The following is a 44,210-nucleotide window of genomic DNA, read 5'->3' as shown; positions in this document are numbered from 1 at the left end:
ATCGTGAAGCTATTGCTATTGAAGCTGCACTTTCATATCCCGCACGAGCGGTTATCGAAACATTAGAAAACCTAAAAGAAGAAATAGGAGTCCCTAAATTTATTAGATGTGATAATGGACCAGAGTTTACCTCTAAAACCTTTACACAATGGTGTGCTAAGAACTTTATTGAGATTAAATATACCCAACCTGGAAAGCCGATGCAAAATGGATACATAGAGCGATTTAATCGTTTTTTTAGAGAAGATATATTGGACGTATTTTATTTTAATGATATATACCAACTGCAAAGACTCTCTGATAAATGGAAAAGGGATTACAACTTTAACCATCCTCACAAATCCCTAGGAAATAAATCTCCTAAAGAATTTAAGCCAAGATTTGATGAAGAATTTAAATTCTTCATCAAATCTGACAAGAATATCAATTATTTGTCGAATTTAGAGGTGTCCTAAAAAGGGGAAGCCTACACCTTATAAAAGTATAATTATTTATTAGAATTTTCTGTTCCGTCAAAAAAAGTATTTCTTATAACATCCTACTTTAACCTTGATTATAAGAATTCTATTACAAAAAAGAATACATTATACATTACTAGAAAAGCGTCGCTATTTTTTGTAGTTTTGACACTCGAATAACAAGACAAATAAATGAAAGAATATAAAATAAAAATAATAAATGTTGGAGCAATTAAAGAAGTAGATCTTACTCTCAATAAAATTAATATTTTTATGGGAGAACAAAGTAGTGGAAAAAGTACCATTGCTAAGATTATAAGCTTTTGTAATTGGGTTGAAAAAGACGTATCTATTAGACAATCGTTTAATCTTTATTCTGAAGACAATCTATACTTCATTGAAAAACTAGAAACTTTTCATAAAATGAAAGGGTATTTCAATGAAAAAAGTGAAATTCTATATAAAAGTAAAACTATAGAATTACACTATAAAACAGGTAACTTCAACATTAATTGGGTTGACCAATTTGCTTATAAAAGAAATAAAATTTCATATATTCCTTCTGAACGAAGTGTAGCAATTTTACCTGAAATTGAAAAAGTGGAATTAACCAATAATTATATTAAAAGCTTTTTGTTTGATTGGTTTGACGCTAGAAAAAACTATACCATTGATAGCAGAATACCTATCTTGAAAGAGATTGAATTTTATTATTCAGATAGCAATAAGGAAAGTCGTATACAAAGCAAAGATAGGACATATGATATCCTATTATCTAATACTTCAAGTGGTTTACAGTCGATGACACCATTAATCGTAATGATAGACCATTTGATAAACAATATTTATAATGATGAGTTAATCACTTCTTATGAATTAGATGAAGCAATGAAAAAGACTACTCAAATGTTAATTAGTAATCTAATCTTAATACCTACTTATGGAAAGGATTTTTTTGATTTAAAAGAAAGAAACAACAAAATAACTGAAGTAGATGAAAAAATAAACGAAAATGACAAGGATGCCTTAAAACTTTTCCAACATTATAAAGAGGTAAGAACTAACCTATTTAAAACACATAGTACAAATTTAATTATTGAGGAACCTGAACAGAATTTATTTCCTGAAACTCAAAAAACTTTAATTTACTATCTACTTGAAAGTGTTATTAAAACTTTAGAGCATAGTCTTACATTGACAACACATAGTCCTTATGTATTATACGCAATCAATAATTGTATAATGGCTTATTTGGTCCATGACAAATTATCTGATAATGAAAAACAAAGTTTAAACTGTTTGTCTTCAATGATAGACCCGAAATTAATTTCAATTTATCAAATAGATAATGGCTATATAAATTGTATTCAACAAGAGGATGGACTTATTGGAGAAAACTTTTTCGATGATCAAATGCAAAAGACGATGGATGAATTTTATTTAATGTTAAATCATTATTCATGATAAAAGAAGGGATTAGATTAAGTTATGACCATCAATTTCTTACAATTAAGGATTTTGTAGATGATTTACATATAGCTGATTATACAGAACAAACAAAAGCCGATGTAGTTAAAAGAAGTGTAGAATTTCATTCTCCAATTGGGCCGGTTGATATTAAACATTTCTCTATCGAAAATCCATTTAAATTAGATATTAGTGGTATCGAATTCGATAATTCTAGTTTTACTTGTGGAAATGGAAATCCACGATCTCAATGTGAATCTGTAATTTTCCCAACAGAATCTAATGAAAGCTCTTGGGTCTTATTTTGCGAACTTAAATACAGTTTAAATCCTTCAAAAAATAAATTCCATTTAACCAAGGCGATAAAGCAGCTGTACAAAACGAGGTATTATTATTATCAGAATGGAATTGTAAATTTTACTAACACCTCATATTTAGTAGCATCAATCCCTGCACAAAAAGTTCCTTTTGCTAATTTTACAATCTCTCCATCAAATTTATCAAAGTTAAAAAGGAAAAGAAATATAGTTCTAAAGCTTATTAATAAAATCACCATAAATAGTGAACAATTATTAGGTTAGAAATTAAATCAACACCCACTATCGTGGATTTACAATCCGTGAGAAGTAATGCGTGAACACTAACCTATTATTTTAATCAATTGAAACCCATAAAACCAATTTTACATCGAATAGAATAAGGTTGGTTTTTTTATATCATTAATTTGAGTAAATTGGCATGGATTTAACGACTCTAGCATTGTGAACAGATGAAGTACTTTACACATCCTGAAGGGATATTTGAAATTAAAATCCCATTAGATTGGCATTATAAAAACGAAGTTGCTGGCTATGAAAATAAATCGCCATTCAGCTTTGAATTGTTTCAAAATACTCAAGGATGTTTTCAAATAAGTTGCTACAATAAAAATGAACGAAAAATAAATCCGAATTTACCAAAAGGTTTATTTAATAATGACAAATTACATTTTATTAGAACCGAACTTCCTGACGATGAATTTAAAATTTTTTTATGGGCAACTGTAGTTGAAGATTACTTTTTTATGGCCAAATATGTTTGTCAACCAACAAAACGTAATTTAAACATTATAAAAAAACAAATTAAAAAAGTAGAAGATAGTCTTTCAACATTAATGTGTTTGAGTCTGGATCGAAGAGAATTTGCTATGAATTATGATAGATTCGAAAAATTCAATGCATCTTTAGCTGCATCTTTTGACTTAAAAAATAAAGCTATAAAAAATCGTTCTTATATTGAACTGATAATAATTACTGCCAACCAAATAGATGCTTACCTGCGCTTAATCATAGTTCATAAATTTCAAATAATAGAAAATTCTTCTATGTTTAAACTTGAATACTTATATCAAGCTGAAACTGACAAACCTATTATGGAAAAGAAAATTTATGACAAAGCAAAGGAAATGGCTGTCATATCTGAAGAACAGTATAATCAACTTTATAAACTTTATAATTTGAGGAACAAAGTCGTTCATAGATACATCATTACAGATATAAAAACTATGGAGCTTAAAGAAATTTGTATTGATTACGAGAAAATATGTGAAAAAATACGATTAATCTTAGCTAATATTGAAATAGAGCAATTTGAGAAAAATGTTGGCTATCATGGAAAAAAAGATCCACATAGAAATAAAAGTGAAAGTCAAATAAATGAGCTTTTCTCAATGATTAATGATAAACATTTTTCTAAAGAATTTTACAGAAAAGTAAAATAAAGTACTCCGTTATCGCAGATTTACTTCGTCTCTTGTCTGAACTGTGATTTATATGATTTAAGAATTTACTTGATTTTGAAATGAGAAATTCTGATGTTTCAATACTTAGATATACTCCAAAAGATGTCTAATTTTTGGGGAAGCTTACAAATTCTATTTACCTAGATTTAAAGTCATGCTTATAAATTTAGATAAACTTTCACCTAAAATAGCCATACCTGCATCATGTGGATTTTCTAATTTGTATCTTCCTTTTGCAGAACCATTTAAAGCATAGTCATATCCCTCAATTGAAATAATACACCAATGACTATATCTACATTCAATAACTACCTCCTCACAATAAAAAGGCCATTCTCCTTCAAAATCTATCTTTTTAATTAATTGATATTTGTAATTTGGATTGTGTTTTCTTTCATTTTCATCTTCAATTGTTCTTTTATGACAACGAAGTGGGCTCTCTAAATATCTAGTAGTAAAAACCCTATAATCTTTTACACCAAAATCTTTTTCATATAGCATACCAAAATCTTGTATATTAGAAGAAATCACTTGCTTTCCTATATCGCCTAAAGAGTCAAAAATTATTTGTCTAGATAAAGATGAAACAAATTTCTCGAATACAATTATAATATAGGTTGATATTTTTTGAAAAACTTCATGACTTAGATTAAAGTCCATAAGCTTAATAAAATCATTCGAATTAAGAATTTTATTTTCAAAATCTTGCCATCGATTTTTTGTATCTACTCCTAGCTTTGTGCTTCCAGTGATTATATCGAAATTATGATATCTAGATAGTTTTCCAAATTCAGATAGTATGAAAAGGAGCTCTTTTAAGTCTAAATCCTTGTCAAGAAATTTTTTATCTAATATAAACTGGGATTCTCTCCTTTCTAAATAATAGTTTTTAATAATCTCATCAAGAAGTTTCTCTAAATCATGTCCTAAGATTCTTATATATTTAGAATCAGGAAGTTTTTTAAATTTATGGAAATGACCAACACAAATATACACTTTCATTAAACGTTCAAAACCCTGAGACAATAACTGAAAGGGTAGAAAGTAATAACTATTGTTAAGATTAATATTTTGTATCTCCCCAAAACCTAATTTTATCAAATTACCAGAGTTTTCAAACTCATCCAACAATGCTATAAATTTCAATTTCTCCATCTTAATCTTTTAAATATTTTCACAACAATTACATTGGAACAAGATCTAGAATACCATTCATCGCTAATTATCGTTTTCTTTTAAATTAATTGTATTGAGAAAAGATAGTGTAGCTTCTATATCATATTGCTCTGAGAGCATTAACTCAACTTGTAGGTTTTCAGGTAAAAACTCAGCCCATTTTGAAAAGCTTAAATAACTAATGTTTTGCTCAAGTTCTTCGCTTAAATAGCTAGAAATATGAGCTTTATCTTCATTGAATTTATGAAACAATTTGTATAGTTCTAATGCAGTTATTACTTGAGGAAACTCCATTTTACTTTCATTCGAGTCTAAACTACAATCAATTCCATTATAATTCAAAAACAACTTAATCGTTCTATTGATTATTGTTGAAGTAAATGAATGAAACACTGTCTTATTTACTCCTATTTTTAATGGACGATCTTGAATTTCATTTCTCAATTGATAAACTTTATACTCTTGATATAGTTTCTTTAATTCGCTTGTACTTTCAATATCTAAGTAAGAATATTCTTTTTTAGTTATAAGTATAGAAACCATCTTTTGACGAATTATATGGTCGATATCACCTCCACTTCCAAAAAACCTAGGTTTATTTCCAGACTTGCTTGGTGCTACTATAATCTTTTTTGAATTTTCGTCTACCATTACTATAGTCCATATTCTTGATGCTAACAAAAAACTCTCTCCTTCCGCAATTTGATGACTCATTGGAAGTTCTCCAATGGTAACATTTTGATGAAGAACTTTATACATTTCTTCTGTTTCGAATACACTATAAAAATTCTTATTATTTACTAAGTATTCTCCTTCAACACTAATAATTAATTCACGTTCTGTTTCTTCAATTAAATCCTTCTCTACCAATGAAGTTACAATATCTTTAATTGTATCACTATTAATATCTTTAAATGAATAGTTATCAGTAAAATTCTTTATCAAAGATGGTATTGTAATACCATTTTTACTGCGTATAGTTGATAGAATTTGATGTACTAAAATGTCATATGAATTATACTTAGACCTTTTCTTGTCTAATATTTTTTCGTTATACAATTCCCAAATAGCAACACTTTGTAATAAATTCCATGGAATTGAATTGTATAATATTACTTGACTTTTCTGACCTTCTTTCCGTCCACTTCTTCCTATCCGTTGAACTAAGGAAGACACATTATGGGTAGAATCAATCTGAATCACTTTATCTATAGATCCTATATCAATTCCCAACTCCAATGTAGAAGTACAAGCTATAGCGAAAGGTGTATTATAACTCTCTTTAGCAAAATTTTCAATATATACTCGTAGTTCTTTATCTACAGAAGAATGATGAGAATAGAAATGTTTATGTCCTTGAATTTTTTCGCTTATCCTTTTTAACTTATAAGTAACCTCTTCCACTTTAGATCTGCTATTAGGAAAAATTAAAACTTTATTTTGATATACTTCTTTATAAAGGTCTTTAATCAAATCTAATGTTAATCCATTGGAGGAATCATTATCAGAAAAATATTTAAACCGAATTGTACTTTCTTTTGGTGTATTATCTTGTAATACAACTGTATTCTCAGGATTTCCACCAAAATTTTTTATCGACTGTAAATCGCCAATAGTTGCAGATAAACCTATTATCCGAAAAGAATTATGATTGTGCTTTTGAATCCGATACAATAAGGAATTTAATTGAACTCCTCGATTTGATCCATCAAAATAATGTATTTCATCAATGACAACATATTTTAGATTAGAAAATAGATGAGATACTTCGTGAGGTCTATTGCAAAACATTGCTTCTATAGACTCTGGTGTAATTAATAAGACTCCATTTGGATTTTTAATCAACCTGTTTTTTTCTGACTGTTTAGCTTCTCCATGCCACTTAGTTACCGTAACATCTAGATTTACACATAATTCCTCGATGCGTTTAAACTGATCATTTATCAGTGCTATGAGCGGAGATATATATAGTACTTGTACACCTTCCTCACCAAAATCAACGTCTGAAAGTATAGGTAAAAAAGCGGCTTCTGTTTTTCCAGAAGCCGTTCTGGCTGATAATATATAATTTTTATCTGTTTGAAGTATTTTTAGAATTGCAACGCTCTGTATTGGACGTAATTCTGACCATCGTTGATCTCTTATATACTTTTTAATAGGTTCAGAAAGTAGATCATAAGCTGTCATACTAAAACTCTTCTATTGAATCTAAATAGGACAAATCATTATCTTGCCTTTCGTCTGAAATAATCAATTCTTTAAATAAAGTGTTTTTGTCAAGATTAGGGTTTTGCCTAAGTAAGTTTAATATATTTAAAAAATCTCGAGTTACCTCCCTAGGAGTAAGGAATTCACTTGCACCAGGTTTATTGTAAATTTCTTCCATAAATATTTGAATATCACTATCGACAATTGGAGAAACAACTTTATAGTTTTGGTCAAATATGGTTTGTAAATTCTTTAATAAAACATAAACTTCATTATGATCTAAAGGGCGTAATTTAATTACAGGTTGTGCAAAGTCTCGCATCTCTAAAGTTTCGAACCTGTTCGTCTCCAATCTAGTTTTAAGAGCATTATAACTGAACAACCCTCTTCGCGGATTTTCTAGAAAATCTTTTGTGCCGGCAAAATTGAAAAACAGGTTTTCTACTTTTCCTTGCAAGCAGTCATTATAGATAGTCAATATCTTCTCATAGTTCTTTTCTCTAGTTCCTGAGTTTTGAATTTTGTAAAGATTTATTGCTTCATCTAGGTTAATCATAAAACCACTATACCCCATACTTACAAAAAGCTTACAAAAGTTTTTAAGCATATCGTAATAATTATGGTCATTGATGATTTCTCTTATACCCAATTCTGCACGTGCCTCAGTTTTCGTTTTATATTCACCTTTAAGCCATTTTAAAGCAAACTTTTTTAAGTTTTCATCACTATTGATAAAACCTTCATAGTATTTCATAATTACAGTTCCAAAGTCATAAGCTCCCACATCAGACAATTCATTAATTGTTTCCATGATGTTTTCTTGCACTAATGGAAGATATTGCTCTTGAGTTATTTCAGTTAATGCTATACCATTCGCTTTTGCTGTTTTACTCATAACACCTTCAATCCATTTTTGCAATAAAATAGGTAGAGCTCCTCCTTCAGGTTTAGTTTGAATAGCAAGATTGTTCATGATGGCAGAGTATAATAATACTGATTTTCCATCATTACTATATAGTCGGTTCTCTGGAGTAAAATCTCCATTAGCTATCACAAATTTTTGTTTTAATGCTACAGTGTTTAGTAGATGAAGCATGAAAGATTTTCCCGAACCAAAATCGCCAATCCAAAACTTCACTATACTATGTCCGTTTTTGACATCTTCTAGCGAACTAACAAATGCATTTATTTCTTCATTTCTCCCAACAGCAATATGTTGTACCCCAATTTTCGGAACCACTCCCCCAATTAAAGAGTTAACGATTGCTGTAGCTTCTTTAGGTTTTATACTTGTAACCATTATTTCAGAATTGTTTTATAGTAAGGTTCATAAATAGTCAAATTATCTTCATCGTCTTCAATTAGATTGTCATCTAATAAGTCGAAAATCTTTTCATTCAAATTGCTTATAAATGAATCAACAAACAAACCTTGATTGCTGAGATATTCTTCAACTTCTTCTCTTGATATTTCAAAATTATATTGACTAATCTTAATTAGTATATTAGACTCTATTTCTGTAAGTCCTAGAATATCTTTATAAAGACTAACACCTTTTGGCTTTGCCGATAATTTTTCTAAAACTGATGTATCTAATTCTTCAATTGATTCTTCCTCCTCTTCTAAGTACTCATTAAGCAACTCAACCGTGTTATTGAGTTGAACTTTCACATCCTCAATTTGACTTAGATCTAATTGAATTTTTTTTCGTTTTAATTCATATATGCTGGGTAGTTCTGTAAGTGCTTGAGTAATATCCTTATTATTCAGATAAGTACTTACAATTTCATTGAATCTATCTAATTGTTCTTGATTTTGGAATAAGATTTTTAAAGTAGACTTATTCATTGCCTTATCATTGAACGTGGTTGATTTCAAATCTGCTTCTATATATTTCAAGTAATACTCCAAAGCTAATACTTTGTCTCTCTTAGCAACATACTTTACGGCTTCATAAAAAATGTTTTCAACAGAAGGATTCTCTTTATTCAATTCTGCAAGTGTATCGATCGAAGTTTTATATTCAGAGGTATTTTTAAAATTCTTATTTATTTGATCAAAATTTGATTTCCATCGCGTGGTATTCATCCTATTTAGCTCAACTTCAGTATCTGAATCTGGATATTTACAATACTCCATTTGATAGTCAACTGCGTTTATAAAGTCCTCTTTAAGAGTATCATAAAGTTCTTTTGTTTTATTATTTACATAAAAATCGTCAACATTTAATTTTCTTTTATTTTGGTAGAGTTCACGTAACCTATTTTCGGTAATTCTAAACAAACGATTATAAAACTCAGAAGTATTTTGCTCTAAAGCGTAATTATAGTTTCCACTTCCTTTCCTATAACCAAATTGTTGTTTGATGATTAAATAAAAATATTCATTTACTCTATCTTCTAGAGAGATACCTTGTGAAAGATAAGTTTCTGATAATTTTAAAATACTATTACTATACAAATGATACAATTCTCTTTGAATAAATTCATTAGTATTAAAAACATTATTTCCATAATAACCAAGTTGATTTAGAATTTCAACCTGTTCATCCTTAAGTTGAAATTTCTTTTGTCTCCTACTTCCTACTTTCCAGTAATCCTCATCATAAACATTTCTTTCCTGAGAATAAAATACTGGCTCTTTTACAACATCAATGGAATAACTACTAAAATCTAATGCTAACTTTTCTTTTTCTGAAACATGAATATCAGGCTCTACTTCCTTAATACCTCCACGATGCTTTTTAAGAATCTTATTAGCATAACTTCTTACCTTTGGATAATTAAGTCCAAGGTTATCGTATAGATTAGCTAATCTCCTATAGTCTTTATTATTAAGAAATTCAATCTCTAGGTCATATAATAAAACAAAAGCATAACTAAGGTGATTCTCTCCTAACGAAATATACTTTTCTTTTAAAAAATCCTCTTTAAACTTTTTATAAAACATTAGTGCTTCGTTTGAAGCAGATTTTAAATCATTGTATGAATAAACATAGCGAATATTCCATGCAGGTATGTTATTTACTTTAATACTAGGTTGAGGGGTTGGTTGGAAAATAATATTAGATATATTAGATTCTCTTTTACTAGCTTTTTCTATTATAATCTGATTTTGTTGGGGAGGTACTGTTAACCTTTTATTATACCTTGAATTAAATCCTTTTTCTGACATCACTGCATACACAATACCTTCAAAAAAACCGACCAAAGCCGGGATAAAAGTCCAAAAAAGTAAAAGATATATAACCCCCTGAATAGGGCGATTTAAATAGAATTTATGTATTCCGAAAATTCCTAAAAATATAGCAAGCGCAGCAGCCGTATATTGATTCTTCATTTGTAATTTAGTAAGGGATTTAACGAAAATAAGTCAAATGTTATGATAATACAAGTTTATATATTTATTTGACATTTAATATTTATGAACGTGTAAATCTTGTTCAAACTTTTATGGAAAAGAATCTTTAAAAAAAAATGTGTAAAAACCTACTCTATATTTCACTACTTACTCTCTCGGATTTGCTTCGACCATCGCACCTACTGGCACCTTACTATTTTCAGTCCACAGGACTAAAAATGGTCGTACGGTACTATCTGAACTGTAATTTATTAGGAGAATGAAACTTGGAGACAGGAGAATGAAAGTAGTGATGAGTGATGCGTAATCAGTGAACAGTTCCCCTCCCTTACTCCCCTACTTAATCAATTGAGACACTTATAACCAATTTTACATGTAATAATGTAAGGTTGGTTTTTTTATATCATTAATTTGAGTAAATTGGGATGGGTTTACCGGGATAAGGGTGTAGTCTTTTTATGAAGTTGGGTTGAATCGAAATAATACTTAACTGTAAACAACATAAAACAAATGAGAAGAATTTATTTAAAACATATAGCCATCTTTCTATTCACGGGTAGTGCACTAGCTCTTTTATCTTACTATTTTGATGCTTATTCTGTAAAACAAGCTATTATTTTTGGAGCAAGTGTTGCATTTCTTTCAGGCTGGTTTTATTTTAGGCAAGACATAAAAGCACATAAACTTAAAGATTAAGGCTAATTATCCATCACACTTCTTAATTAGATAGACTATTGAACTCAGAAAAATTTATAACTCGTAGAATTATTGCCGGAATAATTGACTATACAATTATTTTTTCACTAACATCCCTTTATATTTACATATTTGGCGAATCAGATTCTGAAGGAACTTATAATGTGAGTGGAATAAGAACTTTTCCAATATTTATTTTCTGGTTGATTTATATTTGTATAGTTGAAATAACTTTGAAATCAACTCTTGGAAATTATATTGTAGGGCTTAAACCTATTGATTTACAAACTGAGAAAAGTATAAATTTCAAACAATCATTCCTTCGTCATATTGTTGATCTTGTAGACATGATGTTTTTTGGAATTGTTGCTATAATGGTAATAAAGAACTCAAAAGAAAGTCAAAGATTAGGAGATTTACTCGCCAAAACTAAAGTTGTAAGAATAAAATAACACCTCCGCTAACAAAGTTTAGAGACAGGGAAAGACATTAGAAAAATGCAATGATTGAAAATTTAATAAACAGAATCGCACAAAATAAAATTGATTTTGAGATAGGTAGTCAAACAATTTTAAATGAACACAGTACTGATTTTCAAACAATTTTAGCACAATTGAAAAACTACATTTTCAATTCAATTCCGAACAAAACAAACTACAACTCCGAAACTTATCAAAACGCGATAAATACAATACCATTAAAACAAACTTCTACTCCAATTGTGATTCTAAAAACTTTTCCGACTAAAATTGCATTTAACAAACTTGAACAGTTACCGGAAAGTGAACAACATAAAGTAATAATTTCCTTGTTATGGATATTTAAGGAAACAGATTCTCAAAGACTAAATACAGAATGTAAAAATGGTTGTGAACACAAGTGGCACAATGTTGAATAAAAAACAAATCTAAAAAGATGGCTGGGATTTACTACGACCATCACACCTACTGGCACCTTACTATTTTCAGTCCACAGGACTAAAAATGGCCGTGCAGTCCTATCTGAACTTTGATTTTACATTAGGAGGACGGAACCTAAGAAAATGTCTTGTAGACATTTTTAGTGAAGAGGCCAGATGGCGAGGTGGCTGATAGTGAACGAGCCTGGCGACGTGATTGCCGTAAAAGAGACAGGAGACTGAACAAAACCCACTCTCACGGATTTACTACGGCTATAAAGAACACTTCATTGTGGAATACGAATATCGAGCCTCGAACGAGGTTTCTACAAAAAATAAACCCGATATTATAATATCGGGTTTAATACTTCTATTTATTGAAGATTGATAACTACAATACTTACAGAAAAGTTCTAATCAATAACTAATGGAACTCTATTAGATTCTATTTTACCAAAATAAGGCTCATATCCTTTTGCCTTTAATTCATCCAATATCTCTTTACTTAAATATTTCTCAATGCTCTCAGGATTCATTTGATAACTTAAATAAAAGTCATACTGACCATTTTCGAAATTCTCATAATCTTTATAAGAAAAGAAAAATGATCCTGTGATGTAATGATTAAAATAAAAATATACGTTTAATCTTTTGCTTTCTTTACTTTTTAATAGAACGAAGTCATTAATAGTTTTACTTCTTACTTTATTTTCCCAAGTTTCTGATAGTTCATCTATCTTATCGTCCCCATAGTACTCTATAATTGTGGGAACACTTTCCTGAATATTCTTTTCATAAACAATTTGTCTAATAGGGAAAATTTGTTGTTGATAAAGATTTATCTTGCTAAAATCATAAGCCAAAGTAGAAGTATCTATTGGAAGCCAAATATCCTTATCGGTATTATTTGTTATTTTCACATCCACCATCAAACTGTCTTGTACAAAAGAATTCTGTATTTCAAATACAACTTCTTTATTTTGAGCGAATGCTAGGTTACTCAGCATCACAAAAACTATATACTTTATTATTTCCATCTTATTAATTTAAAAACTCCAATTATTACTCTTTGCTTGATTGATAAATTTCTGATGTTCTGCAGAATTATACATACCCATTACAGATCCCATATTAAAATTATATGCTTGAATTTCTGATAGAGCTTTTGCAGCAAAACGATCTCCTTATTTTGAAACATCTTTTATCTATTTCATAAGTATCCTTTAAATCAAAGAAATAACTATTAAGATTCATTCTTATTTCATTATATCCTTTTTTGATATCTATTGATTCAGTAGAAGCTGTATCATAGTTAGAGTTATAAATATAACCAATACTCTTATCATATTTAAATAACACTTTTATAGACTCAATCGATTCTCCTTTATAAGAAAATTCTGTTTCGCCTTGTTTATCAATACTTCCCAAAAAAAACTCATTGTCTTTTGTATAAATAAAAACTTTTATATTGCTAAAAACTACCTCTTCAATATTTACAACAATTTTTAATTCATCATTATTCTGCGGTTTCTGAATTATTAAGTAGGGTAATTTCAATCTTTCTATCAAATCATCTATACATAGATTTCCTTTTTCATTCAAATAATACTTTCCTAATATTGTACCATTACTTGAAAAAAGAGACATCTTGTCTTGGATCACAAAAGTTGAATCTTTATTTAGCATCATAAGCATACTATTATCTTTCGAATAATATCTATTATAAGTTATCTCTTTTTTAATATTACAACTACAACACAAAATAATCAACATCAAAAATATTCCTTTCATCATTTTTAAATTTTTAGAATGGATAATTCTTACTTAATATTGAATTTCCATTAGCCACAAAAAAAAACCGTTTATTTTATTTTTCCTCTTCCCTACCTTCTACAAGCTGGTTAATATAAAGAAATTTTGAATACTAGATTTAAAAGTGATTATTTTGATATCATTTGATATATAATGATTTACATTATTCTATAAACCACTGTATATCAACACCTAATAACATTATAAAAGTACTTTGTTCGGGGGCTCTTCGGGGATTTCTAGTGTTTACTTGGGCTAGAGGCTCATTTACCAGGGTCGAGCGTTAAGAAAATGTCTTGTAGACATTTTTAGTGATGAAGCCAGGAGGCGTGTTGGCAAGAACATGACTCGAAGGAAACCCAAATAAAACCACAGAATTTGTGTTTTTTAGCATTCAATCTTTTGGATTAATCTAAATTTTTCAAGTATTTTTTACGCTATCTTTTGTCAAAATTGCTTGTAACGTTTCGTATATGAGCAGTAGCGTGGTTCGTCACGGACAATTGCAAACAGGTACATATCATTGGAGAATCCGCAGGATTTTCCAAGTAGGGAAGAACAAGCCATTGCTTATACACATTGTTACCACCAGTTATTTATACCTATGATTGTAAAATTCTTTCCCATCTCTCAAAATAGGACCTTTAACAATTTTGTTTAAAATTAAATCTATTTCTATACCATTCGCCAAAGTATAATGTAATTCAACAAAACCATATTTTTCATTAAAGTAACTTTTCAATTTCGATTTTCCAAGTCTTGAGTTTGCCATTGCCTCAATCACAACACAATCTATTTCTCCAAAATTAGAATTTATCTTTTCAGTACCTATGATTTCATATGCGTATTCTAATAATAGTGAATCTTCCCATTCGCCCCATATTTTATTTGACCATTGATTTCCAATAATCATACTGTCAACCCATTTAAATCCTACTGGTTTATTCAAGACAATATAAGGAAAAGGACAGGTTTCTAATGATTTGAAAAAACCTTCTCTAGGTGGATGAATCCAAATATTCTTTTCATTTTCTACTAAACCAGTAAATGATAAGGATTTTGGATTGGGTTCGTAACTATAAATTATTTCTGTCTGTTTTTTATTTGTCCTTTGAAATATTTTTGGTTTGAGGACTGTTAAACGAATTTCATTTATTACGAGTGAAGCAATATCATTGGTAAGTTCAATAGAATCACCGTCATTATTTTTAATAAAGTATTTCGAATTATTTTCCCTAATATCAAATTTAAAGCTGAACTCTTTGCCTAAACTATAAACTTTGTTATTCTTATCTACTTTTGAATTTTCAATAAATACTTTATCATATTGCTGTCCGAACGATAAACTTGAAATCAAAATTATTAATGTAGTTACGATGTTTTTCATAATTGGTGGTCACGTTAGGGGGCTTGGCGTCAGAGGTGGAAATTGAAGCGAAAAGTTTTCAATTTAACGACACGGTATGCAAAAGCCAATTCATTGAATAAATTTATGGAAAAAAGTCAATATAATTGGCTCTTTACGGAATAGAAAGCCGGAACTTCAAATTTTGCACTTAATCCGCCATTGCGCCAAACCCTTGTTAGCTGCTACCCATTTTTTAACAGTTTATTTTGGCTCAATAAATTTTGCTGGTGTTATTCTCGGTACAACTATCAAATAATCATATCCTTTAATAACTCTTGAAAGCATTACATTTTCAACGGAAAGTTTATTTTCTGAAATTGCTTTTTTAAATGGTTGTAAATCAAATAAATGCCAAGTTTCATCTTTTGCAATATTAAAAAACGGTTTGTAAATTTTCAAATAAGCACTATTCTCATCAATGATTTGTGTTGGATTGCTTTTGTCGGGTGTTCCAGAATAACCACTTTTACCTATTATCAAGATGTGTAAAGATTTTCTAAACTCACTATCTTCGATATTATTCACGAAGTTTCCGATGTCATAAATTTCTAAAAGACTTTCTCCGCTTGGCATATGAACAGCTCCAAATTTGAAAAGATTCTTTTTTCCTTTCCAATTTGGCAGTTCTTTAATTAGTTGATTTTTCATCCATTGAATTCGCAAATGATGTTTTGATTCTAAGTAAATTTCTCGACTTAGTTTCAATGCCATTAATTGCTCAGTTTCTTTTGCAGATAAATTCAATGCAAGAAGTTCATTCAATTTATTTTGAAAATCATCTGTAAACATATAAATGTCAGAGGAATTCTTTTTAGAAGTTGCTTCCATTGACGAATAAATTGATTTTGCTTTTTCGTTTTTGGATTGATTTTTAAGTTCACTAATTATCAATCTGTCAGCTACTAAAGAAATTTGGTCTAATCCAATAATATTTGTTTTCGATTTTACAAATTTTTGAAATAATTCAAATTCAGGTTTTAGTTCGAAAAATGAAAAATTATCGCCATAGTTTTTTAAAAAATCATTCAGTTTCTTGTCGTTTAAGTTTTCAATTTTACTTTCAATAGTTTTAGCTGAAAAAGGGTCGATTTCACAAATAAAATTGTCGAAATGAATTTCAGAACTTAATGTGTTAATCAAATATGGAATTTCATTAGTAAAATGCTCTTCGCCAACTAAAATGGAATTGCTTTTTTTAGAAACTTCAAGAAGTTTTTCCCAACCATTTCCGATAAATGTATTTTTATTTGTCGGGTTAAAAGTTGAGATATTTTCAGAAGCTAATTTTTGGATTTCGGATTCTTGGGCGAAAATTAGGTTAGTGCTTAAAAGTGTCAATAAAAGTATTTTCAATAATTTCATTCTCCTATTTTATTTTATGACGATTTTTTATTGGATTGCAGATAACAGAGTTTTCCACGAAACAAAATACAGCATGGTTTCGTAAAACCCATCTAGATCCGTATTTCGTTAAATTATTAGTTATTATATTTATATTCAGAAGAAAAGTGCAGTTCGTTAGCAGGCATATTTCTTAAATTTTGCCTAAACATAGAAAAAGAAAATATGTTAAACAAATCTAAATATACAGAAATAATTATGTCCCGAAAGGGGATTAGGAATAGGTCTTCTATTTCCTATACTGGCTTTGGGATTCCATATTGTTTCATATGATTATGTCACTTTTTAACAGGGGAAAGTAACTTGGAGACAGGGGACGGAAACGTGATGAGTAATGAGTGAAGCGTGAAACGTAATGCGTCAGAAGTAATGGGTAATGGGTAATGAGTGATACGAAAAACGTGATGATAAAACAGTAATACGACACGAGCATAGCGAACTGACGAAGTAAAAGACGTGATGCGTAATCAGTGAACAGTTCCCCACCCTTTCTCCCCTACTTAATGATTTGAAACCCATAAAACCAATTTTACATTTAATAATATAAGGTTGTTTTTTTATATCATTAATTTGAGTAAATTGGCATGGATTTAACCTGCCTGGCCTTGACGAGGCTACTAACTTTGGAACTGATTATTTTCTTTTAAAGATGAAATTTCTTACGAAATGCAAACGTGGATTTTCTATAAAATTTGCAATCTTGCCAAACGCCTCTTTACTGTTGGTCTTTATTCACTTATTTTTAGTTTTTTCAATACTGCATCTTTTTTTGCTTTCAATTGTTCAGCGCTGATTTTTTCATTTGATTCGTTTATTAACCTACAAAATTGTTCTAGGTTTTTTGTTCCACCAAGTTTAATACCTTCTTTAAGAACATCTTTCGAACTTAAATATTTATCTAAATGCGGCAAAATAATTTCTATAATCTTTCTGCTTAAGTACTCTGCAAAGAGATTAAACTCTTTAGTGATTTGATAGTAATTTTTCAATTTCGGTTCCAGATGTTGGATATAAGAACTCGAAATTGGCTCAAAATTTTCTATTAGAATGTCAGTGTCAAAAATCGAAACAATTGCAAATTCAGTCTTTAAAGAGCTTGACGAGCCTTGCCAAGAACCACGAGAATCTAAATGAATGATATGAACAATATCGTTAGACTTTCTAATCAATTTTCTACCAAACTTTCTAAATCCAAACGGCTCAAGTTTCTCAGTCACTATATTTTCAATTGATATTTTCGCATTACTTAATTCTCCTTTTTCAAGAGGTTTATAAGATTTTAAATCTTCCCAATTCATTACTTGTACTAATTTTGTCGAAGGCTTGCAGCTAACGTGCCTGGGCTTTGCAAAATGGAGTGAATTGAAAGCAAAAACTTTAAATTTAAGCCTTACCACTTCATTGCGCCAATACGATGTTATGTGTAGCTGTTTTTACTCTGCAAGTTCGGTCTTTAATTTTTCAAAGTTTTTAATGTGCTTGTCGATTTTCGCTTGGTCTTTAGTGGAGAGTAAAAATGATTTTTTTCGACCAGTAACCATTGTGTCCCAAACTGTTTTATTGTCAGCTCCAACGATGTTACAAGAATTTGTCGCCTTAAACATTTTACAATTGGTATTTACTAGTCTGGTTGCTAACCAGGCGTATTCTTTTGTCTCAAATTGATTTGACAAAAACAAAGTTTCTAAGTTATTCAGATGTCCTAATGGCTGTAAAGTATCGTCCGCAATCTTCAAATTTGTCAGGCTAAGAGTTTTTAAGTTTGTTAAATTCTTTAGCGAATTAATTGACTTTATTTTCAATGGTTTGTTGTGTCCGCCACCAAGTGTCAAGTCGCTTATTTGAGCTGCTAATGAAAGCTGATCTATTTCTTCTAGTTTTGAAAAGTCAGTTATTTCAAGCGTCTTTAAGACTTTGTTTTTGCTGATGTCCCAAAGAGAAGTTGATTTAGTATTCCAATTCAAAATTATCGTCTCAGTTTTATCGAGTGTTTCAAGAATTGTCAAGTCTTTTGCTAATACTTGATATATATTTAGATACTTTAAATTAACCAATGGAAGTATTTTTCTTAACTCTTTGTCATTTGCTCCAATAAGCCACAGATTTTCAATAGAAAGCTCTTTTAGTCTTTCAATGTTTTTAGCAGAAGTAGACATATATAAAGACTTCTCATTCTTGTCGAAATCATTCAAGTCTGTGGTAAGTACATTTGGTTTTTGCGGTAAATTGTCTGTCATTGTCGTTCGTTACAGTTACACATAACGTTTCTGGGTTTGGCACACTTGGCGGAAATTGAAGTAAAAAGTTTCAATTTAGTGACACAGTAAGCAAAAGCCAATTAATTGAATAAATTTAAGAAAAAAGTCAATGTAATTAGCTTTTTGCGGCATAGAAAGCCGAAACTTCAAATTTTGCACTTAATCCGCCATTGCGCCAAACCCTTGTTATATGCTGTGCCTATTTATACCTTTAGTTTTAAAAAATTCAGGTCATTAATTGTATCCCATAAAAATTCATAATCTTGGTTTAAAGTAAGATCATTTCCGTAGGGCTTCAATGTTTTATATTGAAGTATAGTTCCTGCGTTATATTTTTTTTCGTGCCGAAAATCGAAATCAGCCGTGTCCGGTGAGTAACTATCTTTGAAACAATAATGAGTATGATCTGTAGCAAGAATAAAATAGCACAAATCAATGTCGTGCTTTTTATATAATTCAAGATTAGAAATATCTTTGAAAACGTCATAACGATTATTAGGTTCTCTGTGATTATCTTTTTTAAAAAATTTTAATTCAATAGCTGCTTTCGTAGAGTTTTCATTATCTTGATACTTCAATAGTAAATCTATTCTAGCTCTATCAGATTTACTTTTTATACTAGTTCCGTTAAGAGAAATATAAGTTTCAAATTCTAGATGAAATTTATCAACTAGTCTAAATTCATAAAGCTGTCCTATAGTTTTCAAGATATGACCAAATTCAAGTTGAAAAGCACTTTCATTTCTTGCTGTTAAACCTCCAAAAGCAAGCTTATGAGTTAGTAATTTGTATGCAGTTTCAATTATTTCTTCAATTAATCTTATTTGGTTTTCTTTGAGCATTTTTGCTTATCTATTTTACGGACGTTTTTTCAAATGGTATTGCACATAATAGGCCGCCTATTAACGATAGTGGCGGATTTGAAAGCCTAACCTTTCAATTTTGAACTAAGCTAAGCAACAGCCTTTTATTATTTCTAAATTTATGAAGAAAGGAAATGTAAAAGGCTCTTACACCAAAAAAAGGAGAAACTTTAAATTTCTCCCTTAACTCGCCATTGAGCCAAGCTCATGTAGCAGAAGTACTATTTTATCATAAAGAAGTTTTCAAGAAATTTTGAAGTCTTTCTCAAAGAATCTAAATCTTGTTTTGAGATTTTATCTGGATGAAAATGCATAACAGCATTTCTAATATTTCGAATAGAATGTAAATTCTTAATGAAATCTGATTTATCAAAAGGAAGATTAAGCACTTTCCAACATTCTTCATTTTCCATAATTCTGAGATATTCACCAAAAGTCATATCACTAATTGACTCAATACATCTTTGATCTTCAAGTGATATTACTTTAGGCAAATCTTCAATTACTATTTTGTCATTAAGAATTAACCTTATGTAATTTTCAATTTGTTCTAACAGAATGAATGGTTCAATTTGTTCAATAAATTCTTCATTTAAGTCAGATGTCGTTACTGGACCTTTTATTTTTTGTTGGCTGTCTTTTATAAAAATAACTCCATATTTTATCACATCTTTTATTGCTTCGAAAAGTGGAGTGTTTTCATCTAGTACTGTGAAATCATTAGACATATAATCTTTCACAATATTAGAGTCTTTTTTTGCAATAAAACCTTTAGCGATTGTCTGCCAATTTATTATTCCTAAAACATTTCGTTCATCGTTCATCACTGGTAATTGTGAAAAATCATTTTGCCACATTAGATGAAACGCTTTATCCAAATTAGCATCTCTTTTTACACTAATTGGAGTTTTAGAGGTAGCTTCAAGAACAGAAAGACGACTAATAGGGTCGAATTCTTCGTTATTTGAATCTCCATTCTTTATCTTAGCTTTATCTTTTTCTTTGAGTTCAATAATTTCGTCAATCCACCCATTTTGATAGTTTGGAACTACCATCATTTTTTCTCTATCAAGAAATTCATTTATCCTCCAAACATTACCACTTGTTCTTTTTTCACAGTAATCAAATTCCCATAAAAATTTTCTAATTGACATTTTTTGTGATTGACCTGTTTTTTTTATTTCATTTACTAGGTCGATGAATTCTTTTCTAGGCATAATTGTATTATAGCATTTCTGCTAACATTATTTTTTTACGAGATAAAATAGCGTATAGTTTCGTAAAACCTCATCTATATCTGTATTTCGTTAAATTCTTAGTTATTTTATTTATATCTAAAATCAGAAGAAAAGTGCAGTTCGTTAGCAGGCATTTTTCTTAAATTTTGAGCCAAACTTAGAAAAAGAAATTATGTTAAACTAATCAAAACGAGATAAAAAAATATATCCCGAAAGAGGCTTTGAACTAGGAACTTGCAAGCCTTGATAGATTATGGAGTTGAGAGGATTGAAGGGAGATTATGTCACTTTTAAATAGGGGACAGAGAATTGGAGAAAGGGGACTGAAAACAGTGAAGCGTGAACAGTAATGCGAAATGCGTGAGCAGTGAAGCGTGAAACGACACGAGCATAGCGAACTGACGAAGTAAAAGTGTGAAACGTAATAAGTGGTTTGAAGGGCTATGGGTTTATTGAGATCCCAATTACTTTCTCTTATTTAATATAGTTTTAATTATTAAACAATTAAACTTCGTAAATTTGTTGCTAAATTAGTATCAATGTAATACCCACACGACTATGAGCTCAACAACCCTAAATCAAGTGAATTCAAAACTTAAAAAGCTTCCAGAGACACTACTAGAAGATGTTGAACGTTATATTGACTTTTTAACGTTTAAATATAACCAAGATACTCCTGAGATTCCACTGTGGCACAAAGATATTGTTTCCAATAGAATAAAAGATTCACAAGAACCAGTAGACGCTTTTAAAATGATAGACGAATTAGAGGTGGAATAATGAATGTCTATAATATTGTGTCCGACCCCAGGGTAAAAATTGACCTTAGAAATGCTAAAGATTATTTGAATAGTAAATGAAACAAACAAGGTCTCAAATTTTTAGCTGAATACCGAAAAGCCTTAAACGATTTAAAGCAAATTCCTTTTTTTGAACAACGTTATAAAGATATTCACTGCATACCTTTAAAAAAACACAAATACCTTGTTCATTATAGAATAGATCATAATAAAAATCAAATACATATTTTAGCTATCTTATCAACACACCTAAATCCTGAAAAAAATTGGTTATAATTTTAATCTAACGGATTTTTGACTTTCAATTTCTCTTCTCGACTACCCTATTCTCAAAAAACTAGTTAATATAAAAAATTGAATACTTGATTTTGAAAGTGATTGTTTTTGATATCATTTGATATATAATGATTCAAAATAATTTACAAACCTCTGTTATCAATACCTAAAAACAGCATAAAAGGATTTTGTTCGGGGACTCTTCGGAGATTTCTAGTGTTTACTTGGGCTAGAGGCCTGTTTTCCAGGGCGGAGCGTTAATAAAATATCTAGTAGGATCGAGCGTTTAAAAAATGTCTAGAAGACATTTTTAGTGAAGAGGCCAGATGGCGAGGTGGCTGATAGTGAACGAGCCAGGAGGCGTGTTGGACGTAAACATGACTCGAAGGAAACCCAAATAAAACCACAGAATTTATGTTTTTTGACACCCATATTTTGGATTAAGTATTTATGTTTGAGGTTCTACTATGAGTATAAACATCTTCATAAAGGCTATTTATAGTTGTTTTAAAAGGACTTTGTAGAAGAACTACCTCTTTCGTCCAAAGAGGCATTAAGAGAGCTTAGAAGGAAGAAAAATTGTCTGCGTTTTAATTTTTTGTGATTAATGGTTTTTCATGATTTTTAAATAGAGAACCAATTTAAAAATCATGAAAAACTCATCTAGAATTAAATTCTTGGTTTCTATAACTATATAAAAAATCTGCTTGGTTTCTAAACCAAGCAGATTTTTCAACTTACACAGTTTTTAGTACAGTGTCAGAGGTTTCTACAAAAATTAAACCCGATAATTCTAATTAAAATATCGGGTTTAATGCTTCTATTTATTGTAGATTGATAACTACAATACTTACAGAAAAGTTCTAATCAATAACTAATGGAACTCTATTTGATTCTATTTTGCCAAAATAAGGCTCATATCCTTTTGCCTTTAATTCATCCAATATCTCTTTACTTAAATATTTATCAATGCTCTCAGGATTCATTTGATAACTTAAATAAAAGTCATACTGACCATTTTCGAAATTCTCATAATCTATAAAACAAAAATAGTCCAAACTATTTAAGCGATGATAAAAATAAAAATACAAGCTTAATATTTTTGATTGTCCTTTGGGTATTAATACAATGTCTTCAATAGTTTTATTTTTCATACGATCATCCCATGCCAGATATCCAAAAGTAAAAAAATAATCCGAACCCTCAACCCCCTGAACACCAACATCCTTATTCAATTTTTTATCAAAAATAATCTGACTAATAGTAAAAAAATCTCTTGTATATCTATCTGACATTGTTTGATCATAAGCCAAAGTAGAAGTATCTATTGGAAGCCAAATATCCTTATCGGTATTATTTGTTATTTTCACAGCCACCATCAAACTGTCTTGTACAAAAGAATTCTGTATTTCAAATACAACTTCTTTATTTTGAGCGAATGCTAGATTACTTAGCATCACAAAAACTATATACTTTATTATATTCATCTTAATAATTTAAAAGCCTTCTGCCCTTCATATTAATTACTAAGACAATAATACGTAAAAATAGTGATTGTCATATTTTTTTGGTTACTATAGCCGCCTTCTCTACTAGTTAATAGGCAAGATCTATTTTCAGCATACCTCTGCCCGATCGCTCTGATTTACTTCGGCCATCGTACCTACTGGCACCTTACTATTTTCAGTCCACAGGACTAAAAATGTCCGTGCGGTCCTGTCTGAACTTTGATTTCTATGATTTAAGGATTTCTATGATTTTGGGAAACCTACAAGAATATATCTATAAACTCCATCCTAATATTAAACAATAGAAAGCCGAGCAATGCTCAGCTTTCTTATTCTTATACTGGATCAAACCATTCTTTTTTCTTTGCTACTTTAATTAAATGCTGAATAGTTATTTTTGGTTTATCATCATAATCATTTCTTTTCAATCTAATGACACCCCATAAACTTGCTTTAGGATAGAAGAATTTATCTAAATCTAAATATCCTTTTTCAATTTCAAATTTCTCAAAAAACTCAAGAAAGAGATAGTAAGCATCATCCTCATTCTTACAAAAATCTGTCAATGATGAAGACATTGTTAGCTTGCTACTTACAGCTTTCTTAAAAAAAACAAGCACATCATTTTCTAATATATTCATATCATTTATTATAAAAAGTATACGCGCCTCCAGACATTCTAGATCCGCCTAAAACTAATAAATTTATACCTAGAAATATATCTTGGCTATCTCAAGCATCGTAGTTGTGCCCTCTATATTAATTACTATGACAATAATACGTAAAAATAGTGATTGTCCTATCCTCCGGTTACTATAGTCATCTAAAAGCAAGGTTAGAATTTGTTTTTGAGTTTTCCCCTCTCCCCTCTTACTTAATCAGTTGAAACACTATAAACCAATTTCACAGGCAATAATGTGAGATTGTTTTTTTTATGTCATTAATTTGAGTAAAATGGGATGGATTTAACGGAATAAAAAAATTCAGCATCAAATATAAACATTGACACGTTAGTTGTTTGTTTAGAAAAAGAGAAGCTTAAGCATTATGAGACTGTCTCTTATTATGATATTCTAATTAGTATAGACAAATGGGTGTAAAAAGGAATAAAAAAAGAGGAGTTTAAATAAACTCCTCTTTTAAAATTTTCTACTAAGTTACATTTCCACGAAGGAAAGAGGCTTTACTAAGTCTGTATGGGGTAAGTGTACTAAATAAGACTAACTCTTAAAAGATAAATGAAAATACCTTTAAGACATTGTTATTTATCGAAACCAAGATATAGCAGATATTTAATTGCAGTAGATGGGACACTGTCAAAGAAAGGTTAACTATTCTGGCGGTGAAAGTCTGCTATTACTACTATTCAATAAGTTTCGACTTTCTAAATCTCTACGTTCATTATCCCAAATTTTAAATCTAGCCTCTGAACACTCTAAACTCTTTAATTCATTATTTCTATACTTTGCATAAAACAATACTCTTAAAGAATCTATATATTCATTTAAATCTTTACTATTATAAAAATCAAAAGCTCTTCTAAATGTCATTGTTGTTTTAATATTTGGATTATCCATTGAAATATATGGAGGATATTCTTTTTGCAACCACTTATGAATCAATTTATCATACTTTATATTTTCATACGTTGGATGGTCTTTTGAATAAAAGTCTACTATCAAACAGAATTCTTGATATAACTCCATTGACGTTATATCAAACAGAGAATCTCCATTTTGGATTTTAAATTTCTTTTCTTCTTGAACAATAGACTTTTCATATAAATCAATAAACGCATATTCTTTATGTATTGACAACAGTTTTTCTATTTTATTTTTAGCATCGTTATCTAAAACGTATTTAGATGTACTCAAACACCCAAAAAACAACAATGCTATTAAACAATAAATTACAACTTTATATTTCATCTTTAATAATATTTATTATAGTATCCTCCATAAAGTGTATTTCCGAATACTCCCTTACCATTTTTAAGAAAAATAACATCAACATGATATACTTTTCCTTCATACTTTTCCTTCATACTTTGAACTCACATATTGAGCAGCAATACCATACTGAGACATATTCAACCCTTTTGAAAAAGAAAGAAACCTAGACTATAAATCATCTTCTATTGTTTCCCAATCGTCATATTTAAACCATTGTTCTTGATTAACTTTCATTTTTTTAATAATTCTTTTTTTAGGATTATTCCATTTCTTAGTTTTAGGGTCATATATCATCTCCCCCTCATTGTCATAATAAATTATTCCTTTTTTATCACATGCTTCAATAACCTTAATCTTTAGTAGAAAATCAATATCATTACGTTCAATAATAATTCCCTTTGCAATACACCTACCATCATCGTAATTACGTTCTTGTTCCTCACTTACATAACCATAGTTAAAATAATATTCTACCACATCACCAATTTTGTATTTTACAAACTCTTCTCGTATTCTATTTAATTCTTGTTCTTCTGCATTTGTCCAAAAATCACGAACATCTTTTATTTGTTCTTGTAATTCAATTTCTTTTTTACTCAAAAATCTGTAATAACTCACTAATATAATTCCCGTCATATCATCTGGATGGGTAATTTTAAAATCTTTAAAATACCTAGAAAGCCTTGAACCTTTCCAAAGCTGCCAATTATTCCTCATCCACATACCAAAACCAAAATGTGCTTTACCTGCAAATTCGTTTTCATCCCATTTTAGAATTTGATTTCTTTCATTCTCATCCCAAATTATGTTTATCTGTTTAAAACAGTCTTCCAAATCTTTCGGAATATACACACCTCTTAATGTATCGGTACTAAATCTATTATTATCTTCAACTCTCCATTTAGCCTCAATTTTTAAATATGGTTTTAATAGAGAATCTTCACTAACAACAGTATTGTTTAAGTGTCTTTTATAGTTACTTAAAATTACTTCTTCTTTAAAATTATCAATTCCTTTCTTTGTCAAATATTTATAAATTCCTGATTTATCATTATTTGACCAATAATAAATAGTTTTATACTGACTATTCCCAAAAGGATAAATCAGCTTTTTAAGCTCTTTATCATCAGTGCTTTTTATAATTAGCTTCAAACTGTCTGAACAATCTTTATCTAAATAAGAAACTGTTTGTTTCAAGTTCTTAGGCATATCGCTTTGTCCAAATGAGTTGACCAAAGTCAAATAAAAAATAGAAACTATTAGTAAGATTGTTCTCATAGCAGTGTGTTTTTTTGCAAATATTCAATAAATTATTTTGTAAATAAGTTACTTAAACCCGATGGTTCGAATTTAACTTCGTTCTGTTCGGCTAAAGCTTAGAGTGCAATCCTTCAGCTTCCAAGACCAACTAAGTTTAAAAGTCACCTTATAGGCAATGTTTTTTAAATTTAATAGTCTTCATTGCGTTAGTAAAATCACTTTCAATATTTGGAGATAAGTGAGTTCCATATAAAGCCATTTTAGACTTCGTATATAGCTTTTTACTTCCCTTTAAACTATCGATGTATATTCCTGTTATTCCAAAACCTTTATTGATTGGGGTAACTATTTTTGCATCGTAACAATCAATTCGATAGTGTTCCGTTTTCTGTTTTGGATAATTCTTAAAGTCGATATTACTACTTAGCGAATCGACCAGTAAATGCTTTGTGCTTTTTAGAAGATTTTTCTCTTTCTCTGTCAATGCCTCATAAGACTCTTTATCAAACACTAGCGGAAAATCATCATTGGTTATATTATAAGAATACCAGCCTATGTCAAATACTAAAGTGTCGTTTTCATTAGTTACAATTCCTCCTACATAGCTGTCAATTCCACGTATTTCTATCGCTCTCCAGGTATTGGGAACTGTTATCTCAAAAGTTTTAAAATCAATCGTTTGTAAATCTGATGTCGATATGGATTTACACGATGTCGCTAAAACGAAGCAACCTATTAAAACAAATCTTTTTAAACGGAATATACTAATCAGCTGTAACATCATAAGTGTGTTTTTAAAGAAGTTGTAAATTAAGTTTTTTTGCTTAAAGTTTCGAGTAAATTCTTTGTTACAATATTGATATTATCTGCCCTCACCAACTTACAATCTCTGTTAGCTTATTGTTTGAATTGTGATTTATATTAGGAGGGCGAAGCGTTAAGAAAATGTCTAGAAGACATTTTTAGTGAAGAGGCCAGATGGCGAGGTGGCTGATAGAGTGAACGAGACTGGCGACGTGATTGCCGTAAAAGAGACAGGAGTCTGAACAAAACCCACTCTCACGGATTTACTACGGTTATAAAGAACACTTCATTGTGGAACACGAATATCGAGCCTCGAACGAGGTTTCTAGAAAAAATAAACCCGATAATTATAATATCGGGTTTAATACTTCTATTTATTGTAGATTGATAACTACAATACTTACAGAAAAGTTCTAATCAATAACTAATGGAACCCTATTTGATTCTATTTTGCCAAAATAAGGCTCATATCCTTTTGCCTTTAATTCATCCAATATCTCTTTACTCAAATATTTCTCAATGCTCTCAGGATTCATTTGATAACTTAAATAAAAGTCATACTGACCATTTTCGAAATTCTCATAATCTATAAAACAAAAATAGTCCAAACTATTTAAGCGATGATAAAAATAAAAATACACGCTTAATATTTTTGATTGCCCTTTGGGTATCAATACAATATCGTTAATAGTTTTGTTTTTCATTCGATCAGCCCATGCCATATATCCAAAATCGGATAAATAGTCAGTACCTTCTTCTCCTCTAATACCAACAACTTGATTCTCTTTTTTATCAAAGATATTCTGTCTAATTGTAAAAAAGCTTCTTGTAGCTATACTAGGCATTGTTTGATCATAGGCTAATGTAAAAGTATCTATAGGAAGCCAAATATCCTTGTCGGTATTATTTGTTATTTTCACATCCACCATCAAACTGTCTTGTACAAATGAATTCTGTATTTCAAATACAACTTCTTTATTTTGAGCGAATGCTAGATTACTTAGCATCACAAAAACTAAATAAGCATGACTTCTGCCCTCCATATTAATTACTAAGACAATAATACGTAAAAATAGTGATTGTCATATTTTTTTGGTTACTATAGCCACCTTCTCTACTAGTTAATAGGCAAGATCTATTCTCAGCATACCTCTGCCCGATCGCTCTGATCTACTTCGGCCATCGCACCTACTGGCACCTTACTATTTTCAGTCCACAGGACTAATAATGGTCGTGCGGTCCTGTCTGGACTGTGATTTTTGTGATTTAAGGATTTGCTTGATTTATATTGGGAGACTGAAAGTAGTGAACAGTTATTCTTGTGATTACGTTGATAAAAAAAGGGTTAAATTCTTAAATTAGAATTTAACCCTAGTTTATTTTGGAACTACAAAATTTGAGATATATCATAAAGTATTTTTATGGCTTAATCTTAACAATCTTACCTTCTTTTACAATAACAATCTCACTGTTATTTTTTCTTTTCAACTCTATCATTTTCTGATAAGCAACTTCAAGTCCTTTTAAAATCTTATTTCGTCTCTCTTCTTTTGTCATAATGCTCTTTCAAATTATTAAATTTCTTAAAATCTAAAATGTTTATTATTTCTTCCTTATTTTTCTCAGCGATTAACTCATGTACACCTTGAGAGTTATCAAAAATTAAAGCCTGATCTACTATTGGTAAATATATCAAATAAATTAACTATACCACTAATATACCTTCTCTCAATTACCTCTTCTGAAATATTATGGCCTCCTTCTTTTACACGCATTTTAACGCGCTCTTTTGCTAAATCAATACTACTTAACCAGAAAAACAACAAAGTTACGTTATAACCATCTTTTTGGGCTTTTAAAACCTTTTGTTTATAGATTTTAGTTGCTAAAGTAGTTTCAAATGCAAAATTTTCTTTTCCATCAAAAAGCTCTTCTATTCTATTAAGCATAATTCTTCCCGATTCAAATGAAACCTTTTCCGGTTGAAAAGGAGACAAACCTTTAGCTATCTCATCAGCATTTACAAACTCTTTACATTCTAAAATTTCCGGTAATATAGAAAATGAAGCAGTTGTCTTTCCAGCTCCGTTGCATCCAGCAATTATGTAAAGATTTCTTTCTCCCATAGTATCAAATATACAAATATTTCAGTTTATATACTACTATAAATATGTTAGCTAATTGATAGTTTCTCATAAGAACAATCCAGAATTGAAAGGTTTCAATAAAAGAGGATTGTACAGAATGATACAGTTTTATGAAACGTACGCTTCTGTTGAATTTGTGTCCCCAGTGGTGACACAATTTGAATTTCAACCTCAAGATATTAGAAAAACCATTTTAGCTCAATTAAGTTGGACAAATAATCTAATTATTTTTTCTCGTTGTAAAACCGAAGAAGACCCGATGGCACAGATTTAACTTCGTTCCGTTCGGCTAAAGCCTCGAGTGTAATCCGTACCTATAAATTCAACCTACTACCTTGGATTTACTTCGTCTGTGTCTGAACTGTGATTTATATTAGGGGACGAAGCGTTAAGAAAATGTCTAGTAGACATTTTTAGTGAACGAGCCAGGCGACGTGATGGCTTTAAAGGAGACAGGAGACTGAAATTAGGAGACAGACACTTGGAGACAGGAGACAGAAACGTGATGATTTAGAAGTATTTACGGTTTTTGAGAGATGAAAATTCGATAATTTTAATCAAAATGCCTTCAATACAATGTACCCTGTGGATTTAGTTAGCGGTTACACTCTAAAACAAATACAAACGGTATTAAATGGTTCCCATACCGTTGATGTATTTTATGATAAATTGTTTAACTTGTACAGTAATTCTACAAAAAATCATTTAAATCTCATGCAAACACAGTTGTTAACAATCTTTAGGATCATAGTAATATTTTTATTTTGTACAATAGCTTCTGCTTGTGACCCTGATGATAGGATGAATGCGAAACAATATGATTATAAAGTTGCCTTAGAAAACAAATCCATATCTGCGATTACTATCGATGGATATAGAACACTCGGTCAATTTGGAGATAAGTTAGAAACTTCAGTACTAGTATCCACATTATCCGTTTCACCTAAATCTATAAGTGACATTGAGTCTATTACAATTCCTAAGCCGTTAGGAAACCCTGCATTTGGATTTATTTATCCTGGGATGCAAAATAATGTAGACTCAATTGTTTTGAAATTTTCAAACAATAAAGGTTATTATACTAGCTCTAAAAACAAAGAGTTTTGGTTGAAGAACAAATCTTCATTACTAAGTATTTCAGAAAATGAAATTATTCAGAAAAATGAAGTATTAATCTATGAGATTTCTCAGGAAGATCTTATTATGGCATATGATTTACCATAATGACTAGTCCTAAAATATCTATACAATCTGAATAGATTAGAATTAGAAGGTAGTGCGTTATTGACTGACTAACTCCTCCGCTAGAGCAAGCGTCACGCTTGTTCCTTAGCACCACTCTCTCTGATTCATTTCATCTCTTCTCTGGACTGTGATTTAAGGATTTGTTATAGGAGACGGAAACTTGGAGACAGGAGACTGAAACTTACTATTATGAGTTAAAAAGTAAACTTAGAATTGAGGTTTTTTCAGGTTACTCTGATAATAGTATTCAACAAGATTTTAATTCAACCATTTTGTCAGTAATATACAAAGTATTATTATTCAACAAATTAATGATGAGCTACCTCAAGATAGAGAGTTATGAGGACAAAGTCATTAGTCTTTTATTCTCTGTGCAAAGTATGAAAAGAACCAAAAAGAATTAAGAATACTCTTTATAGATCATCTCATCCCAATAATACCAGGTTGGTAATTCCCTCGAAATTTGAAAAAAAACAGATTAAAAAGACATATTAAACACCCTGAAAATCATAAAATTAACATCTAAAAACAGCTTAACTTAATGACATAGCTAGGCTTAGTTATTAGGTGCAGGTGTGTTTATGTTTTGTTTATTTTTTGGATTGGAGGTAATTGTCAATTACCTTGTTGTAGCAAGCAAATTCTGGATACATAGCACAGTTTTTAGAGATTACCTGTACATTCATTGTAGCATATTTTTCCACAATAGAATCAGTTACCGTAATCATTCCAAAAACATAATATTTCATAGTGTTATTTCCAATATCTTTCTGAGCAAGTTCTTGATAAGACAAACACATAGAATCCGCAGCATTAATAGTATTATTAGTAGCACTGTTAGTACTTGCATTTTTTTTACAAGAAAAACAGCTCATTAGTATAGCACTACTCAAAATAAATGTTGAAAAGATATTAGTTTTATTCATAACCAATTATATTTATATCTAAATTCAAAAGAAAAGTTCAGTTCATGAATCAATACACTTCTTAAGTTTTAAGCCAAATTTACACAAAGAAACTATGTTAAACCAATCAAAACGAGATAAAAAAATATGTCCCGATAGAGGTTGTGAACTAGAAACTTGCAAGCCTTGATAAATTATGGAATTGAGAGGACTCAAGGGAGATTATGTCACTTTTCAATAGGGGGCGGAGCGTTAAGAAAATGTCTAGTAGACATTTTTAGTGAACGAGCCAGGCGGCGTGTTGGCCATAAAGGAGACTGAAATTAAAAAAGAAAGGTAAAGAGAATTATAAACCTTAGAAGTAATTCGAAAAACGATTAGTATGAAAAATTTAAACATTATTAAAGAAATATTCAACCTTACTATAAATATAGCTATTGCTTATACTTTTATAATAATTACAGATAAATTTATAGATGTAAATTCTATATATAATTTAGTAATTAAAACATTAGTAGTTCTTTTGCTTGTCGCATTCTATATTTATAATTTTTACAAAATAGTAAAAAAAAGAAAATCAGTAAGTGGATCTGATTGAAAACATGAACGCTCCCTTGAAAGGAAGGTATTAAAAAAAACGCTCTCGCGGATTTACTTTGTCTGTGTCTGAACTGTGATTTGTATTAGCAGACTTTTTATTGGTGACAGAGATTAGGAGACAGGGGACTGAAGATGAACTGTGATTTATATGATTAGAGGATTTAAATTATGTGAAACGTAAAAAGTGATTGAACTACTCGTCATATTTATCTTTACCCACAAAATTCATCAATTCCTTATTAAGTTCTTCTAATAACTGTTTCTCTGACGGTAGATAGAGTTTATATTGACTTGCAATAATTTGTTTTTGTTTTTCTGGAAGTGTGTATTTTACAACTGTATCATTTTTATTAGCACAAAGCAAAATCCCAATAGTTCGATTTTCATGTGGTAAACGCTCGGTTCTGTCGTAATAGTTTACATACATTTGCAACTGACCAATATCTTGATGTGTTAGCTTATGCGTTTTAATTTCGATAATTACGAAACACTGTAAAATTCGATTATAAAACACTAAATCTACAAAGAACTCATCTCCTTCAATATGAATTCTCTTTTGTCTAGCCACAAATGAAAAACCATTTCCTAACTCTAGTAAAAATTCTTGCAAATGGGTAATTATAGCGTTTTCGAAATCCTTTTCGTAATAAGAGGATTCTCTTTGTAATCCCAGAAATTCTAAAATCATCGGATCCTTAATAATTTCCTTGGGGTCGGAAGGTAACTTTTCATTCTTAGCAACTGCCAATACACTTTCTTTGTCATTGCTCAATAACAATCGTTCATACAGGCTACTGTAAATCTGTCTCTCTAATTGTCTTACTGTCCAATTATTTTTAATAGTTTCTGCAATATAAAAAGCCCTCTTATCCTCTGTATCAACACTTAAAAGCAACTTGTATTGTGTCCAACTCAATTGTGCATGCAGTGCGTGCACATTTTCAAAAGTGCGATAAAATTGTCTATATAAATTGATTTGTCGAATCGAAAAACCACTTCCAAATTCTGGCTGGAGTTGTTCTGAAAGATATTTAATTAGAAAAGTTCCATAATCTGCACGCTCCTTCCCATCTTGTTCCTCTTCAAAAATACGTTTACCTATGTGCCAATACATAAGAGTTCGCTGATGATCAATAGCACGTATGGCATATTCCCTTGATTGGGAAATAATGGATTTAATATCCGCAATAATGGACTGGTTAATAAGCATTCTATATATAATTGGATTGTAGTCACATAGAGTTAAATATACGATATTTCCTGTTTGAATTAATAAACAATTCGAAACCCACTCTCGCGAATTTACTTTACCTGTTCTTTCTATCGCAAAACTAGAGGGAAATACAAAACTCGTTTTGTATTGTGATTATTTTGATATCATTTGATATATAATGATTCGAAATATTTTATAACTAACTATATATCAATACCTAATAATTTTTAAAAAGTACTTTGTTCGGGGACTCTTCGGGGATTTCCAGTGTTTACTTGGGTTAAAGGCTCATTTACCGAACAAGACCCGAAGGAGACTCGAACAAAACTCGAAGGATTTGACTTTGAGGAGACTGGAGACTGGAGCGCGGAGCGTTAAGAAAATGCCTAATAGACATTTTTAGTTAACGAGCCAGAAGGCGTGATGGCCATAAAGGGGACTGAAATTGTCTGAACTGTGATTTTTATGATTTAAGGATTTCTTTGATTTATATTAGGGGCGAAGCGTTAAGAAAATGTCTAGTAGACATTTTTAGTGAACGAGCCAGGCGGCGTGATGGCTATAAAGGTGACTGGAGACTGAAAGTAGTGAATAGTAATCAGTGAGCAGATGAAATAAATAAGCGCATAGGCCTTTATGAAGGCTGTGTTTTTGTTTCGTTGAAAGAATAATATTGGTTGTAATTGTTTTGCAGAAAATCAAATATTAAATAAATTTAAATCACTAATATGTAAATATTTAAAGGTTACTTAATAACAATAATTGTTATTCTATTTATCTTTATCATTGTCCAAAGCTAACTTTGCAGAAACATTGAAAATCAAAATCAGATGCGAAAAATATCACTTTTCATTGCAATGAGTTTAGACGGGTATATTGCAAAACCAAATGATGACCTAAGTTTCTTGAAACTTGTAGAAAAAGTAGGAGAAGATTACGGCTATGCGGAATTTACGTCCAAAATTGACACCATAATTATTGGTAGAAAAACATATGACTATGTATTAAAAAATGTTGGTCTGTCTCATTATGACAACGGACAACGAGATGTTTATGTTATTACAAGAACGGAAAGACCGAAAGTAGGTAGAACTACTTTCTATACAGGGAGTTTGACTAAATTAATCAATCGACTGAAATTAGAAAAAGGAGAAAATATTTATTGTGACGGTGGAGCGGAAGTAATAAATGAACTACTGAGGTACGATTTAATAGATGAGTTTACCATTTCAATAGTCCCCGTATTATTAGGAAATGGAATAAGACTTTTTAAAGACAACAGACCAGAGCAAACGCTTGAACTTCTCAATGTCAAAACGTTTGAAACAGGATTGACACAACTGCATTATAAACGAAAGAAATAAATCTTCATCTGAATTGAATGGCTTCTTTTAAGGATTAAACCGCTCTCGCAGATTTACTTTGTCTCTTGTATGAATTGTGATTTAAATTAGGGGGCGAAGCGTTAAGAAAATGTCTAGTAGACATTTTTAGTGAACGAGCCAGGCGGCGTGTTGGCAATAAAGGAGACAGGAGACTAAATATGGGGACAGGAACGATGGGACCGGAGACTGGAGGGCGCAGCGGTAAGAAAATGTCTAGTATACATTTTTAGTGTACGATCCAGGAGGCGGATTGGCCATAAAGGAGTCTGAAAGGTGAACCGTGATTTAAAGACTCCCTTAATTTTAGCATTAAAAACATCATCTTGTCAAACTGTTGATAGCTGTAGTGTTCTATTTCAGTTTTGTTAATGCTTTGGAATTTCTCAATAGAAAAATATACTGAAAATAATCTGTTGTAAAAGTACCTTTTTGAGGAACAACATTTTCTCCAAAAACTCTCGATTTCACACTAATTAGGTGCTGAGATTTTAGAAAAGGGGTGTTCTCTGAATTTAACCTAAAAAGGGTAATTGAATTGGGTTTACTTAATTCCTTTAAATCATTGATTCCCTTAACAAGTTGCAATGGACCATCTGCATTAATCCAATCCACTTTTTCATTCTCCGGTGTAGGTAATTGGGGGGTTTTAGGAAGGTACATTTCGCTGTCTATAGTATAACTAACAAAACTTGTGGTTTTTATACCAGATTTTTTTAGTTCAGAAGCAAATGTTTCTTTTCCATTTTCAGTTATATTTTGCAAGACATGGAAATAACCAAAAAGACCGTAGAATTTTTCATTTTCAAGATTCAATTGTTTAATTGAATTCTTAAAATTAATTACCATTGCCAAATCTCTTGTTATTTTTGAATCATCATCGAAATTTTTGTCTATCCCAATTACTGTGATTTTTAATGAATCTGTTAGTTTTTGATTATAATCATAAATGTAATTCCATTTGTCAAATAGTTCTTGACTTGATTGTTGAGGAATTCTTTTTTTAATTGCCAAAACTACCTCTTTCAATGTTTCTTGATTTTTCAAGCCATCTGTCAAGAAGTGATTAAGTTTTTTAGCTGTTATGCTATCCATTTCTGCAATGTAATATTTAACACCTAACTTTTTATTCAGAAAAAAAAGCAACTCCTTATCTAATTTTTGATTGTCAGCATAACCGTGAATTTCTCCCAAAAGGAAAACCTTTGATTTATAAAAATCATCATCAAATAATTTGTCATTAATTGAATTTGTAGTTTCAGTACTATTTTTTTTCAAATAGGTTATGTTACTTTCATTTTTAGATTCTAAAAATAATTTATTGCTGATAAAAAAATATAAGATAAATAGTAAGCAAATACTTGAAATGGTTATAAATGTGAACTTAATGATTTTTAAAAATTTCTTCATTGTATATTTCCTTAATTATTTTGGTTCAAAAATAGTATCAATGGAACGAATCCGAAAAAATTAATTACCGAATTGCTGTTGTTTTATCATGAACCATCTTAAAATTGTAATGCTGGCTAAAACCACAGGTGACATTGTTTTTTTCTTTACGCAACACAGTAGATTGAAGTTTTGTAAAACAACACCTATATCCGCATTTCGTTAAATTGCCTGCTAATATAATTAAATATTTAAAATTATGTTTTAAATAAATATAACTACATGAATAGCGAAATGATTTACTCTAAAAGAACACTATGTAAATATGTATAACGCAATGATTTCAAAAACTTTACATACTTACAAACTACACAACAGTATGCAAATAATATCATAAAGCGTATCGTTCTTATGCCTATTTTTTTCTAGATCATATTAGCAAATGCCCTTCACTTAATGAAATCTTAATTTCCGAAATTGAAACTATTATCAATGCAAAAGTATTTCCAGACTAAAATTTAACAATCAGCCCTGCCTCTATGCTCCTTTGCCTCTATGCTCCTTTGCCTCTATACTCCTCACTCCAGCACGCCTGCTGGCTCCGGCGCTATTTTAGTCTACTAGACTAAAACTTTACGCTCGACCCTACTCCTTTGCCTCTATACTCCTCACTCCAGCACGCCTGCTGGCTCCGTCGCTATTTTAGTCTACTAGACTAAAACTTTACGCTCGACCCTACTCCTTTGCCTCTTTGCTCCTTTGCCTCTTTGCTCCTTTGCCTCTTTGCTCCTTTGCCTCTATGCTTCTTACTCCAGCACGCCTACTGGCTCCGGCGCTATTTTAGTCTACTAGACTAAAACTTTACGCTCGACCCTACTCCTTAGCCTCTATGATCCTTACTCCAGCACGCTTGCTGGCTCCGGCGCTATTTTAGTCTACTAGACTAAAACTTTACGCTCGACCCTACTCCTTTGCTTCTATGATCCTTACTCCAGCACGCCTGCTGGCTCCGTCGCTATTTTAGTCTACTAGACTAAAACTTTACGCTCGACCCTACTCCTTTACTCCTTTACTCCTTTGCTTCTTTGCTCCTTTGCTCCTTTGCAAATTATCAGATATCAATAAAAACGATTCACCTAAATTATTTGTCTAACTTTATCTAGTAAATAAATTCACTAACTATTATAAAAACAAAATAATATGAAAATAATATACATTTTATTAGTCTCAACCTTAGCTATATCTTGTAAACAGGATACGAAAAACAATCAGAGTGAAAATTCAGCTATTGAAACAAAAACAGAAATAGTAGACAACTTTGATTGGTTGAATGGAGATTGGAAACGTTTAAATGATAAAGACGGAAAAGAAACTTTTGAAAGTTGGACTAAAATAAGTCCGACCGAATTTTCAGGAATTGGATTTACAATTCAAAAAGGTGACACTATAAGTCTTGAGAAAATGCAATTAAGAAAGGCAAATGATAAATGGAGTTTTTTTGTTCAAACTCATGAGGAAAGAACCCCTATAGAATTCAAAATAACAGAAATACGAAATAACGAATTTATTTGTATTAACGACTCATTAGATTTTCCTAATCAGATTAAATATTGGTTTGAAGACGAAAAGCTAAAAGCAAACGTTTCTAACGAAGAAATGGATATTTATTTTGAGTTTAAAAAAATCAAATAACATATATACATCTTTAAAAAAAGCAAATTATTAGAGTTTTTATTAAAGAAAGCTATTAATATCTTTTTGATTTATTATCTTACTCTAATCTTCTAAGTTTAAAATAACAACTACTATGACATTTCAAGAAATCATAAATCAAGACAAGCCTATTCTCGTAGATTTTTTTGCTACTTGGTGTGGTCCATGTAAAACACAAGCTCCTATATTAGATGAATTAAAACAAAAAATAGGAGATCAAGCCTCTATTATAAAAATAGATGTGGACAAAAACCCAGCTGTTGCTGCTGCTTATAATATCCGCAGTGTACCAACACTTATGCTTTTTAAAAATGGAGAGCAGAAATGGAAACAATCTGGCGTATTTCCTTCCAATGAACTAGAACAAATTATTAAACAACATTTATAATCATGATTAAAATTAAACATATTGCTTTTTTACTCACTTTAAATCTCCTTCCAATTACTTCTATGAATGCTCAATCCATCGAGGAAAGAACATTGGAATATCCTATTCAAAAAGAAGGTAAATATGCTCTCTTAGTTGATAAAGCCAGCTATCTTATGGGAGCAATTAATAGTGGCATTAGTTTTAAAGAACAAAGTAGTCAAATTAAATATGAGATTGTTTTAATTGGACCAGTGGTTAAAGAACTACTTACAAACCAAGAACTTATACCTTTGATTGAAAAAGCGACTTCCTATGACATTAAAATAGTAGTTTGTGAATCAGCAATGAAAAAACACAACTTACATCACCAAGATTTTCACCCAAGTATTTATTTTACTCCTAATGGATTTCAATATTTATGGGGCTTACAAGATGATGGTTTCAAAACCATTGAACTTTAATAAGATTTCATCCCAATTAAAAAAGCCTTGTATATCTCTACACAAGGCTTTTTAATTAACTATTTATTATTTTCTCTATGAATCACTCAACGCTTTCATAAAAGCGATAATCGCATTCATTTCTTCATCAGTCAAATCCAATGGTGCATCAGGTAGTGTTTGATTCTCTACTTCCAATCCTAAACCAATACCCCCACCTTTATTATAGAAATCCATAACTTCCTCTAAAGTATTGTAAACACCATTGTGCATATATGGACCACTTTCATTTATATTTCTTAAAGTAGGTGTTTTGAAAGAATGTTTTAGTTGTTCGAGATCTGTATTAAACACATAACGACCTAAATCTGAATCTAATTCCGTTCCTGCTATATCTTTTGGCACACCCAATATCTCTTGCTCAGAACTCCTAAAATAAGGGGAAACTGTACCATTAAATACAGGTATGAAATGACAAGTTGCACATTGCCCTTTTCCTACAAACAAATTAAACCCACGCTTTTCTTGATCTGATAATTGAGTATAATCACCTCTCATATACAAGTCGAAACGAGATTTGAAAACTGCCAATGAACGAACATAAGAAGCAAGCGCATTCTCTAATTGTTTTACCTCGATAGGTTTAGTAGTATTAAAAACTTTTTTAAAACTAGCACTATAAACCTCATCTTTATTCAAATGTTCAACTATATCCTCCATATTTCCATGCATTTCATCAACGTTAGTGATAACATCCGATGATTGACTTTCTAAAGTCACACTTCGCATATCCCAAAACTGTCCGTGATAATATGCAGCATAGTTTAGAGAAAGAGCATTTCTTTGAAGAGGCTTACCAGCTAAGTCTAAAGATGTTTTTAATCCATCTGTAAAAGCTTTTTCTGGATGATGACAAGAAGCGCAATTGCGGTCTCCATTTTTAGAGAGTTTCTTATCAAAAAACAATTCCTTCCCCAATGCTATTTTTGCAGGTGTTGCATAATAACTACTGTCCGGTAAAAAAGAATTGATATTAATGGCATTCTCTTCAAACAAAGAACCTATCTCTCCTTTGATTGCTTGATTATATTCTAGAAATGGGATTTTTAGTTCTTTTTGCAATGCTACAACTTGTCGGCTTAAAGGAACTAAATTCTCTATTATAAATCCTAAATAATTAAAATCATTCTTTGATGGACTCGATTGCAAAATGTGAATTGACTTTTCAAGTAACGTATTGATAGCAACAAATGCTTTGGTGGATTTCCATTCTTCTTTAGTATTTATAAAATCTTTAATCCCTTGTAAACTAGCTGTTGCTTCCACAAACTGAAGTCTACTTGCCGGTGTATCAAAGCCAGTTATTCCCAAGGTCGTTATCTGAAAAACCTCCAATTTTAATGCTTCTAAAGCCATTGCATCTGAAATAGTTATTACTTCAAAATTCTTTCTAATTCCATTGACTGCATTTTTCAATTTGCGAGCATGAATCAGTAATTCTGAGAACCCTTCTTTATCAATTTCTGGAAAAAGTAACTCCTCTACTTTTTGAAAACCTTCTGCTGGAATGAATTTATTTTCGTCTAAATCTAGTTTATCCAGAGCTGGGCCATTTATAGCACTAGCCGTATGGGGTAGAAAATAAGAAACAGCCCATTCTATTTTTTTATAAGCTTCTCTACTTTCAATAAAATAGTTTCTAATGGAAGTGCTATCAGATTTTTGCTCAATTGCAATGATTAGTTCGTCTATTGGTTTGCTTAAAGAATCTACTTGTACTATTAGATAGTTCGAATTAGAAATGTCTTTATAATCACTTGTTGTCTTATTACACCCTATTATAAAAGAGGTTAAAACTATTAAAAGCGAAAAATTCTTGATGTTTAGCATAGGTATAAAAAAACCTCAAAAACTGGTTTCTACTATCAGTTTTTGAGGTTATTAAAAATTAGTATATTATTTCTCTACATTTCGAATGATGACAACCTGCCCTCCTTCTTTATTCGTATTCACACCTGCTTTATCAGCATCTTTGAATGCATCACTTTGCCAAGTGTGAGAGTGAATATTAACAGAGAATGTATTCGGAATTCCTACCAAATCAGAGATATCCTCCATAGCACCAAATTCCCATGAACCAAATTTCTGTAAATTACCAGATTGATTGTAATTTGCTTGCCATTGACTATCTTCTCTGTTGTGTTTCATATTCAACCATGGTTTATAACTACCGTCAGCCATTTTGTATTGCCAGATATACGAATCGTGTTTCGCATCAGCATAGTAAGAATCTCCATCTTCTTGAATATAAACGTAGTTCTCTGTAACGCAAAGATTATCTGGGTTAATTAAATTGTGTCCAGGATTACTATCCCCTTCAGCGGCAACAGACAATTTACCAGTTAACATTCCATTCTTATCAAGCACTAACTTATACACGCGTCCCCACATAGTGTAACCTGCAACAGGATTTCCACCACTTGCCTGACCTGTAGCTGTAAAATAAATTTCGTTTCCTTTAGCAGCTCCTTTGCGGTAATCAACATCTTCAACACGTGAAAATCGAATTACCCCTAAATCCATATTCTTTTGATTGATTTGAGCACCTGTTAAGTTCTTCGCATCTGGAATCTCAACAAATTCAACATCATATTCATTTCCTTTGGTCATATCCATTTCCGTATAACCTCCAGATTTTCTCTTTAAAGCATATAACTTTCCGTTTTGTAAATCTCCTCTTTCTCCAACATACATCAACAACTGTCCTGCACTTTGATGTCCTGAACCATAACCTTGGTCCTCTCCTATTAAAACTAATGTTTTACCGTTTGAAACGTCCATTGGTAAAGGCACTGCATTCTCCATACTTGCTTTTCCAAGTGCTGGTAGTACTCTGTCAGTAGATGACTTTAAATCTGTAGAACCCAATGGATCTATAGCATGAACCATACTCTCTTCCCCAGATTCACCTGCTGTTAAAAATACAGGTCCGAAACCGTGAATTTGAGGTTGTGCTAGAGTAGCTGAACAAAGTCTCGTAATTCCACCAATACCATCAACAATATAATCTCCTTTTACCGGTTTGAATGTTTTGTCTAAATAGACTCTTGATACCGATTGCATGATTTCGTGATTTGTAATCATTAGGTATCCTTCTCCGTTTGGATTTTTCATAAATCCTGCACCATCAGGCTGTCCTCCAAAAACGAATTCTGGTGAATCTTTTAACTTATCTTCACTTGAAATCAATGAAAATATCTCCAATTTATCAAACCCAGGCATCGCAAAGACAAAGGCTGGTGTTTTTGAGTGATTTGCTAAAGTCACTGGATTATTTTGAACTGGAGGTGTTGTAGGATCTTCTTTTGTCGGATCATCTTTAGAAGTTGACGGATCATCGTTATTACAGCTAACGCTCATTCCCGCAAGGACAACACTCATTGCCCAAATTGATAAAGTCTTGTTGATTTTCATTTTTAATATTTTGTTTAGTTTTTACATGGCAAACATATCGGTATTAAAAAACCTGACCGTTAAACCTGCTTTACGAAATCTTTATCATAAAAACCTAATATTAATAAATCAACAAGAAGTCAATTACAATGAAGAAAACATCGAATTGTTTTTCTAAAATCCCTATTATATAAAAACGATAAAAAACTACTGTATTGATTACAAACGAAGTAAACACAAGAAATTGAGAAGGATGAGCGCTACAACATTTCACATAACACCATAAAAAAAGCCCAAGCTAATTAGCTTGGGCTTTTAATAAAATTTAAATTTCATTTAATAAACCATATCAACAGCTTCAAATTTACCATCTAAATCATTCTCTTCTAGAAAAACTCTCAATTGAAGATAACTTTCGAAGTTTAATGATTTACTAAACCCTAATTGTACATCTGCTCTCTGCTTTAACAACTCTTTCAATCCTTCTCTTTCAACAGGTTTGGTTTCAAAGAACAAATCTTTAGAAGCATTCATATACAATAGATTATCAATATTCTGTGGTCTTAAAAAGGCAAACTCAATATTTTTGATCGGAAAAAACGCTAAGTTTTTATGTAAGGTATCTGCATAACTAAAAAAGATTCCTTTAGAATCGGGATGCACTTTATCTTTGTATTTATCTTCTTTAATTTTTTGACTTTCTTTTAATACTGTCTCTAGATTTAGATCTCTTGAAACCGAAAGTATAAAGTTAGTTCCAGAAACCACATTATTCTTATTCACAATTAAAGAGTCTGAATGTTCTTTATTTACCTCAAAATAGATAGGAGAATGATCTTCTATATTATCTATTACTGTATAAGAGGCTCTTGAAAGTTCCATAGAGTTCTTATTGCAAGATGATAATAACACCAAACTACCTACTAGCAATGCTAATTTTTTCATAGTATTTTATTTAAAATTTGTAAGGTTTCAACGGCTTCTTTTACATCGTGTACTCGAAGTATTTTAGCTCCTTTCTGTAAAGAAATAGTATTTAAGACAGTTGTACCATTTAAAGCTTCTTTAGGAGTCGTTCCTAGTAATTTATATATCATTGATTTTCTCGAAATACCCACTAATAAAGGCAATTCTAAAATTGAGAACAATTCCATCTTTTGCATCAACTCATAATTTTGGTCTAAGGTTTTAGAAAAACCAAAACCTGGGTCAATGATAATATCTTTAATATTGTAACTTCTAGCAGAAGAAATACGTTCAGAGAAATAATATAAGATATCGTTGATCAGATTTGTGTATTGAGTGAACTGTTGCATGGTATTAGGTGTCCCTCTCATATGCATCATAATATAAGGTACTCCCAATTCCCCTACGGTTTGCAACATATTAGAATCTAACATTCCCCCTGATATATCATTTATTATTGCAGCTCCACTGTTGATTGCTTTTTTAGCAACATCTGCTCTAAATGTATCTATAGAAATAAGTGCATCAGGAAATTCTTTTAACAACAATTCTAAAACAGGTAACAAGCGTTGTGCTTCTTCTTCAACAGATACAAATTCAGCATTGGGTTTCGAGGAATAAGCGCCTAAATCTAAGAAAGTCGCGCCATCTACAAACATGGTTTCGGCTTGCTTAAGAAAGTCTGAATCGCTCTTATAACGACCTCCATCATAGAAAGAATTAGGTGTTATATTTAGGATTCCCATAACTTTAGGAGTATCTAA

Annotated in this window: 40 protein-coding genes and 1 pseudogene (1 of these 41 only partly in view); 14 read left to right on the top strand and 27 right to left on the bottom strand. The window is 30.7% G+C overall.

Features of this window, described 5'->3' with window-relative positions; genetic code table 11:
- The 4 genes from BM024_RS11965 to BM024_RS11950 form a co-directional block, all read left to right on the top strand.
- Positions 1–455 (top strand): integrase core domain-containing protein (locus BM024_RS11965; RefSeq protein ID WP_143077773.1); only part of this gene is annotated, 455 nt, incomplete at its 5' end.
- Positions 456–650: 195 nt separating this feature from the next.
- Positions 651–1,922, top strand: a complete 1,272-nt coding sequence (locus BM024_RS11960; RefSeq protein WP_090680714.1) for an ATP-binding protein — start codon at positions 651–653, stop codon at positions 1,920–1,922.
- Positions 1,919–2,506: a hypothetical protein gene (locus tag BM024_RS11955; RefSeq protein ID WP_090680712.1), complete on the top strand. Its 588-nt coding sequence runs from the start codon at positions 1,919–1,921 to the stop codon at positions 2,504–2,506. The genes BM024_RS11960 and BM024_RS11955 overlap by 4 nt, the downstream gene beginning before the upstream one ends.
- 188 nt (positions 2,507–2,694) lie before the next feature.
- Positions 2,695–3,684: a hypothetical protein gene (locus tag BM024_RS11950; protein WP_090680709.1), complete on the top strand. Its 990-nt coding sequence runs from the start codon at positions 2,695–2,697 to the stop codon at positions 3,682–3,684.
- 153 nt (positions 3,685–3,837) lie between these two features.
- Here the strand turns inward: BM024_RS11950 and BM024_RS11945 are convergent, their stop codons facing one another.
- From BM024_RS11945 to BM024_RS13765, 4 genes are all read right to left on the bottom strand, one after another.
- Positions 3,838–4,860 (bottom strand): hypothetical protein, encoded by a 1,023-nt coding sequence (locus tag BM024_RS11945; protein ID WP_090680705.1) that lies wholly within the window; start codon positions 4,858–4,860, stop codon positions 3,838–3,840.
- Positions 4,861–4,923: 63 nt separating this feature from the next.
- A complete protein-coding gene (locus tag BM024_RS11940; RefSeq protein WP_090680702.1) occupies positions 4,924–7,068 on the bottom strand; it encodes a DEAD/DEAH box helicase in 2,145 nt (714 codons plus the stop codon).
- A gap of 1 nt (position 7,069) precedes the next feature.
- On the bottom strand, positions 7,070–8,389 hold the full coding sequence (locus BM024_RS11935) for an ATP-binding protein (protein WP_090680698.1): 1,320 nt from the start codon (positions 8,387–8,389) through the stop codon (positions 7,070–7,072).
- Complete coding sequence (locus tag BM024_RS13765; RefSeq protein ID WP_177190210.1) at positions 8,389–10,428, bottom strand: tellurite resistance TerB C-terminal domain-containing protein; 2,040 nt, start codon at positions 10,426–10,428, stop codon at positions 8,389–8,391. Before BM024_RS13765 ends, BM024_RS11935 begins: the two co-directional genes overlap by 1 nt.
- Positions 10,429–10,959: 531 nt before the next feature.
- Here BM024_RS13765 and BM024_RS11925 point away from each other — a divergent pair.
- The 3 genes from BM024_RS11925 to BM024_RS11915 are packed head-to-tail and all read left to right on the top strand — an operon-like array spanning position 10,960 to position 12,043.
- Positions 10,960–11,145: a hypothetical protein gene (locus tag BM024_RS11925; protein ID WP_090680693.1), complete on the top strand. Its 186-nt coding sequence runs from the start codon at positions 10,960–10,962 to the stop codon at positions 11,143–11,145.
- Positions 11,146–11,183: 38 nt separating this feature from the next.
- Positions 11,184–11,597: an RDD family protein gene (locus BM024_RS11920; RefSeq protein ID WP_090680687.1), complete on the top strand. Its 414-nt coding sequence runs from the start codon at positions 11,184–11,186 to the stop codon at positions 11,595–11,597.
- A 50-nt stretch (positions 11,598–11,647) separates the two neighbouring features.
- On the top strand, positions 11,648–12,043 hold the full coding sequence (locus BM024_RS11915; protein WP_090680681.1) for a DUF5958 family protein: 396 nt from the start codon (positions 11,648–11,650) through the stop codon (positions 12,041–12,043).
- A gap of 413 nt (positions 12,044–12,456) precedes the next feature.
- On the opposite strand, the gene BM024_RS11910 is transcribed toward BM024_RS11915, so the two are convergent.
- The 8 genes from BM024_RS11910 to BM024_RS11875 all read right to left on the bottom strand — a co-directional run bounded on the left by BM024_RS11910 (position 12,457) and on the right by BM024_RS11875 (position 21,002).
- Complete coding sequence (locus tag BM024_RS11910) at positions 12,457–13,080, bottom strand: hypothetical protein (RefSeq protein WP_143077772.1); 624 nt, start codon at positions 13,078–13,080, stop codon at positions 12,457–12,459.
- Between the two features lie 100 nt (positions 13,081–13,180).
- Positions 13,181–13,837, bottom strand: a complete 657-nt coding sequence (locus tag BM024_RS11905) for a hypothetical protein (RefSeq protein WP_090680673.1) — start codon at positions 13,835–13,837, stop codon at positions 13,181–13,183.
- 610 nt (positions 13,838–14,447) lie between these two features.
- On the bottom strand, positions 14,448–15,242 hold the full coding sequence (locus tag BM024_RS11900; protein WP_090680669.1) for a hypothetical protein: 795 nt from the start codon (positions 15,240–15,242) through the stop codon (positions 14,448–14,450).
- Positions 15,243–15,464: 222 nt separating this feature from the next.
- On the bottom strand, positions 15,465–16,625 hold the full coding sequence (locus tag BM024_RS11895) for a hypothetical protein (RefSeq protein WP_090680666.1): 1,161 nt from the start codon (positions 16,623–16,625) through the stop codon (positions 15,465–15,467).
- A gap of 767 nt (positions 16,626–17,392) precedes the next feature.
- Positions 17,393–17,962, bottom strand: a complete 570-nt coding sequence (locus tag BM024_RS11890; protein ID WP_090680659.1) for a hypothetical protein — start codon at positions 17,960–17,962, stop codon at positions 17,393–17,395.
- A gap of 135 nt (positions 17,963–18,097) precedes the next feature.
- Positions 18,098–18,901 (bottom strand): hypothetical protein, encoded by an 804-nt coding sequence (locus BM024_RS11885; RefSeq protein WP_090680656.1) that lies wholly within the window; start codon positions 18,899–18,901, stop codon positions 18,098–18,100.
- A 224-nt stretch (positions 18,902–19,125) separates the two neighbouring features.
- Positions 19,126–19,764 (bottom strand): hypothetical protein, encoded by a 639-nt coding sequence (locus tag BM024_RS11880; RefSeq protein WP_090680653.1) that lies wholly within the window; start codon positions 19,762–19,764, stop codon positions 19,126–19,128.
- Between the two features lie 242 nt (positions 19,765–20,006).
- Positions 20,007–21,002, bottom strand: coding sequence for a CBS domain-containing protein (locus BM024_RS11875; protein WP_090680652.1), 996 nt, complete (start codon positions 21,000–21,002; stop codon positions 20,007–20,009).
- Positions 21,003–21,581: 579 nt separating this feature from the next.
- Here BM024_RS11875 and BM024_RS11870 point away from each other — a divergent pair.
- A complete protein-coding gene (locus tag BM024_RS11870; protein ID WP_090680651.1) occupies positions 21,582–21,803 on the top strand; it encodes a hypothetical protein in 222 nt (73 codons plus the stop codon).
- A gap of 1,159 nt (positions 21,804–22,962) precedes the next feature.
- Here the strand turns inward: BM024_RS11870 and BM024_RS11865 are convergent.
- The 8 genes and pseudogenes from BM024_RS11865 to BM024_RS11835 form a co-directional block, all read right to left on the bottom strand.
- Positions 22,963–23,586 carry a hypothetical protein gene (locus BM024_RS11865; RefSeq protein ID WP_143077771.1) on the bottom strand — a complete coding sequence of 208 codons (624 nt, stop codon included), beginning with the start codon at positions 23,584–23,586 and terminating at the stop codon, positions 22,963–22,965.
- Positions 23,587–23,942: 356 nt separating this feature from the next.
- Positions 23,943–24,248 (bottom strand): DUF1493 family protein, encoded by a 306-nt coding sequence (locus BM024_RS11860; RefSeq protein ID WP_090680646.1) that lies wholly within the window; start codon positions 24,246–24,248, stop codon positions 23,943–23,945.
- Positions 24,249–24,938: 690 nt separating this feature from the next.
- Entirely contained in the window at positions 24,939–25,535 is a 597-nt protein-coding gene (locus BM024_RS11855) for a hypothetical protein (RefSeq protein ID WP_090680644.1), read from the bottom strand.
- Between the two features lie 192 nt (positions 25,536–25,727).
- Entirely contained in the window at positions 25,728–26,837 is a 1,110-nt protein-coding gene (locus BM024_RS11850) for a DUF6794 domain-containing protein (RefSeq protein ID WP_090680641.1), read from the bottom strand.
- Between the two features lie 148 nt (positions 26,838–26,985).
- Entirely contained in the window at positions 26,986–27,603 is a 618-nt protein-coding gene (locus tag BM024_RS11845) for a hypothetical protein (protein ID WP_143077770.1), read from the bottom strand.
- A gap of 433 nt (positions 27,604–28,036) precedes the next feature.
- Positions 28,037–28,666 carry a hypothetical protein gene (locus BM024_RS11840; RefSeq protein ID WP_090680634.1) on the bottom strand — a complete coding sequence of 210 codons (630 nt, stop codon included), beginning with the start codon at positions 28,664–28,666 and terminating at the stop codon, positions 28,037–28,039.
- A 376-nt stretch (positions 28,667–29,042) separates the two neighbouring features.
- Positions 29,043–29,180 carry a hypothetical protein gene (locus tag BM024_RS13760; protein ID WP_177190209.1) on the bottom strand — a complete coding sequence of 46 codons (138 nt, stop codon included), beginning with the start codon at positions 29,178–29,180 and terminating at the stop codon, positions 29,043–29,045.
- A pseudogene (locus tag BM024_RS11835) lies at positions 29,155–29,749 on the bottom strand (zeta toxin family protein). The gene BM024_RS13760 and the pseudogene BM024_RS11835 overlap by 26 nt, the downstream one beginning before the upstream one ends.
- Before the next feature lie 55 nt (positions 29,750–29,804).
- On the opposite strand from BM024_RS11835, the gene BM024_RS11830 reads away from it, so the two are divergent.
- Complete coding sequence (locus tag BM024_RS11830; RefSeq protein WP_090680630.1) at positions 29,805–30,044, top strand: DUF1016 N-terminal domain-containing protein; 240 nt, start codon at positions 29,805–29,807, stop codon at positions 30,042–30,044.
- 440 nt (positions 30,045–30,484) lie between these two features.
- A complete protein-coding gene (locus tag BM024_RS11825) occupies positions 30,485–30,994 on the top strand; it encodes a hypothetical protein (protein WP_218148710.1) in 510 nt (169 codons plus the stop codon).
- 611 nt (positions 30,995–31,605) lie between these two features.
- Here the strand turns inward: BM024_RS11825 and BM024_RS11820 are convergent.
- Both BM024_RS11820 and BM024_RS11810 read right to left on the bottom strand, forming a co-directional pair.
- Positions 31,606–31,941, bottom strand: a complete 336-nt coding sequence (locus BM024_RS11820; RefSeq protein ID WP_090680625.1) for a hypothetical protein — start codon at positions 31,939–31,941, stop codon at positions 31,606–31,608.
- A 772-nt stretch (positions 31,942–32,713) separates the two neighbouring features.
- Positions 32,714–33,730, bottom strand: a complete 1,017-nt coding sequence (locus tag BM024_RS11810) for a PDDEXK nuclease domain-containing protein (protein ID WP_090680619.1) — start codon at positions 33,728–33,730, stop codon at positions 32,714–32,716.
- Positions 33,731–34,563: 833 nt separating this feature from the next.
- Here BM024_RS11810 and BM024_RS11805 point away from each other — a divergent pair.
- Positions 34,564–35,097, top strand: a complete 534-nt coding sequence (locus BM024_RS11805; RefSeq protein WP_090680616.1) for a dihydrofolate reductase family protein — start codon at positions 34,564–34,566, stop codon at positions 35,095–35,097.
- A gap of 372 nt (positions 35,098–35,469) precedes the next feature.
- Here BM024_RS11805 and BM024_RS11800 read toward each other — a convergent pair whose 3' ends face one another.
- Positions 35,470–36,393 carry a hypothetical protein gene (locus BM024_RS11800; RefSeq protein WP_245753887.1) on the bottom strand — a complete coding sequence of 308 codons (924 nt, stop codon included), beginning with the start codon at positions 36,391–36,393 and terminating at the stop codon, positions 35,470–35,472.
- 1,311 nt (positions 36,394–37,704) lie between these two features.
- Between BM024_RS11800 and BM024_RS11795 the strand changes: the two genes are divergently transcribed.
- The 3 genes from BM024_RS11795 to BM024_RS11785 all read left to right on the top strand — a co-directional run bounded on the left by BM024_RS11795 (position 37,705) and on the right by BM024_RS11785 (position 39,048).
- Entirely contained in the window at positions 37,705–38,196 is a 492-nt protein-coding gene (locus BM024_RS11795) for a DUF6265 family protein (RefSeq protein ID WP_245753886.1), read from the top strand.
- A 103-nt stretch (positions 38,197–38,299) separates the two neighbouring features.
- Entirely contained in the window at positions 38,300–38,605 is a 306-nt protein-coding gene (trxA, locus tag BM024_RS11790; RefSeq protein WP_262493032.1) for a thioredoxin, read from the top strand.
- A gap of 2 nt (positions 38,606–38,607) precedes the next feature.
- Positions 38,608–39,048 carry a DsrE family protein gene (locus BM024_RS11785; protein ID WP_090680606.1) on the top strand — a complete coding sequence of 147 codons (441 nt, stop codon included), beginning with the start codon at positions 38,608–38,610 and terminating at the stop codon, positions 39,046–39,048.
- A gap of 75 nt (positions 39,049–39,123) precedes the next feature.
- Here BM024_RS11785 and BM024_RS11780 read toward each other — a convergent pair whose 3' ends face one another.
- From BM024_RS11780 to folP, 4 genes are all read right to left on the bottom strand, one after another.
- A complete protein-coding gene (locus tag BM024_RS11780) occupies positions 39,124–40,917 on the bottom strand; it encodes a cytochrome-c peroxidase (RefSeq protein ID WP_090680603.1) in 1,794 nt (597 codons plus the stop codon).
- Between the two features lie 66 nt (positions 40,918–40,983).
- On the bottom strand, positions 40,984–42,501 hold the full coding sequence (locus BM024_RS11775; protein ID WP_090680599.1) for a hypothetical protein: 1,518 nt from the start codon (positions 42,499–42,501) through the stop codon (positions 40,984–40,986).
- Between the two features lie 315 nt (positions 42,502–42,816).
- On the bottom strand, positions 42,817–43,425 hold the full coding sequence (locus tag BM024_RS11770) for a hypothetical protein (protein ID WP_090680596.1): 609 nt from the start codon (positions 43,423–43,425) through the stop codon (positions 42,817–42,819).
- Positions 43,422–44,210, bottom strand: partial view of a dihydropteroate synthase gene (gene folP, locus BM024_RS11765; RefSeq protein WP_090680594.1) — the 3' portion only. It continues 42 nt past the right edge of the window; the window shows 789 of its 831 coding nt (coding positions 43–831); its start codon lies beyond the right edge, outside the window; it ends in the stop codon at positions 43,422–43,424. Before folP ends, BM024_RS11770 begins: the two co-directional genes overlap by 4 nt.

The organism is Myroides guanonis, from assembly GCF_900114085.1.
Lineage (GTDB): Bacteria > Bacteroidota > Bacteroidia > Flavobacteriales > Flavobacteriaceae > Flavobacterium > Flavobacterium guanonis.
Note: the sequence above shows the minus strand (reverse complement) of the source record. Positions and strands in the feature narration are given on the sequence as shown.

What these genes read in the sequence shown, in the direction of transcription:
- BM024_RS11825 (WP_218148710.1), top strand. Translation starts at nt 30,485, where the DNA reads ATGCAAACACAGTTGTTAACAATCTTTAGGATCATAGTAATATTTTTA.
- BM024_RS11915 (WP_090680681.1), top strand. Translation starts at nt 11,648, where the DNA reads ATGATTGAAAATTTAATAAACAGAATCGCACAAAATAAAATTGATTTT.
- BM024_RS13760 (WP_177190209.1), bottom strand. Translation starts at nt 29,180, where the DNA reads ATGACAAAAGAAGAGAGACGAAATAAGATTTTAAAAGGACTTGAAGTT.
- BM024_RS11780 (WP_090680603.1), bottom strand. Translation starts at nt 40,917, where the DNA reads ATGCTAAACATCAAGAATTTTTCGCTTTTAATAGTTTTAACCTCTTTT.
- BM024_RS11925 (WP_090680693.1), top strand. Translation starts at nt 10,960, where the DNA reads ATGAGAAGAATTTATTTAAAACATATAGCCATCTTTCTATTCACGGGT.
- BM024_RS11910 (WP_143077772.1), bottom strand. Translation starts at nt 13,080, where the DNA reads ATGGAAATAATAAAGTATATAGTTTTTGTGATGCTGAGTAACCTAGCA.
- BM024_RS11950 (WP_090680709.1), top strand. Translation starts at nt 2,695, where the DNA reads ATGAAGTACTTTACACATCCTGAAGGGATATTTGAAATTAAAATCCCA.
- BM024_RS11895 (WP_090680666.1), bottom strand. Translation starts at nt 16,625, where the DNA reads ATGAAATTATTGAAAATACTTTTATTGACACTTTTAAGCACTAACCTA.
- BM024_RS11795 (WP_245753886.1), top strand. Translation starts at nt 37,705, where the DNA reads ATGAAAATAATATACATTTTATTAGTCTCAACCTTAGCTATATCTTGT.
- BM024_RS11880 (WP_090680653.1), bottom strand. Translation starts at nt 19,764, where the DNA reads ATGCTCAAAGAAAACCAAATAAGATTAATTGAAGAAATAATTGAAACT.
- BM024_RS11785 (WP_090680606.1), top strand. Translation starts at nt 38,608, where the DNA reads ATGATTAAAATTAAACATATTGCTTTTTTACTCACTTTAAATCTCCTT.
- BM024_RS11805 (WP_090680616.1), top strand. Translation starts at nt 34,564, where the DNA reads ATGCGAAAAATATCACTTTTCATTGCAATGAGTTTAGACGGGTATATT.
- BM024_RS11865 (WP_143077771.1), bottom strand. Translation starts at nt 23,586, where the DNA reads ATGAATATAATAAAGTATATAGTTTTTGTGATGCTAAGTAATCTAGCA.
- BM024_RS13765 (WP_177190210.1), bottom strand. Translation starts at nt 10,428, where the DNA reads ATGAAGAATCAATATACGGCTGCTGCGCTTGCTATATTTTTAGGAATT.
- BM024_RS11845 (WP_143077770.1), bottom strand. Translation starts at nt 27,603, where the DNA reads ATGATGTTACAGCTGATTAGTATATTCCGTTTAAAAAGATTTGTTTTA.
- BM024_RS11945 (WP_090680705.1), bottom strand. Translation starts at nt 4,860, where the DNA reads ATGGAGAAATTGAAATTTATAGCATTGTTGGATGAGTTTGAAAACTCT.
- BM024_RS11855 (WP_090680644.1), bottom strand. Translation starts at nt 25,535, where the DNA reads ATGAAATATAAAGTTGTAATTTATTGTTTAATAGCATTGTTGTTTTTT.
- BM024_RS11850 (WP_090680641.1), bottom strand. Translation starts at nt 26,837, where the DNA reads ATGAGAACAATCTTACTAATAGTTTCTATTTTTTATTTGACTTTGGTC.
- BM024_RS11960 (WP_090680714.1), top strand. Translation starts at nt 651, where the DNA reads ATGAAAGAATATAAAATAAAAATAATAAATGTTGGAGCAATTAAAGAA.
- BM024_RS11940 (WP_090680702.1), bottom strand. Translation starts at nt 7,068, where the DNA reads ATGACAGCTTATGATCTACTTTCTGAACCTATTAAAAAGTATATAAGA.
- BM024_RS11905 (WP_090680673.1), bottom strand. Translation starts at nt 13,837, where the DNA reads ATGATGAAAGGAATATTTTTGATGTTGATTATTTTGTGTTGTAGTTGT.
- BM024_RS11870 (WP_090680651.1), top strand. Translation starts at nt 21,582, where the DNA reads ATGAGCTCAACAACCCTAAATCAAGTGAATTCAAAACTTAAAAAGCTT.
- BM024_RS11890 (WP_090680659.1), bottom strand. Translation starts at nt 17,962, where the DNA reads ATGAATTGGGAAGATTTAAAATCTTATAAACCTCTTGAAAAAGGAGAA.
- BM024_RS11955 (WP_090680712.1), top strand. Translation starts at nt 1,919, where the DNA reads ATGATAAAAGAAGGGATTAGATTAAGTTATGACCATCAATTTCTTACA.
- BM024_RS11860 (WP_090680646.1), bottom strand. Translation starts at nt 24,248, where the DNA reads ATGAATATATTAGAAAATGATGTGCTTGTTTTTTTTAAGAAAGCTGTA.
- BM024_RS11775 (WP_090680599.1), bottom strand. Translation starts at nt 42,501, where the DNA reads ATGAAAATCAACAAGACTTTATCAATTTGGGCAATGAGTGTTGTCCTT.
- BM024_RS11900 (WP_090680669.1), bottom strand. Translation starts at nt 15,242, where the DNA reads ATGAAAAACATCGTAACTACATTAATAATTTTGATTTCAAGTTTATCG.
- BM024_RS11885 (WP_090680656.1), bottom strand. Translation starts at nt 18,901, where the DNA reads ATGACAGACAATTTACCGCAAAAACCAAATGTACTTACCACAGACTTG.
- BM024_RS11770 (WP_090680596.1), bottom strand. Translation starts at nt 43,425, where the DNA reads ATGAAAAAATTAGCATTGCTAGTAGGTAGTTTGGTGTTATTATCATCT.
- BM024_RS11840 (WP_090680634.1), bottom strand. Translation starts at nt 28,666, where the DNA reads ATGGAGGGCAGAAGTCATGCTTATTTAGTTTTTGTGATGCTAAGTAAT.
- BM024_RS11810 (WP_090680619.1), bottom strand. Translation starts at nt 33,730, where the DNA reads ATGCTTATTAACCAGTCCATTATTGCGGATATTAAATCCATTATTTCC.
- BM024_RS11935 (WP_090680698.1), bottom strand. Translation starts at nt 8,389, where the DNA reads ATGGTTACAAGTATAAAACCTAAAGAAGCTACAGCAATCGTTAACTCT.
- BM024_RS11875 (WP_090680652.1), bottom strand. Translation starts at nt 21,002, where the DNA reads ATGCCTAGAAAAGAATTCATCGACCTAGTAAATGAAATAAAAAAAACA.
- BM024_RS11820 (WP_090680625.1), bottom strand. Translation starts at nt 31,941, where the DNA reads ATGAATAAAACTAATATCTTTTCAACATTTATTTTGAGTAGTGCTATA.